Consider the following 56867-nt stretch of genomic DNA (forward strand, 5'->3'; position numbering starts at 1 on the left):
GCCCGGCCCAGTCGTGGGCCCAGTCGTGGGCGTGGGCGTGGGCGTGGGCGTGGGCGTGGGCGTGGGCGTGGGCGTGGGCGACTGGAGGTAACAGACCAAGGACCCGGTCCAGGCGACTAGAGGTAGCGGACTAAGTGCCCCGGTGTGGGTGACTGGAGGCAAGGGCCCGGGGAACTGCTGCGTACGGGCGGGGACAACAGGCCGAAGAGCCCGCGCAAGGGGCAAGGCGCCCGTACAGGCGGGACCGAAGTGGCCTCGTACGGACTCAGCCGAGGTTCCCCGTACGAACCGCGGCCACTACCCCACCATCCACCAGCAGATCCGTACCGGAGATGAACCCCGAGGCCGGCCCGAGCAGAAAGTCGGCCGCCGCGGCGATGTCGGCCGGAGTGCCGAGGCGCCCCGCGTTGGACGCGCCCACCATGGCTTTCATGACGCCCCCATGACCACTGCCCAGCTCGGCCTGCCCCATGGGAGTGGCGATGACGCCGGGGCTGATCGAGTTGACGCGAGCACCCCTGGCCCCCCAGGTGGAGCTGGCGGCCTGGACGCGGAGCAGGTTGGCCTGCTTGGCGAAGCCGTAGGCCTGGCCGGAGTCGGCGAAGCGGGCCGGGTCGGCGATCGGCAGGGACAGCAGGTCGTCGGCCGGGGCGGTGGCCAGGCGCAGAGCGTCCTCGGCGGGGAAGGCGGCCTGGAAGTGCCCGGCCATGCTGGCGATCACCACGCCGGCCCCGCCGGCGGCGACGACCTTGCCGAACTCCTCCAGCACCAGGGCGACCCCCAGCAGGTCCACGGCCAGGATGGCGGGTACCGGGGCCTGGATCGGGGACAGCCCGGCGGTGTGCACCACGCCGCGTACGTCCCCCAGCGAGGCGGCCCTCCCGGCGAGCGCGGCGACGGACTCCCGGGAGGAGACGTCCACGACCTGAGGCGTCACCTCGTAACCCTCGTCACGCAGCAGCCCGGTCACGGAGTCCAGGAGTTCCTCGTTGTGGTCGGCGGCCAGGATGTGGGCCCCGGGGCCCTGGCGGCGGGCGATGGCCTGACCCATCCCGCCGATGCCGATGATCGCCACCACGTTCATAAAATCTCCTGAAAAAAGACGACACGTGCAGGAAAAACGGCAGGTGTCGGAAACCCTACAGTAGGGGGGTGTCCGTTCAGCAACCTTCCGACCGTCGCGTCCACCGCTCCCGTACAGCACTGGAGACGGCGTTGCGCGAGCTCATCAAGGCCCGCGACCTCACCCAGATCACGATCCTCGACATCACCAGGCGAGCCGACGTCAACCGCTCGACCTTCTACGAGCACTACGGCAGCGTGGACGACCTGGCGGCCAGCGCGTGCGAGGCGATGTTCGACGAGTTGATGGCCGCCGCCCCCGTGATCGGCTCCCGACTCGACCCCGCCGACGAGCGCCTGGCCGCCACCGCCCTGGCCGCGGTGTTCTCCCACGTCGCCGAGCATGCCCACCTCTACCGCGCGCTCGTCGGCGACGGCGGCAGCGCCCGCGTCATCAACCACATGCACCAGCGGCTGACCGCCTCCATCCACGTCAACCTCGCCCGCGCCGACGCAGAGCGATCCCACGCCGACGACTCCATGGCGGTCTTCCTCGCCGGCGCCCTGCTCGGCGTCATCCTGGACTGGTTGCGCCACGGCTGCCCGGGCACCGCGGCGCAGCGAAGCGCCGCGATCTGGCCTCTGCTCCATGGGGCCGCCCGCTGACTCCATGAGCTGGGTACGCTCGAACGGTGTCCGACTCGATCATCAGCACCGACGACCTCACGGTCGAACTCGGCGGCAACCCCGTGCTGCGGGACATGAACCTGACCGTGTCGCCGGGCGAGATCGTGGCCGTGGTCGGCCCGAACGGCTCCGGCAAGTCCACCCTGCTCCGCTGCCTGGCCGGCCTCCAGCCCGCCACCTCCGGCGAAGTCCGCGTGTTCGGGAGGCCGCCGTCCGACGACGCCGGTTTCTGGGGCCGCGTCGCGCTGCTGGGCGACGAGCCCGCCTGGTATCCGGGGCTCACGGCACGCGAGCACCTGGAGCTGATGGGGGCCGTGCACGCCGAGGCCCGGATGACGGTGGACACGGCGCTGGAGGAGTTCGCGCTGGAGGAGCGGGCCGACGCGCCGCCGCTGAACCTGTCCACCGGCCAGCGCCAGCGCCTCTGCCTGGCCTCCACGCTGCTCAGGCCGAGCACGGTGCTGCTGCTCGACGAGCCGGAGCGCGGCCTGGACACGAGCTTCCGCGCCCGCCTGGCCGACCTGCTGGAGGAGTACGCGGACGAGGGCGGCACCGTCGTCATGGCCACCCACGACCAGGACCTGGCCACCCACGGCCGCCAGGTCTCGCCGTCGGGGGTGGCCGCGTGACCACCGTGCGAGAGGTACGCGCCTACGTACGCGCGCGCGGACCCGCCCGCACCAGTGTGCTCGACCGCTACGTCACCGTGTTCGCCCTGGTCATGGCCATCGTCGTGTTCGGTCAGCCGCTGTCGGGCGTGTTCGCGGGCCTGGCCGGTCCTGTCGATCCCGCACGCATGGGCGCGGGGGTGGCGCTGCTCGCGCTCGCGTTGGCCGGTTTCCTGGGGGCGGCCCGCTCGGCGGGTCCCGTGCTGCTGCCCGGCCCCGACGCGTCCTGGTTGCTGCCGTCCCCGCTGAACCGGCGGCACCTGCTCGGCCGTACCGCACGACTGCTGGGCCTGGTCGCGGTGCTGGCGGGCCTGCTGCTCGGGGCGGGGCTGCTGGCGGTGCTGGGCGCGCCCGACCAGCTCGTGTGGCGGGTGCTGGGCGCGCTCGTCCTGGGCGTGTCGGCGACCGTCGGCGGGATGGCGCTGGCCGCGCTCGGGCAGGCCGCGCAGTCCTGGCAGGTCTGGCTGACCGGCACGATGGCCGCGCTGCTGGTGCTGGCCGCGGTGGCGGTGACGGGGCAGCTCCGTACGGTGCTGGCGATCGCCGCGAGCGCCCCAGGGCCGGCCGTCGCCGCCGCCGTGTCCGCGGCCGCCGTGGTGTCAGGCCTCCTGGCGCGCCGGGCGTGGGCCTCGCTCGACCGGATACCCACCCGTACCCTCGTGACCGCCTCGACCAGGGCCGGTCACGTGGCGAGCGCGGCCGTGTCGCTCGACCCCGGCGCGCTCACCTGGATCGCCGAGGACAACCACTGGCGGGCCAGGAAGCTCACCTCCAGGAGGTGGCCGTCGTTGCCCGCGCCGTTCGCGCTGGCCTGGCACGACTGGCGCCGCCTGGGCCGCAGGCCGGGGCGGCTGGCCGCCATCGCGGCGACGGCCGCGCTCCCGGCGGTGCTGGCCCAGGCGGGTGGCTCTCCGGTGGCGCTCGGGGTGGCCGTGCTGGCGGGCGCGCTGGCCGTGGCGTCGATGAGCACGTCCGGAGCGCGCAGGGACGCCGACAACCCGGCCCTGGCCAGGCTCATCGGGGTGGGCAGGCGCCCGGCGCTCGCGGCCCGCGCGGCGCTGCCCGCGCTGCTCGGCGGGGCGTGGGCGGCCCTGGCGCTGACGGGTCTGTCCGGTGAGCTCGCCCTGTTCGGGCCGATGGCCGCGCCCGCCCTGGCCGCCGCCGCCCTGCGGATGGCCGGGCGCGCCCCGATCGACCACTCGATGCCGGTCATCGACTCGCCGGGCGGGGCCATCCCGACCGGGCCGCTCATGTGGGCGGCGACGGGGCCGGACCTGGCCCTGCTCGGCTGCCTCCCGACCGCGATGGCGCTGCTCTCCCAGCCGGCCTCCCCGGCCCCGCTCCTGGTGGCGCAGGCGGTCATGAGCACGCTGGTGCTGGTGGGGTACGTGTGGCGAGGCGGCAGAACGAAGTAACGGTCAGGCGACGTACACGTCGCTGGGCACTCCGCCGTACGGAATCGTCCGGTCCTTGCGCATCCCCACCCGCTCAGCCACCCGGTGCGACGGCTCGTTGATGTCCCGGATGACGGCCACCACGGTCCCGAGCCCCTTACCGACCACCAGGGCCGCCTGAGCGAGCTCCACCGCGTACCCGTGCCCCCACGCCGAAGGACGGAATCGGTAGTACAGGTTCAGCACCTCGCGACCGTCCAGCATCGCTCGCCGAAGCCCGCCGAAGCCGAGCACCCGCGACTCCCCCGGCCGCCGGGCCGCCCAGTAGCCGAGCCCGCGCTGGTCCCAGTCGGCCAGCCACAGATCGAGCATGGCGCGGCTGGACTCCAGGTCGGTGACGGGGCCGCTGGGGTGGTACACGCTCGTACGCGGATCCGAATGTATCTCGTGTACGGCGTCCAGGTCGTCAGCCGTGACGCGAGATAGAACCATCCGCGCGGTATGCACCACTTCCATGCTTTCAGACTAGCCGCTAGGATCGATGAGCAATCGCTACCGATCGATAGGCGATGACGATGGATGTCCCGAGGGTCCAGTCCTCGCTGCGGCTCATCGCGCGCGGCCTGGAAGAGCTGGCCGCCGCGCTGGGAGAGCAGGAGGTGAGCGAGGACGAGCGGACCGCGCGGGTCATCGGTGACTGGGGGCGCCGCGGGCTCACCCAGAAGGAGGCGTCGGCGCTGTTCCAGCGGCACGGGTTCGCGCCGCAGACGACCGGCGGATGGGCACGCGGCGAGTGGGTGGAGATCGGCGACGACGGCCTGCGCTACCTCACCGCCAAATCACACACCTGGCTGGAGGAACGGGAATGACCTTCTCAGTACGCATCGCCGTACGCGGCTACGAGCTCGACACGCAGGGCCACCTCAACAGCGCCGTCTACCACCAATACAGCGAGCACGCCCGCTGGGAGTGCCTGCGCGCGGCCGGCATCACCGTCGACGACCTGCGCGAGTCCGGCGTCGGCCCCATCGCCCTCGAGAACACCATCCGCTACCGCCGCGAGCTGCGCGGCGGCGACGAGGTGGAGGTGACGTGCGCGTTCGAGTGGGGCGAGGGGAAGACGTTCAGGATCAGGCAGGAGTTCACCCGCGCGGACGGCGAGCTGGCCGCCGAGCTGACAGGCGTCGGCGGCCTGATGGACCTGACCGCGCGACGCCTGGTGGACGACCCGAAGGGCCGCTGGCGCTCGCTCGCACGCGAACCTTCGGTCCTGGGCCTGTAGGAAGGGGCTACTTCTTGGTCTTGTCGCCGCTGGAGTCGGTGGACAGCGCGGCGACGAAGGCCTCCTGCGGCACCTCGACCCGCCCGACCATCTTCATCCGCTTCTTGCCTTCCTTCTGCTTCTCCAGCAGCTTGCGCTTACGGGAGATGTCGCCGCCGTAGCACTTGGCCAGCACGTCCTTGCGGATCGCGCGGATGTTCTCGCGGGCGATGACCCTGGCCCCGATGGCGGCCTGGATCGGCACCTCGAACTGCTGCCGCGGGATCAGCTCGCGCAACTTCTTGGCCATGTCGACGCCGTAGGTGTAGGCCTTGTCCTTGTGCACGATGGCGCTGAAGGCGTCGACCGCCTCGCCCTGCAGCAGGATGTCGACCTTGACCAGCTCGGCCTCCTGCTCACCGGCGGGCTCGTAGTCGAGCGAGGCGTAACCCCTGGTGCGCGACTTGAGCTGGTCGAAGAAGTCGAAGATGATCTCGCCGAGCGGCAGCGTGTAGCGGATCTCGACGCGGTCCTCCGACAGGTAGTCCATGCCGAGGAGCTGGCCGCGCCGCCCCTGGCAGATCTCCATGATCGCGCCGATGAACTCGGACGGCGCCAGGATCGTGGACTTGGTGACCGGCTCGAAGACCTCCGCGATCTTGCCGCCCGTGGGGAACTCCGACGGGTTGGTGACCGTGAGCTCCTTGCCGTCCTCCATGACCACGCGGTAGACCACGTTGGGCGCCGTGGAGATCAGCGACAGCCCGAACTCCCGCTCCAGCCGCTCACGCACGATCTCCATGTGCAGCAGCCCGAGGAACCCCACCCGGAACCCGAACCCGAGCGCCGCCGACGTCTCCGGCTCGTAGACCAGCGCCGCGTCGTTGAGCTGCAGCTTGTCGAGCGCCTCGCGCAGCTCGGGATATTCGTCGCCGTCGATCGGATAGAGCCCGGAGAACACCATGGGCTTGGGGTGCTCGTAGCCGGCCAGCATCTCCTTCGCGGGCTTGACCGCGGCCGTGACCGTGTCACCGACCCGCGACTGCCGCACGTCCTTCACGCCTGTGATCAGGTAGCCCACCTCGCCGACGCCCAGCCCGAGCTCAGCGATCTTGGGCTCGGGCGAGATGACGCCGATCTCCAGCGTCTCGTGGGTGGCCATCGTGGACATCATCAGGATGCGCTCCCGCTTGCCCAGATGGCCGTCGATGACCCTGACGTAGGTGACGACACCGCGGTAGGTGTCGTAGACCGAGTCGAAGATCAGCGCCCTGGCGGCCTTGTCGGCCTGGCCCACCGGCGCGGGCACGGTCTGGACCACGTGGTCGAGCAGCTCGCGCACGCCATCACCGGTCTTGCCCGACACCCTGAGCACCTCGGACGGGTCGCACCCGATCAGCCCCGCCAGCTCCTCGGCGAACTTCTCCGGCTGCGCCGCCGGAAGGTCGATCTTGTTGAGGACGGGGATGATGGTCAGGTCGGCGTTCATGGCCAGGTAGAGGTTGGCCAGCGTCTGCGCCTCGATGCCCTGGGCCGCGTCGACCAGCAGGACCGCGCCCTCGCACGCCTGCAGCGACCGGGAGACCTCGTAGGTGAAGTCGACGTGACCGGGGGTGTCGATCATGTTGAGGACGTGGCCGTCCCACGGCAGCCGCACGGCCTGCGACTTGATCGTGATGCCCCGTTCGCGCTCGATGTCCATCCTGTCGAGGTATTGGGCGCGCATGGAACGCTCGTCGACCACACCGGTGATCTGCAACATCCGGTCGGCAAGGGTCGATTTGCCATGGTCGATGTGCGCGATGATGCAGAAGTTGCGGATCAACGCGGGGTCGGTCTGGCCAGGCTGAGTGCGCACCGAAGTCCGTTTCGACAGGGTTGAGGGCAAGCAAGCTTTCATGGTGACATGCCCGGGTGATAGCCCGAACCGTCATCCGCCGCGGCCTGCGCCTGCTCGCGCTGGCCTTGGCCATCGTGGTCGCGCTGTGCGGCCTCCTCGCCGCGGCGCTTCGACTCCAGTTTACCGGTGCCCCGGCGGCCTGGGCGAAGAGCACCGGCAACGACGCTCTCTGGCTGGGCCACGCCTGGGTGGACGGCCGCCGCACGGAGCACGACGTCGAACAACTAGCGGTACGGCTCCGCGCCACCGGCATCAAGGATTTGTACGTCCACTCCGGCCCCTTCGAGTACGACGGCCGCTTAGATCCAGCCAAATACCCCAACGCCCGAAATTTCGTCCAATGGGTGCGCAAGTACCTACCGGGGCTCCGCGTCTCCGCCTGGCTCGGCCAGACCGTCAAGAACGGCCTCGACCTCGACGCCCCCAAGTCCCGCGAGAACGTCCTGGCCGGAGTCGCCGCCATCATGAGCCAGGGCTACGACGGCATCCACTACAACTTCGAGCCCATCGGCGACGGCGACACCGAGTTCCTCGAACTCCTGAACAGAACCAGGCAGCACACGAAACTCCTGTCCACCTCCACCCCGCAGATCGAGCCGTACCCGGGCATGCGCCTGACCGCCCGGACCATCCTGGGCCACGACAAATACTGGTCAGAAAATTACTTCCGCCAGGTCGTGGATCGGGTCGACCAGGTCGCGATCATGACGTACGACTCCTTCACCCCGCTCCAGTCCCTGTACGGCGGCTACGTGGCCCGCCAGGCGAGCCTCGCCCTGGACCTGGTCCCCGACGGGAAGGCCCTGTACATCGGCGCTCCCGCCTACCACGACCACGGCGTAGCATGGTCGGACGCCGCCGAGAGCGTCGAGATGGCGGCCGAGGGCGCCAAGCTGGCCCTGACCGGCCACGGCCGTCGCGAACTGTTCGGTCTCGCCCTCTATGTGGACTTCGCGGCCACTGAAGAAGATTGGCGCGAGTACATGACGCGATGGCGTTGATTTGAGCTGCCGCCTGAGTTATTGGTACCCTGAGCAACTGCGTGTGGCGCGCCCTCTCTCGTGAGCCCGCGCGCCCCATCCATCACTCAGACCTTCACCGAGGCTTCTTCGTGGCGAACATCAAGTCCCAGATCAAGCGCAACAAGCAGAACGAGAAGGCTCGTCTGCGCAACAAGGCTGTCAAGTCGTCTCTGAAGACGGCTGTCCGCAAGTTCCGCGAGGCTGCGGAGCAGGGCGATGTCGAGCAGGCCACGGCCCTTCAGCGGGTCGCCGCCCGCCAGCTCGACAAGGCCGTCAGCAAGGGCGTCATCCACAAGAACCAGGCCGCCAATCGCAAGTCCGCGATCGCCAAGCAGACCGCGGCGCTGGCCACCAAGTAAGACGGCACTTCTTGACGCCGCACCCCTGCGAGGGTGCGGCGTTCTTGTTTTCCGGCAGCGGTTTGTCACGGTTTCGATATCACACCGCCGTATCGGGTGAGTCACCGTTGCAAAGATCACCTTGCCCCTCGTCCTCCGCGTGCCCGAAGGTGCACTAAACGGGCGAAGGGGGACACATGCGGGGGCCGTTGGTCGTCAAAAGGGCGTTCAGCGAGCCGCTGCTCCTCCTGGCCGCGTTCGGCTCGATCCTGCTGGCGACCACCACGCTGGTGGCGCTGACCATGTACGCCTCCTCCATCGCCGAAGCCGGTGTCCGCAGGACGATGGAGACGGCCTCGTACGCGCAGACCGCCGCCACCATCAGCGCCCCCGTCACGGCGGAGACCTTCCCCCGCTACGACCAGTCGGTACGCGCCGAGCTGGCCAGGGCCTACACCAGCCCGCCCGCCATCACCACCAGCTTCCGCTCCGACTCCTACACCATGCCGGGCCAGGAGGACCGGGAGCGGCCCGAACTGCTCAGGTTCGGCAGCTACGACGGGCTCGACGGGCAGGCCAGGCTCGTCTCCGGCGCCTGGCCGAAGCCCGGTGACGAGCAGGTCGAGGCGGCGATCTCGTTGTCGGCGGCGTCGGCGACCGGGTTCGAGGTGGGGCGGGAGTTCACCACCCGCGGACGGCTCGACCCGCGCCCGGTCAAGGTGCGCGTGGTCGGGATCTTCCAGCTCAGCGACCCGTTCGGCGAGCGCTGGGCCGGGGAGCAGCTCCTCAGCCGCGGCGTCGATCGCGGGGACTTCACCACGTACGGGCCGCTCATGGTGGCGCGGGAGACCTTCATCGGCCGCTTCGCGACCAGCGTGAACGCGACCTGGACCGCCGTACCCGACCTCAGGACGCTCACCCCCGAGCAGCTCCGCCCGCTGGCCGGGCAGATCGCGCAGGTGGGCGAGCGGCTGAAGGCGGACGGCTGCGCGGGGTGCGTGGCCGCCAGCCGCCTGCCGGAGATGCTCACCCAGCTCGACACCGCCTCGCTGGTGGCTCGCTCCACCATGCTGATCCCGGTATTGCAACTGCTGCTGCTGGCCGCGTACGCGCTGATGCTGACCGCGCGACTGCTGGCCGACCACCGGCGCATGGAGGTGGCGCTGCTGCGCTCGCGGGGCGCGGGCACGATGCGGCTGGCGGCGCTGGCGGGCGGGGAGGCGCTGCTGGTGGCGCTCCCGTGCGCGGTCGTGGCGCCGTTCCTGGGGCCGCCGCTGCTCGCGCTGGTCAACCTGCTGCCCTGGATCAAGGCCTCAGGGGTACGGCTGGCGCCGGTGGCGGACGCGGGCACGTTCGTCGTCTCGTTCGGGGTGGCGCTGGCCGCGGCCGTGCTGCTGGTGTTGCCGGCGCTGGCGGGCGCGCGGCGTACGTACGTGGAGGAGCAGTCGGCGCGCGGGCGCGGCGGCGGGCGCGGGCTGATCGAGCGGGCGGGCGCGGACCTCGCTCTGCTGGTCGTGGCCGGGCTGGCGATCTGGCAGCTCCAGCGCTACGGCGCCCCCGTGACCACGACGGCCGCGGGCGGGCTGGGCATCGACCCGCTCATCATCTCCGGGCCCGCGCTGGCCCTGCTCACGGGCGGCATGCTCGGGCTGCGGCTGGTGCCGCGCATCTCGCGGCTGGCCGAGCGGCTGACCTCCAGGCGGCCCACGCTCGCCCCCGCGCTCGGGGCGTGGCAGGTGAGCAGACGGCCGCTGAAGTACGCCGGGCCCGCGCTGCTGCTCACCATGGCGATCTCGATCGGCATCGTGTCCCTGGCCACCGCCTCCACCTGGCGTTCCTCGCAGCTCGACCAGGCCCGCCACCAGACCGGGGCCGACCTGCGGCTGTCCGGACCGCCGGACGGGCCGGAACTGGGCGCGCTCGGACGAGGCACGGCGTTCACCGCGCTGCCCGGCGTCACCGCCTCCTCCCCCGGCTTCCGCGGGCAGAGCGAGGTGAGCGGCGAGAGCGGGCTGCTGCTCGCGCTCGACGCGGGCAAACTGGGCGAGCTTTACCACCTGCGTCCTGACTTGTCGGCCCAGAGCGTCGGCGAGTTGTCGCGGGCGCTGGCCGGCGACCGGGCGGGCAAACTCGACCTGCCGGGCAAGCCCACCGAACTGACCCTGCGCGCCGAGGCCAGCGCGGACCTGCCGCTGCGGCTGGTGGTGTCCGACGCGCTCGGCGTCTGGCGCGACGTGTCGCTCGGCGTGCTCAAGCCGGGCGCGAACCAGGTCGAGGTGGACCTGCGGTCGCTGGCCGGGCGAAGCGGGACGATCACCTACCCGTTGTCGCTGCGCGGCCTGGTCGCGGGCACGCCCGAGAACACCGCGAGCCTGAAGGTGACCGGCCTGAGCGCCGACGGCCAGGACGTGGCGGCGCCCGCGCTCACCCTGAACGTGCCCCGCACGGGCACGGCCGCCGCCTTCGTCCCCGGACCCGCGGCGACGCCGCTGCCCGTCGTGCTCACCGCCGACCTGGCCACCTCCCTCAAGCTGGGCGTCGGGCAGACCGGGCGGGCCAGCATCGACCGCAGGGTCATGCCGATCAAGGTCGTCGGCGTCGTGGAGACGATGCCGACCACGGCGGCCGGGCAGAAGGCCGTGCTCGCCGACTGGGAGACGTTGCAGACGCACGAACTGGCCGCGGCGCAGCCGCCGAGGCCCGCCACCGAGTGGTGGCTGGCCGACGCCGACACCTCCGCCGCCACGACCGCGCTCAAGGGCCATCCCGAGTGGGACGTCACCGCGCTCGACCAGCGCGAACTGGCCGCCACCCTGCGGGACGACCCGCTGGCCAGCGGGCTGCAGGGGGCGCTGATGCTGGGGTTCCTGGCGGCGCTGGTGTTCGCGGTGCTCGGGTTCCTGGTCAACGCGGCCGTGGCCGCGCGGGAGCGGATGGCCGAGTTCGCGATCCTGCGGGCGCTCGGGGTGAGCTCCCGGCAGATGTTCGGGATGCTGGCCATGGAACAGGCGTTCGTGATCGGGCTGTCGCTGGCGGCGGGCACCGGGCTCGCGGTGGTCGTCGGCGTGCTGGTGGTGCCGCACATCGTGCTGACCGGCCAGGCCGCCGCCGTCACGCCTGATGTGGAGCTCGACATCCCGTGGGCGGCCACCGGCGTGATGCTGGTGCTGGTGACCGGGGTGTTGTTCGCGATCGTCGCCGGGCTGGCACGCAACCTGCGCAGGCAAGAGCTCGGCCTTCGGGAGGAACAGTGAGGATCTGGCTGCTCGCCCGAGTGCACCTGGGCACGGTGGCCGTGCTCTTCGTGCTGACGTTGAGCGCGTGCCTGCTGGTGGCGGGGCTGCCCAGGGCGATGCAGGCGTCGTACGACGAGGCGCTGCGCCGCTCGCTGACCGCCGCCCCCGCCGTGCAGGCCGACCTGACCGTGGCCGTGGAGTCCGGCTCGCGGGAGGAGGACCTGCGCGAACGCGCCCAGTTCGACTCCCGCGCCCGCCTCTGGCGCGAGATCGTGCCCGCGGAGCTGCGCCCGCTGACCACCGCGCCCGGCCACATGAACGCCAAGACCACGCTCACGCCGATGACCGGGACCGGCGGCCAGACCTACCTCAACCTCGGCTGGCTCTCCGACGCCGACCGGCGCGTGGACTGGGTCCAGGGGCGCGCGCCCGGCGCACCCAACACGATGCGGTACGAGGGCGAGACGATCCCTGTGTTCGAGGCCGGGATCGTCGAGGAGGCCCAGCGGGAGATGGACCTCAAGGTCGGCCAGACGAAGATCGTCGGCGAGAACGACTACGCCGCCGTGAAGATCGTCGGCGTGTTCCGGGCGAAGGACCCCGGCGACCGCTACTGGTCCCACAACTCCGACATCCTGCACGTCACCAAGTTGCAGCCGCCGGGCGGGCTGGACTTCGAGAAGCACACCACCGCGCTGATCTCCGACGCCGGGCTGACCGCGCTCAGCGGCGAGGGGCGCCACCTGACCTACCGCTGGATCCTGCCGCTCGACACAGGAGCGGTCGGCGCGCTGGCCGCGCCCGGCCTCCAGGCGGCGGTGACCGAGTTCGACCGGGTGGTGGGGCTGCAGAGCACGAGCACCGCCAGCCCGTACCACGTCGAGACTGGGCTGCCGAACCTGCTCGACGGCTTCCTGACCGGGCTGTTCACCGCGCAGACCGTGATGTACCTGGTGCTCGGCGGGCTGCTCGCGGTGGCGCTCGGCGTGATCGTGCTGGCCGTGCAACTCCTGGCCGACCGGCTGGACCATCCGCTGACGCTGGCCAGGGCCCGTGGCGGGTCACTGGGGCAGGTGGCGGGCGCGGCGGCGGCGCTGACCGGGCTGGCCGTGGTGCCGGGGGCGGCGGCCGGGTACGCGCTGTCGTACCTCGTGCCCGGCCCCGTGCTGCCGATCGTGCACGCCGGGCCGGTGATCGTGGTCCTCGTGGCCGTCGGGTTCGCCGCCGTGCGCCTGGCCCTCTTGCACCGCACGCCGCTGCACTCGCGGCGCGACGACGTGGCCGCCGGGCGGGCCTCCGCCAAGCGGATCACGCTGGAGGTGCTGGTCGTGGTGCTGGCGCTGGCGGGGGCGTACCTGCTGCGGGCTCGCGGGTTGAGCGCGTCGGCGGGGCAGGACCCGTTCCTGCTGGTGGTGCCGGTCGCCCTGACGGTCGCGGCGGCGCTGGTCACCTTGCGCTGCTACCCGTACCCGCTGCGCCTGCTCGTCCGGCTGGCCTCGCGCGGCCGGGCCGCCGTGCCGTTCCTGGGGCTGACCAGGGCGGCCAGGGCACGCTCCGCCAGCGTGTTGCCGGTGCTCATCCTGCTTCCCGCGCTGGCCGTGTCGGTGTTCGCGGCGGTGGTCGGCGACGGGATCTCCGGCACGCAGCGGCTGGCGTCCTGGCAGCAGGTGGGCGCGCCGATCAGGATGACGTCGGAGATCGAGATCCCCGCCGACGCCCTCGAGCGGGTGCGCGGGACGGCCGGCGTGGAGCAGGTGGTGCTCGCGCAGACGGGACGGGTGCAGGTCGGGTACGCCGCCGAGCGCGCCGAGGCCATCGCCGTGGACGTGGCCCAGTGGCGCTCTCTCCTGGGCGACGCCCCCATTGACCTGCCCGCTCTGTCCGACGGCGGGGCACTCGTCTCCCCTGAGCTGCGGGGGCGGGGGACGCTGGAGATCGGGTGGCAGGCGCGGCTGAAGCTGGCCACGCGGGGCGTGATCTCCTCGGTGCCCGGCTTCTACACCCAGGGCAAGTTCATGGTCGTGCCGTTGAGCGTGCAGATTCGGCCCGCCGTGAACACCCTGCTGATCAAGGGCGACGCCTCCGTCTCCGAGCTGGCGCGGCTGGTCCCGTCGGCCACCGTGGAGTCCCAAGAGGGGGCGCTGCGGGCGATTCAGGACGATCCGCTGACGAGCACGGTGCGCTGGACGCTGGTGGTGGTGACGGGCGCGCTGGCCGCGTACGCGTTGATCGCCGTCGTCCTGTCGCTGGTCATCGGCTCGTCCGAGCGGGCCAGGGCCGTGTCGTTCCTGCGTACGCTGGGGCTGTCGGAGCGGCAGGCGCAGCGGCTGACCGTGCTGGAGATCCTGCCCATGATCCTCCTCACCGCGCTGGTCGGGCTCGGGCTGGGCCTCGGCCTGCCATCCGCGCTCGGCCCCGGCGTGGACCTGTCGTCGTACGCCGGCGACCTGCCCGTCGGCGACTACTCGCTCGACCCGTTCCTGCCGAGCGCGCTGGCGGCCGGGCTGGCCGCCGTGGCCGTGCTCGGCGCGTACGCGCACACCGTCATCAGCCGCCGTCGCAGCCTCGGCGCCGTCCTTCGAGTGGGGGACCTCTCATGAACCCGACCCTGTCAGAGCTGGAAGCCAAGGCCACGCGTCAGAAGGCCGCGTTCGGCGGCGACGCGCACATCGTGTGCGACAACCTGGTACGCATCTACAAGACCGAGGGCGTCGAGGTCGTCGCACTGCAGGGGCTCGACCTGGTGATCGACAAGGGCGAGCTGGTGGCCATCGTCGGCGCGTCGGGCTCAGGCAAGTCGACGCTGCTCAACGTGCTGTCCGGGCTGGACGTGCCGACGGCAGGGGTGGCCAGGGTGGCCGGCATGGACCTGCTGTCGATGAACGCCCGCGATCGGCTGCGGTATCGGCGCTCGGTGGTGGGGTTCATCTGGCAGCAGACGGCGCGGAACCTGCTGCCGTACCTGACCGGGCGGGAGAACGTCGAGCTGCCGATGAAGCTGGCCCGCTCCGCGCGCCGAGGGCGTGCCGACGAACTGCTGGAACTGCTCGGCGTCGCCTCCTGCGCGAACCGCAGGACTGCCGAGATGTCGGGCGGTGAGCAACAACGCGTGGCCATCGCCGTCGCGCTCGCCAACTCCCCGCAGCTCATCCTGGCCGACGAGCCGACGGGCGAGCTGGACAGCGACACCTCCGAGCAGGTGTTCGACGCGCTGCGCAAGGCCAACAGGGAGCTGGGGGTGAGCGTGGTCATCGTGACGCACGACCCGCTGGTGTCGGAGCAGGTGGACCGGACGGTGGGCATTCGCGACGGGCGTACCAGCAGCGAGACGCTCCGGCGGGAGGACGCCGAGGGTCAGATCATCGCCGAGGAGTACGCCGTGCTCGACCGGGTCGGCCGCCTGCAACTGCCGCGCGACTTCACGAACGCCCTCGACATGGAGCGGCGAGTACGTCTTGAGCTCGAATCCGACCATATCGGCGTATGGCCCGCCCGAGAGGAGCCCTCAAGTGACTGAAACGCCCCTGGTCGAGGTCGAAGGGCTGCGCAAGGTCTACCGGAGCGGGCCCAAGGAGGTCGTGGCACTGCGGGAGGTGTCGTTCTCGATCTTCCCCGGGGAACTGGTCGCGGTCCGTGGCCGCTCCGGTTCCGGCAAGACCACCCTGCTCAACCAGATCGGCGGCCTCGACCGGCCGGACGCCGGGCGGGTGGCGGTGGACGGGCACGAGGTCACGGCCATGTCCGAGGACGAACTGCTGGCCCTGCGCCGCGACGTCGTGGGTTTCGTGTTCCAGTCGTTCGGGCTGATCCCCGTGCTGTCCGCGGCGGAGAACGTGGGGGTGCCGATGCGGCTCCTGCGGGCACCGGTGGAGGAGCGGGAGGCCCGGGTGCGGATGTTGCTCGCCCTCGTGGGGTTGGAGCAGCATGCCAACCAGCGGCCGTACGAGCTGTCCGGGGGGCAGCGGCAGCGGGTGGCGATCGCCAGGTCCCTGGCCAACCGGCCGCGGCTGCTGGTGGCGGACGAGCCTACGGGGCAGCTCGACTCGCAGACGGGGCGGCAGATCATGGAGTTGTTGCGGGCGCTCGTACGGAGTGAGGGGGTTACGGCGCTGGTGGCCACGCATGATCCGAGCTTGATGACGCTGGCGGACCGGGTCCTGGAGATCAGCGACGGAGTGGTACGCGAGGCCGCCCTCACCTGACCCGCCCGACCCTCCCCCACCCGGCCCTTGCCGCCTCGGTCCTTCGTACTGCATGGGCGGTCTGGTCCTCAGCCGCTGCCCGTGGCGGCACCATGCGGTCCGGCAGCGACCTCCTCCGCCGGCCGCGCCCGACGAGGCGGCGACCAGGCGATCGCGGCGAGGTTGGCGGCGGCGACCAGCACCCCGCCCGTCACCGCCAGAGCCGTCACCCCGGTCAGCCCAGCCAGCGGCACCGCCACCGCCAGCCCGAACGGCCGCGACGCGAACGAGATGAGCTGGTCGAACGACCGCACCCGCCCCAGCGCCCCCTCCGGGATCTCCTCGGCCACGGCCGTCTCCCACAGCGGACTGAGCAACCCCAGCCCGAACATCGCCACAAAGTACGCCGCCGCCAGCACCACGACGTGTGCCGACACGGCCAGGGCCACCAGGGGCAGCAGGTAACAGGCGGCGCCTGCCTGCACCGCGGTCAACGGCCGCCGGATGGGCAGCCTGGGCGCGGCGAACACACCCAGGAACATCCCCACGGTGCCGCTCTGCACGATCATCATCCAGCTCGCCTCGCCCCCCAGGTGCAGTACGGCGGCCACGGGGCCGAGCGTCAGGAACAATCCGGCGACGAAATGCCACACACCATGACCGAGTACGCAGGCCAGGAACCAGGGCCGTTCCTTGATCTCCCGCCATCCGTGGGCGAGGTCCTGGCCGAATGACGAGAAGGCACCAGGCCCGAGGAGGCGTACCGGGCACGTACGACCTCGCTCGTCCAGAGCCGCATCAGAACGGGGGCGGGCCGCCGTACGAATGCCACCAAGCGTCAACGCCGAACAGGCGAACAACACCGCCGTGACCCCGGCCGCCCACCCCGGCCCCACTCCCACGGTGATCGTCCCGGCGATCGCCGGAGCAGCCACCGCCGACAGGCTGGTCACCACGCCGATGCGCGCATTCACCCGCAACCTGTCCCGTACGGGAACCACAGCCACCACCAGCCTCGGCACCGCCGGACTGCCGAACGCGATGGCCGCCCCCGCCAGCGCGGACAGCAGAGCCAGGTCGAGCAGGCGGTTCAGGCCGAGCAGGAGTTCGGCGGCGATGGCGGCCTGCGACAGACACCGCGTCAGGTCGGCGACCAGCACGACCCGCGCGGGCCTGAACCGGTCGGCCAGCACACCACCGACGGGCAGAAGCAGCAACATGGGGATCAGTTCGCACGCCAGCACGATTCCGAGCGCCCCGCCGTCGCCAGTCACGCGCAGGACCGCCAGGGTCAAGGTTGTCGGAATCAGCGCCGTGGCCAGGGCAGACAAGCATCGTCCGATCAGCAATCGGTACATCATGCCTCAGGACAGTATTTCGTCAGCGAATGTTTCGTCAACAAAATACTTGTCGGCGTATCATCCCTGGCATGGAGGACTCGGTCGATCGACACCTGGCCCGCTGGCGCGGCAAGGCCCCCTTCGACGAGCGGGTCGAGGCGGTCGTGACACGCATGCAGACCCTCGTGAAGCACCTGGCCCACACCAAGGAGGCGGCTCTCTCCGAGGTGGGGATGCAGGACTTCGAGTTCGAGACCCTCCACCGCCTGGTGGCACGCGGCGGTTCCGCGACCCCCTCCGAACTGGCCGCCGACCTCCTCCTCTCCCCCGCCGGGATGACAGGCCGCCTGGACACGCTGGAACGCTCGGACCTGGTACGGCGCCTACGCAGTACAGAGGACCGGCGCCGCGTGGACGTCGAGCTCACTCCCAAGGGTCACGACCTGTGGATGGACGCGATGACGATCCGCGCGGAGGTAGAGGCGTCCATGCTCAACGCCCTGCCCCCCAAAGACCAAGCCCTCCTGGACCGCCTCCTCAAACAACTCCTCGTAGCAACCGAAACCACCCGCCGCCAAGACCGGCGCAGAGAACCCTGACGCCGTACACGACGCAACCCAGACCCCCAAAAAGCACCCTGGACCCTCGCTCACCGACCACCACACACGGGGCCATCACCTACGGGGCCATCACACCCGAGCCACCGCAGGCAAGCCGTCGCAGGCAAGCCGTCGCACGCGGCCACCGCACCCAGACCAATCACACGCGAGGCCGTCGCAGCCCAGCCATCACACGCAGGCCACCGCGCGCCCATGAAGGCACCAGCAGCGACAGCGGCCCCCAGCAAGGATCAGTTCCTCAAACACCTCACTGCTGGCGCTTCGGCGGACGTCAGCCGCTACCGCCCCGTGCGGCTGGCCACGATGACCTGAACCGTGTGCTCCAACGCGTAAGCCGGGTCCGCTCCCCCGCCCTTGACCTGCTCGTCGGCACTGGCCACCGCCTGGATCGCCCTCGACAGCCCTTCCGGCCCCCACCCGTTGAGCTGCCGTTTCACCCGGTCCACCTTCCACGGCGGCATACCGACGTGGCTGGCCAACTGACCACCTCGAAGGTTTCTGGGCGCGCTGCCCACCTTGGCCAGCGACCGCAGCCCACCGGCCAGCGCACTCACCAGCAGCACAGGAGCGACCCCGGTGCCGAGCGCCCACCGCAACTGCTCCAGGGCATCCGCCATCCGCCCCTCGACCGCCGAGTCGGCCACGTTGAACCCGGTGACCTCGGCCCGCCCCTTGTGATAGCGCGCCACCGCCGCCGCACCGATCGTCTTGTCCTCGGCGTCGAACATCAGCTGACTGCACGCCGCCGCCAACTCTCGCAGGTCGTTACCCACGGCCTCGAGCAGCGCCTGAGCCGCGTCACCTGCGATGTTCCGCCCCGCCCGCTTGAACTCTCCCTTGACGAAGTCCAGCCGCTCCCCGGCCTTGGTGACCTTGTTGATCGTGACCACGTTGGCCCCGGCCTTCTTCACCCCATCGACCAGCGCCTTCCCCTTCACCCCACCAGGGTGCGACAGGACGATCACGGTGTCGTCGGAGGGCTGCTTGGTATACGCCACGATCTCGGCGATGACGTCCTTCGCCAGGTCCTGGGCCGACCGGATCACCACCACGGACCGATCCTCGAACAGCGACGGAGACGTCAGCTGCATGAGCTCACCGCCCGTGACCTTACCCCCCACAAGATCATGCACTTCGGCACCGGGATAAGCGGCCCGCGCCGCCGCGACGACACCACCCACTGCCCGCTCGGCCAGCAACTCCTCATCGCCGACGACCAAGGTCACAGGTGCTGGATCGGTACGCGCCATGTCAGGCAGCATGCCATGCGCCACCGACAACCCGGTACCCAATCGCCCTCGTGCGAGGCGAACCGGCACCGACATCCTCTGCAAGGCGAACAAGCGGCAGCATCCCCACGCGAAGGGAACAGGCAACAGCATGCTGCGCGAGGCAAACAAGCGGCAGCCGGCTTCTCACGTGAAGCAAACAGATGCCGGGTTCGTCCGGCTTCAGGCCACCGCCTCCGACCCCAGCTCGTCCAGGCAACCGTCACCAATTCAGCGGACCTGAAGCTGATGCCCGGCGCCACCCAGTTGGCGAACCCGCTCGATGACGTCCCGTTGAACTCCGATGACCGCATCGACCAGACCCACGGTGGCCCCAGATCAACCTGCCGCACTGCCGGCGGACCACGCCCCGCGGCATGAGGCGAATGCTGAGGTAGCTGGCCGGCAACGACGTTAGCTTTGCCCCTATGTATTCTCCGATTGAGCCATACGACCAGGGCATGCTGAGCGTGGGCGATGGCAACCAGATCTACTGGGAGGTCAGCGGCAACCCGGCGGGCAAGCCGGCGGTGATCGTGCACGGCGGTCCCGGGGCCGCGGCCTCAGCGAACTGGCGGCGATACCACGACCCCGAGGCGTACCGAATCGTCCTGTTCCACCAGCGGGGGTGCGGGCACAGCACGCCGGACGCCGGGCTGCCGGAGACCGATCTGTCGGTCAACACCACCCAGCACCTCATCACCGACATGGAGCTCCTACGCGAGCACCTGAGCATCGAGAAATGGCAGCTGCTGGGGATTTCATGGGGCTCGACCCTCAGCCTGGCCTACGCTCAGGAGCACCGGGAGCGGGTGAGCGAGCTGATCCTGTTCGCGGTCACCGCGGGGCGCCGCAAGGAGATCGAGTGGATCACCCGTGACGTCGGACGGATCTTCCCGCAGGGGTGGGAGCGCTTCCGTGACGCCGTACCCGTGCAGGATCGCGATGGGAACCTGGCCGCAGCCTACGCCAAGCTCCTGGCCGATCCGCAGACGCGTGATGAGGCGGCCCGCGCTTGGTGCGAGTGGGAGGACACGCATGTGAGCCTCGATCCCCGTTATCGGCCGAGCCCTCTCTTCCAGGATCCTTTCTTCCGCATGACGTTCGCCCGGTTGGTGACTCATTACTGGGCCAACGGCTGCTTCCTGCCGGAGAAGGAGGACCTGGTGGAGCAGGCGTACCTCCTGGAAGGCATTCCCGGGGTGCTGGTTCACGGCAAACTCGATGTGAGCGGGCCCCTTGAAACGGCCTGGGAACTCCATAAGAACTGGTCTGGCAGCGAGCTGATAGTCATCGATGAGGGGCATGGAGGGACTGACATGGTGGCGCAGGTGATCGCCGCAACGACACGGTTCCGCTGAAGGGCTTGGAGCAGCTGGTGGACGTGCCGCCTTCGCGACCCACCCTTCGCACAAACCTCGGAGTTGCCCTTCCCACAAACCTCGCGCTCACCCTTCCCACAAACCCTCGCGCTCATCCTTCTCACAAACCTCGCACTCACCCTCACAAACTGCGCTCACCCCTTCTCGCAAAGCCTCGAGGTTGCCCTTCAGCGCAAGGCCGTTCTTACATGCCTCCTCCACGCCCCAGAAGCCACCGCAGCTGAACAAAAACCTCAAACCCGCCAATAGCTACACGACAGCAAGCACCCATCCTCACAATCCACCACAACGCTTCTCCGGGCACGTGCCGGTAGGCTCGCCGCCCTGGTGAAGACGAGAGTGAGGGTCCGGATCGCAGCGGTGGGCGTATCCGTCCCATTCCTATCCAGGACTCACCAGACTTGACCATCGCCGCCATCTTCCAGCAGGACGACAACCGCGTGCTCGAAGGGCCGCGTCGACCACGGTGGCGGTTCCGTGGAGATCCCCCTCGGAGTTACGGTCCACGCGGAACCACCGCCATCCCTCCTCCTCCGGCTGCTTCTCCTCGTTCCACGACGGCGAGGTCTCCTGACTGGTCGGTCCGGTAGACGGTGAGTCCCAACCGGCGCAGGAGGCCCAGTGTGGACATGGCTGGGTGGCCGTAGCCGTTGTCGGCTCCGACGCTGATCAATGCGGCTCGTGCCCCGAGTGAGGACAGGAAGGCCGGTGACTGCCGGTTCGATCCGTGGTGCGGGGTTTTGAGGATGTCCGCTCGTACGGCGAAGCGGTGCAGCAGCTCTTCCTGTGCCTCCGTTTCCAGGTCGCCGCCGAGCAGGATCGAGCCGGACCGCCACCGTACGTGGAGGACCACGCTCGAGTTGTTGATCGCGCTACCCTCGCCATAACCGTTCATCTCGCCCCAGGCGGGATCCGGAGCCAGTACGGTCAGCTCCGATGGCCCGAACCGCCACCGCGTCCCTGGCGAGGCCGTCCATTCGGGTATCCGGCGATGCGCCAGTGTGGCTGAGATGCGTGCACCGGCTCGCACGCCCGTCCGCTGCGGGCTGACGACCACCGCCCCGACGCGCCGGTTCCTGAGGACGCCGGGCAGGCCGTCAACGTGATCGGCATGCGGGTGGGTGAGAACGAGCAGCGGTACGTCCTCGACACCGATCCTCCGCAGGCATCGGTCCATGGCGACCGGATCCGGCCCGGTGTCGACCACGATCCCTCGACCCGGCCCGGCCGAGACGACGAGACCATCCCCCTGCCCCACGTCGCACATCACCATCAGCCACCCTTTTGGAGGCCATGGACCTGCGATGGGCCGAACCACCAGCACCGCCACCAGAGCGGCACCGGCCGCCGTCAGCGCCATGACGCGCCAGGCACGGCGTCTCAGGATCGGAATCGCCACGGCCACAGCGAGCAGAAGCAGCCCCAGGCCCATAAAACCGGCCGGCCATGGCACGGTGGCGAAGGGCAGATTCACCGCCCAGCGAGCGACTGTGACGATCCAGCCGACCGCGTACCCGGCCGGTATCACCAGCAACCGAGCGCCATCGGGCCAGACGGGCGCCACCAGAGCGGCCCCGAAGCCGAGCAGGGTCGCGGGGGCCACTGCTGGTGCGACGAGGAGGTTGGCGATCACCGCGACAGGTGTCAGCTGTCCCGCCATCAGCACCAGCACGGGCGTCACGGCCACCTGCGCGGCCGCAGGCACAGCGACAGCCTCGGCCATCCAGCGCGGCATTCGGCGTGGTGGTTTGTCGCCTTTGCCCCGCGACACCTCACCCTTATTCGCGCCTGAGGCCAGGCGGTCAGAACCTGGAGTTCGGTCGGAATCAGGGGTGTGGCCGAGATCCGGAGCATGGCCGAGCCTCTCGGCGCAGGAGGAGCCAGGAGCATCGCCAGGCCCGTTGGCGCTGTTGGGACTGCGAGCGTGGCTAGGACTGTCCTTGCAGTTGGGACGGGGAGCATGGCCGGGCCCCGGAATCCGGCCGGGCCCCGGATTATGGCGGGGCCCCGGATTATGGCGGGGCCCCGGAGTATGGCCGGGCCCCGGAGTATGGCCGGGCCCCGGATTATGGCCGGGCCCCGGATTATGGCCGGGCCCCGGAGTATGGCGAGGTTCAGCGGCTTGGTGGGGTTCTGGATCTTGGGTTTCTGGTGGGTCGCTCTGCTCTTCCGTACCCGACAGCTTGTCTCGCCAGCGTGGCGCGAGGAGGAGAATGCCGGCGGTGGCCGTGACCGAAAGGGCGAAGCCGTACGAGCGGGCGAGGTCGGGGGCGAACAGCACCAGGAAGAGGACCGTCGCCGACAGGGCCGCGAAGCCGTCCTTCGAGCGGCCCGTCCCCATGGCGATGGCGGCCGCCAGGCCCATGAGGAGGGCCCGCAGGACGCTCGGGGAAGGGCGGGCCACCACGGTGAACGCGAGCATCGCGACAGCGGCGAAGATCGCCCTCACTGGTAGGGGAAGGCCGATCAGGCGGGAGAGCGCGAGGGTCGCGCCTGCCACGATTGCCAGGTTTGCGCCGCTTACGGCGTTCAAGTGGCTCAGGCCGGCTTCTCTGAGGTCGGCGGTCACTTGCGGGTCCATGCGGGAGACGTCACCGACCACCAGGCCCGGGAGGAGGCCGCGCTGGTCGGGAGGTAGGACGTCGGCGGCGGAGCGGAGGCCGGACCTGAGCGTGCCTGCTGCCGTCTGCAGGTCGGATGGGGGTGTCAGGACTCGTGGTGGGGTTCGGACAAGGAGGGTGGCTGCTACGAGGGTGCCGGGGGTTGGGCTTGCCAGACGGCCGCTGACTTCTACGTGTTGGGTGGGCAGGAGGGTGCTCCATGCCTGCCCGGTGGCGAAGACGGTGATGGGGATGTTGACGGCTTGCCTGGTTGTGGGCGTTTGGATGATCTTCAGGTCTGCGGGGACTACGTAGCCTTCTTGCGTGAAGCGTCCGCCTCGGTTGGGGCGGCGTTTGGGGTCGTCGGTCAGAGCGATCTGGGCGGTTATAAATGCGTTCTTGGTGGCGAGTTCTGCCACTGGGCCGGTGGTCAGGGCGTGAATTCGGAACGCGACCGAGGCCGATGCCGCTGCTGTACAGATGAGCGTGGCAATGGCGACGTTTCGCCAGCTGGCGCGTTCGAGACCTCGGCGTTCGAGACCTTGGCGTTCGGCGTACTGGCGTTGGTGGCTTGGGTGTTCGGGGCTCAGATGTTCGGGGCTCAGGCGATCAGGGCTCAGGTGATCCGAGCCCACGTGATCGGAAGATCTGGTGAGTGGTCGGGTGAGGCAAGCTGTCACTGCGGCGGCCAGGGCTGCCGATACGGCGACGATCATGCCGGCGCGAGCGGAGCAGGCGAGGAGGAGTAGGGCGCTGGCCCAGGCTGCTAGGGCGGGGAGGGTGAGGGGCCAGGCGTGATCGCGTCTTTCGGGGTCTGGGTTTTCTTGAGGCTCATGGGTTTGCCCCTCTCGGAGGACGTGCCCGCTGAGCTGCATGCCGCGTCGGGCATCGTTGGCGTCGCATCCGCCTCGCGGGCCGTTGCCGTCGCATCCGCATCCGGCTCGGGCATCGTTGTCGTCGCGGCCACTTTCGGGACCGTTGGCGGGCTCGTAGGCGTCGCGTCTGCCTCGGTGCTCGTTGGAATTGCGTCTGCCTCGGTGCTTGTGGTCGTTGCTGCCGTTGTCCGCGTTGACAGCTGTTGAAGGGGCGCCTGGTTCACGACCGTCTGTGTGGTTGTGATCGTCCTGGTGGGTTTGGTCGGTACGCAGTCTCGACATGTCAGATGCGGACCTTGGGCTTGATCTCTTCGAACTTTCGAGGACCGATGCCGCTGACTTCGCGCAGTTGGTCGACTGTGGTGAAGCCGCCGCGGGTGGTGCGGTACTCGGCGATGCGGGCGGCCAGGACCTCCCCGACGCCAGGGAGTTGTTCCAGTTGGTCGGGGGTTGCGGAGTTCAGGTCGAGGATGGTGGTGGCGGGGTCTGCCATTGGGGAGCCGGGGAGTGGCGCCTGTCCGGGCTTGGCGCCCACCACTATTTGTTCGCCGTCTATCAGGCGTCTGGCCAGGTTCAGTTGGCCTGTGGAGGCGCCTCGGGCGACCCCTCCGGCGGCTGTTACCGCGTCTGTCACTCGGGCGCCTGAGGGGAGTAGGTAGACGCCCGGCTTACGGATCTTGCCGGCGACGTGGACGGTCACTTTGGTGGTGGGCGATGGGGCCGTCGTGGGCGCCATCGGGGTGATGGGGGCCGGGGGTGGGAGGGGTTGTGGTGAGGGTTGTGATCGCCAGACGAAGAAGGCTGCTACTGCTGTCGCGAGAACGGCTATGACGAGCAGGACGCGTAGGCCTGGTTTGCCGGGGTCGAGGACTGGGCTTTGGGAGGAGATGAACTTGCGGAGTGCTTGTACGGAGGAGGGGATCGGGACGAGAGGTGCGGTGGGGAGCGACGCCTGAGCGAGGGCAGGAGCCGGGGCCGGAGCTGGGAGCGGGGGTGAGGCCGGGGCCGGAGCTGGGAGCGGGGGTGAGGCCGGGGCCGGAGCTGGGAGCGGGGGTGAGGCCGGGGCCGGAGCTGGGAGCGGGGGTGAGGTCGGGGCCGGGGCTGGGAGCGGGGGTGAGGTCGGGGCCGGGGCTGGGAGCGGGGGTGAGGTCGGGGCCGGGGCTGGGAGTGGGGCCGGGGGTGGGACTAGAGCAGGGGCCGGAGCAAGGGCTGGAGCAGAGATCGGGACCGGATCAGGGGCGGGTTCTGGCAGGGGTTGGGTCGGCGGTGGTGGGTCTTGGGGTGGCCAGGTTTGGGGTGATACGGGCTGCGCTGATGGAGGCTGAAGCGACGGAGCCTGGGGTGGTGGAGGCTGAGGCGACGGAGCCTGGGGTGGTGGGTATGGGTGGCTTTTGTTGCTGGGGTTGGCTCTCTCGGGTACTGCTGCCACGGGTATGGCTGCGCCGGTCCTGGATGTGGGTTGCCATGGGGTGGTTGAGGGTGGCGGGGTTCGGTCTTCTTCGTTGTGTGTGTTGTGGTGGCGTTCCCAGGGTCCGGGGCTCCCGGCGGGGCGGCCGAAGAGGCGGCGGGGGCGGCGGGCAGGGGTGGTGATCGACCGTAGCCGGGATATGGCTATGGCGCGCTCTGCCGTCGGATCGGGGGTTCGCACGGCAGCGAAGGTATGGGGTGGGCGGGTGCCGTGACGGAGCCGAACGGCGTTCTGGGGATAGTGGGAGGGGTCGGCGACGTGGCTGTGGATGACGATGTTCGCGGCGTATCAACGGTGCTGCCGGCGAGCTGAGCGGGTACCGGGGAGGAACGAACTGGCTGGCCATGGGTGGTCTGACGCGCTGAGCGGTCAGATTGCACGACGGGATTGAGCGATCAGAGGTGATCAGAGGTCCTGACCGCTCAGCTGGAGAGGAGGCGAACTGGCCGCCATCCTCGGGATCAAGAACATCAACGGCTTCCGCGGCCAACTATCCCAATGACCCTCCAGGGGCTACATCAGCAAGATCGGATCAGCCTTCGCCGGGACCCTGCAGGCGAGCGCTCAAGCCTTAGTCAGCAGGCTCGTAGAGGTTGCGTGACGCGAGATATGCAGTCACAGGCCGCGTGGACGCGACGGGCCGTTAGAGGTCGCATGAGGTGATGGTGAGGCCGAGCATGCCTGGGCCCACGTGTACGCCGATCACCGCCCCCACCTCGACCACCCGGAGTTCCACCAGACCTGGCACCCGCTTCGACAGGCGTTCGGCCAGGGCTGCGGCTCGGTCGCCTGCCCCGAGGTGCTGCACCGCGACCTCCACCGGCCCGTCCCCGGCCGCTTCCACCGCCAGATCCTCCAGGCGGGCGATGGCGCGGGATGCGGTACGGACCTTCTCCAGGAGGGAGATACGGCCGTCCACGATGTGGAGCAGCGGCTTGATCATGAGGGCCGAGCCGAAGAGGGAGGCCGCCGTGCCGATGCGGCCGCTGCGGTGGAGGTAGTCGAGGGTGTCCACGTAGAAGAACGTTCGCGTGGCCTCCATGCAGCGGCGGGCGGCCGACGCCACCGCGTCCAGAGGCGCTCCGCTCGCGGCGGTACGGGCTGCGGCCAGCACGGGGTAGCCCAGGCCCATGGCGATCGAGCGGCTGTCGATCACCTCCACCGGTACGGGTGCCTGTCTCGCGGCGGCGCGGGCGGACTCGACGGTGCCCGACAGCTCGGCGGAGAGGTGGATGGAGACGATGCCCGTGGCGCCGGCTGCGGCCAGGTCCGAATAGCACGAGGTGAACCGGGCGGGTGAAGGGCGGGAGGTGGCGGCCGAGGCGAGATCCCCGGTGAAGGCGTCCTCATCGAAGTCCGTGGTGGAGGGGTCGTCCCCGTACGGGCGAGGGCCGCGCGCCATCACCTGTACGGGAACCACGGCCACACCGGCCACAACCCCCAGATAAGCAGTCGAATCCGTGACCACAGCAACCAAGCCCGACATACCCCGAGATTAGCTACTGAACAGGCGTCCCACCCCGCCAAACCCGCCGCGGCTTGAGGCCGAAGGACCAGGCGAAGGCGCCCTCGTGGTCGGCGTCCCACTGCACGATGTCCGCCAGCCGCCCAGGAGCCAGCACCCCGCGGTCCGGCGCTCCCAGGACCGTGGCGCCGCCGAGCGTGGCCGCGCGGAGCGCGTCGTTGACGCTCATGCCGAAGGCCGACACGGCCATGGCGATGACCAGGGACATCGAGGTGATGCCGCAGTAGCCGGGGTTGTGGTCGCTGCCGAGGGCGATCTGCACGCCGTGCTTGATCATCTGGCGGACCGGCGGGAGGTGGCCGCGCTGGAGGGCGGTGGCGGGGCAGACGACGGCGGGCACGCCGTAACGGGACATGATCGCGATGTCCTCGTCGGACATGTGGTGGAGCCCGTCGGCGGAGGCGCAGCCGAGCTCGGCCGCGAGCTGGACGGCGCCACGGCGGCTGTAGAGGCCGGCGTGGATGCGCGGCAGCAGGCCGACGTTGCGGCCGGAGGCGAGGACCCAGCGGGATTCCTCGGTGGTGAAGTGGCCCTCGTCGCAGTAGACGTCGACGCTGTCGGCGCCGGCCGCGGCCGCGTCGGCGCACCAGGCGCCCACGGCCTCGACGTATTCGCGCTGCCTGCCGAAGTATTCCGGCGGCACCACCTGCGCGGCCAGGAACGTGACGTGCACGCGCGGCATCATCGGCTCCTTCTCCAGCTCGCGCAGGAGCCGCACGTCGGCGAGTTCGCCGTCGCGGGTGAGGTGGTAGCCGGTCTTGGCCTCGACGGTCGTGGTGCCGCTGAGCAGCCAGCCGCGCAGCCGCTCGCGCACGCCGTTGCAGAGGGTCCACGGGTCGGTGCCGCGGGTCACGGTGACGGTGGAGCCCACGCCGCCGCCCGCCGCGGTGATCGAGGCGGAGGTGGAGCCGCCGGTGCGGATGGCCAGCTCGGCGTAGCGGTTGCCGGCGTAGACCGGGTGCGTGTGGGCGTCGATGAGCCCAGGCGTGACCAGGGCTCCGCCCAGGTTTTCGACGTGGTCGACGTCGACGATGTCGTCGACGACTCCTGGCACGCTCTGCGGCAGGTCCGGCGCACGGCCGACCCACGCGATGCGGTCGTTGTGCACAAGGATGGCGGCGTTGCTGAGGACCTCGTTGCCGGTCCAGAGGCGGCCGATGTTGGTAAGGAGTCGAACGGTCACCGCATCACCACCCAGCGGGGCTCCCCGCGCGAGCGCAGAGCCCAGCGCACGGTCTGTGCCGCGCCCACTGAGTCCGCTCCGGGTCCGGACGACATGGGGGGTCTCCTGCTCTCATCCGCATCTGGTTGTGCGGTGACCGTATCGCCGGACCCATGATCCGGCGATTTCAGTTCAGTTACGTTATTTCACATGTTGGGCTGCTGTACAGGGTTATTCGGAAGAAAGACCACACATCCCAACCGTCACGCAGCCCCGCATCGTCCCCATGGCCCCCGCTGACGACTTCAGCACTTGTAGTCATCATCTGAAAACCTAGAACCCGAACCAAAAATCCAGACCAACGTTAGGTCTGGACAATCCTAGCAATCCCAGGGTTCGGGGACCACTGCCGCTTTTGGGCAGCCCTGCCTGCTTTGCGGCGAGAGCTGCCCAACCGTACTGATGTACGGGCCGGCTAGAAGACGTGCTCCACGGGCTTGCCCGCCCGCAGGAGCTCCTGCGACAGGCTGGGGAGCACCCGGGCGTGCAGGATCGTGCCGTCCTCCACGTGCTCCACCGAGAGCACCTCGCCCTCCTTGTGGGCCCGGGAGATCAGGTCACCCCTGTCGTACGGCACCAGCAGGTGAACCTCGTGGTCCAGCCGCGGCAGCCGCTCCTCGATGAGCGCCAGCAGGTCGGGGATGCCCTTGCCCGTCCGCGCCGAGACCACGATGTGGTCTCGCTCGCGCCTGGCGATGCGGTCGAGCACCTCCTGGTCGGCCGCGTCGGCCTTGTTGATCACCACGATCTCGGGCACCTCGGAGGCGCCCTCGATGTCGGCGAACACCTCGCGTACGGCGGCGAGCTGCCCCTCAGGGTCAGGGTGCGAGCCGTCGACCACGTGCAGGATCAGGTCGGCGTCCGCGACCTCCTCCAGCGTGGAGCGGAACGCCTCGACGAGCTGGTGCGGCAGGTGCCGGACGAAGCCGACGGTGTCGGCGATCGTGAACACCCTGCCCTCCGCCGTGCGCGCCCGGCGCACGGTCGGGTCGAGGGTGGCGAACAGCGCGTCCTCCACCAGCACGCCCGCGCCGGTGATGCGGTTGAGCAGCGAGGACTTGCCGGCGTTGGTGTAGCCGGCGATGGCCACGGCCGGGACCTCGCGCCGCTGGCGCTGGTAGCGCATGGTCTCGCGTGAGGTGGACATGCCGCTGATCTGGCGGCGCAGCTTGGCCATCCGCTCGCGGATGCGCCGGCGGTCCAGCTCGATCTTGGTCTCACCGGGGCCACGGCCGCCGATGCCGACGCCGCCCGCGGCGCGACCGCCGACCTGCCTGGACAGGTTGCCACCCCAGCCGCGCAGGCGCGGCAGCAGGTAGGAGAGCTGGGCCAGCTCGACCTGGGCCTTGCCCTCCCGGCTCTTGGCGTGCTGGGCGAAGATGTCGAGGATCAGCGCGGTGCGGTCGATGACCTTGACCTTGACCGTCTCCTCCAGCTGACGGAGCTGACCGGGGGCCAGCTCTCCGTCGCAGATCACGGTGTCGGCGCCGGTCGACTCGACCACGTCGCGCAGCTCAAGGGCCTTGCCGGAGCCGATGTAGGTGGCCGGATCGGGCTTCTGACGGCGCTGGATGAGCCCGTCGAGCACCTGCGACCCAGCCGTCTCGGCCAGGAGCTTGAGCTCCAGCAGGGAGTTTTCCGCGTCCTCTGACGTGCCGGAGGTCCAGACGCCGACGAGAACGACCCGCTCGAGCCGCAGCTGCCGGTATTCGACCTCGGAGACATCCTGAAGTTCGGTGGAAAGGCCCGCCACGCGCCGTAGCGCCTGGCGCTCCTCAAGGTCCATGTCGCCGGTCTCGAAATCGTCAAGCGCGGTGTATTCGTGCATTCGTGTCATCTCTATGAGGGAACGTCTGGACACCTCGGTGTCTTCCCCACGATGGTGGCATGACACGCCTGGCGCAATCACCTGGTTATCCAGCGGAGACGGTGACGTCTCCTGACCCCGCCTGCAGGGAGATCTTGTTCGGCGCGGATCCGTCGGACTTGACCGAAACGTTGGCGTCGCCGGACCCCATGTCCGTCTTCACATCATAGGCGCCGTCGGGCACGTTGAGCGTGATGTCTCCCGACCCGTTCTTCATCTGGGCGCTTTCCGGCGCGGAGGCGTACTTGAGCTCCATGTTGCCCGAACCCGCCTCGGCGATTATCTTCTTGCCGCCCAGGTCGGCGGCGTCCACGTCGCCCGAGCCCACGTGCAGGTCGATCTGCCCCGTCAGGCTCCTGAGCGTGAGGTTGCCCGAGCCGCTGTCCAGGTCGACGGCCAGCCCCTTGGGGATCTCGATCTTGTAGTCGACGCTGCAGCTACCCCAGTTCGAGGCGCAGTCATAGGTGAGGAGCAGTGCCTGACCCTCGACCTTGTGCTCGGGCTTGGGCTTGTCCTCGCCGCGCCAGCGCAGGGTCTCGACCACGCGTACGGCGCTGCCGTCGGTCTCGGTGACCACCGCGTCGCCCGAGTTGTTCTTGAGCTGAAGCTTCGTGACCTTGTCCGTCACCTGGTACGTGGCAGTGTCCTCGTTGCTGGGGCCTGCCACGCTCGCGAGCCCGCATCCGGTCAGCAGTACGGCGGAGGCCAGCAGACCGCCCGCGATCACCATGGTTCTCATAGCGGAAATCCTGTCGTGTCGCGCGGGCGGCCACATCGGGGATCCCCCGGGGGGAACCCCACCTTTGACCCTGGAAGACCAGGGGAGTAATTTCGATTCCACAATCCAGAACTCATTTTCCACATCGCGGAAACGGAAGAGGTCCCATGGAGATCACCGGCCCGATGCTCGACCGGTTCGACGAGATCCTCACGCCGGAGGCGCTCGCATTCGTGGCGGCTCTCCAGCGGGAGTTCGGCGCCAGGCGGCTGGAGTTGCTCGAGGCCCGCCAGGCGCGCCAGGCGGAGCTGTCGGCGGGCGGCATGCTCGACTTCCTGCCGGAGACGAAGGAGATCAGGGAGGGCGACTGGCAGGTCGCGCCCCCGGCGCCCGGTCTGGAGGACCGCCGCGTCGAGATCACCGGTCCCGTCGACAAGAAGATGACCATCAACGCGCTCAACTCCGGCGCCAAGGTGTGGCTGGCCGACTTCGAGGACGCCAACTCTCCGCTGTGGGAGAACTGCGTGTCCGGCCACCTCAACCTGCGCGACGCGCTCGACCGTACGATCGACTTCGAGACCGGCGGGAAGTCCTACGCGCTCGGGCCCGACGCCGGCCTGGCCACGGTCGTCGTGCGGCCGCGCGGCTGGCACCTCGACGAGAAGCACGCCCAGGTGGACGGGCAGCCGGTCTCGGGGTCGCTGTTCGACTTCGCTCTCTACTTCTTCCACTGCGCCCAGCGGCAGATCGACAAGGGCAGGGGCCCGTACTTCTACCTGCCCAAGATCGAGTCGCACCTGGAGGCGCGGCTCTGGAACGACGTCTTCACCAGGGCGCAGGAGTTGCTCGGCATCCCGCACGGCACGATCAGGGCGACGGTGCTCATCGAGACCTACCCGGCCGCGTTCGAGATGGAGGAGATCCTCTACGAGCTGCGCGACCACTCGGCGGGGCTCAACGCGGGGCGCTGGGACTACCTGTTCAGCGTGATCAAGAAGTTCCGTACGCGGGGGCGTGAGTTCCTGCTGCCCGAGCGGAACGCGGTGACGATGACGGCCCCGTTCATGCGCGCGTACACCGAACTGCTGGTGCGCAGCTGCCACAAGCGGGGCGCGCACGCCATCGGCGGGATGGCGGCGTTCATCCCCTCGCGCCGGGATGCCGAGGTCAACGCGGTGGCGCTGGAGAAGGTGCGGGCGGACAAGACGCGCGAGTCGGGCGACGGGTTCGACGGGTCGTGGGTGGCGCACCCTGACCTGGTGCCGGTCTGCCGTGAGGTGTTCGACGGGGTGCTGGGCTCGCGGCCCAACCAGCTCGACCGGCTGCGCGAGGACGTGAGCGTGTCGGCGGCGGAGCTGCTGGCCGTGTCCGAGACGCGGGGGGACATCACCGACACGGGGCTGCGCAACAACGTGGACGTGGCGCTGCGCTACCTGGCCGCCTGGATGGGCGGGCTGGGCGCGGTGGCCATCCACAACCTCATGGAGGACGCCGCCACGGCCGAGATCTCGCGTTCGCAGATCTGGCAGTGGATCCACAACGACATCACGCTGGCCGACACGGGGCACCCGGTGACGAAGGAGCTGGTCGAGCAGATCATCACCGAGGAGCTCGCCAAGATCGCCATGGATCCGGGCTACGACGAGAAGCTGTTCGGGCAGGCGACGGCGCTGTTCAAGGAAGTGGCGCTGGATGACGACTTCGCGGAGTTCCTGACACTTCCGGCCTATGCTCAAATGCCATAAGGAGGGGGATCGGTGATAGACACCCTGATAGCGGCTCTGCGGTCGTTGCTGCCCCACGACTCGGTGATCACCGATCCGGTACGCCTGCGCACCTACGAGTGCGACGGCCTCACCTACCACCGGGCGACCCCCGGCGTGGTCGTGCTGCCGGACACGGCCGAGCAGGTCGCCCGCGTGGTACGCCTGTGCAACGAGTTCGGCGTGCCCTTCGTGGCCAGGGGCTCTGGCACGGGCCTGTCGGGGGGCGCGCTCCCCCGCGAGGACGGCGTGCTGATCGTCACCTCCAAGATGCGCTCGATCCTGGAGATCGACCTGGACAACCGGCGGGCGGTCGTGGAGCCGGGCGTCACGAACCTGGCCATCACCGAGGCCGTGCGCGATCGTGGCTACTACTACGCCCCCGACCCCTCCAGCCAGCAGATCTGCTCGATCGGCGGCAACGTGGCGGAGAACTCCGGCGGCGCCCACTGCCTCAAATACGGCTTCACCGTCAACCACGTCGAAGCCTGCGAGATCGTCACCCCCGACGGCGACCTGGTCACGCTCGACCGCATGGACCCCGGATATGACCTGCTGGGCGCCTTCATCGGTTCCGAGGGCACGCTGGGCATCGCCACCAAGATCACGGTACGGCTCTGCCGCGCCCCGGAGGCGGTGACCACGGTGCTGGCCGCGTTCGAGAGCATCGAGCAGGGCGGGCAGGCCGTGTCGGCGATCATCGGGGCGGGCATCGTCCCGGCCGCGATCGAGATGATGGACGCGCTGGCCATCGAGGCGGCCGAGGCGGCCGTGGCCTGCTCCTATCCCGCCGGGGCAGGGGCCGTGCTGATCGTCGAGCTGGACGGGCCCACGGCCGAGGTGGAGCGGCAGTTCGCGCAGCTCAGGGAGATCTGTTCCGGGGCGTTCGAGCTGCGGGTGGCGGCCGATCCGGCCGAGCGGGCGGCGATCTGGAAGGGCAGGAAGTCGGCGTTCGCGGCGGTGGGGCGGATCAGCCCGTCGTACATCGTGCAGGACGGCGTCGTCCCGCGAACCTCCCTGCCCGCCGTGCTGGCCGCCATCGACCGGCTGTCGCGGGAGCACGGGATCCGGGTGGCCAACGTCTTCCACGCGGGTGACGGCAACCTGCATCCGCTGGTGTTGTTCGACGACGCGGAGGCGGGGGCCGGCGAGCGGGCCGAGGTGGTGTCGGGGGCGATCCTGGACCTGTGCATCGAGCATGGGGGTTCGATCACGGGCGAGCATGGGGTCGGAGTGGATAAGTCCCGATATATGCCGAAGATGTTCAGCGAGGACGACCTGGACACCATGCAGCTCGTCCGGTGCGCGTTCGACCCCCGGGGACTGGCGAACCCGGGCAAGGTGTTCCCCACCCCGCGGCTCTGCGGCGAGGTGCCGGGCGTGCGCAAGGGCGTGCATCCGCTGGTCGAGTCGGGGAAGGCGGAGCAGTTTTGATCGGGGGCGTGACGACACGGCAGGCCGACGCGGACGACGCGGTCAACGGGGTGCTCCCCCGTCAGGTCGCGCTGCCGGAGAGCGTCGAGGAGGTCGCGGCCGTGCTGCGCGCCTGCGCCGAGCAGGACCTGGCGGTGGTGCCCGCGGGCGGCGGCACGAAGCTGCACTGGGCGCCGCCGCCGTCGCGGTGTGACGTGCTGCTGGACATGTGCTGCATGAACCTCGTCCTGGAGCACGCCGCGGGCGATCTCGTGGTGCGCGCGCAGGCCGGGGTGACGATGGACGCGCTGGCCTCCGTGCTCGCGGACAAGGGGCAGGAGCTGGCGCTCGACGTGCCGTTCGCCGAGGACGCCACGGTCGGCGGCACGCTGGCCGCCGCGCTGCCCGGGCCGCGCTCGTTCCGCTACGGCACCGCCCGTGACCTGCTCATCGGCATCACGGTCGTGCTTCCCGACGGGACGATCGCCAAGTCCGGTGGCAAGGTGGTCAAGAACGTCGCGGGATACGACCTGGGCAAGCTCTTCACCGGCTCGTACGGCACGCTCGGCGTCATCGCGGAGGCCACGTTCCGCCTGCATCCGCGGCCCGTCGATAGCCGCTGGGTGGTCGCGGAGCTCGATCGCGCCGAGGTGCCCTCGATCTGCGCCGCGCTGGCGGCCTCGCAGGCCGAGCCGAGCGCGGTCGAGGTGGACCGGCCGGATCCCGTCGGGCCGGTCACGCTGGCCGCGCTGGTGGAGGGCACGGCGGCCGAGTCCAGGGCCCTGACCCTGCGCGAGCTGATCGGGAAGGGCTCGCTCACCGAGGAGCCGCCCTCGTGGTGGGGGCTGGTCACGGGTGACGAGGTGCTGGTCGAGGTGCGGTTCCCGTCTTCCGCCACGGGAGCCGTGCTGGACGCGGCGGCCGAGACCGGGATGGCGTTGCGTGGCTCGCCCGTCTACGGGCACGCGTTGCTGGAGACCTGGCAGGACGTCGAGGAGCCCGTGCTGAGTGGCGCCGTGTCCGGGTTGCGGGAGAACGTGGAGGCGGCCGGGGGCCGGGTGAGCGTGCTCGCCACGCCGTACGAGGGCGTCGACCGGTGGGGGCACGTCAGCGGGCTGCCGTTGATGCGGCGGGTCAAGGAACGGTTCGATCCCGGGCGCAGGATGTCTCCCGGCCGGTTCGTGGGAGGGATCTGACATGGATCCGGAACTGATCAACGACTGTGTGCACTGCGGGTTCTGCCTGCCCACCTGCCCCACCTACGCGTTGTGGGGCGAGGAGATGGACTCCCCGCGCGGGCGCATCCACCTGATGTCGCAGCACGTGGAGGGCACGCCCATCACACCCGAGATGGCCGGGCACTTCGACGCCTGCCTGGGGTGCATGGCGTGCGTGACGGCGTGCCCCTCCGGCGTGCAGTACGACAAGCTGATCGAGCAGACCCGGGTGGAGGTGGAGCGGCAGCACGTGCGCGAGCCGCGCGAGCGGGCTGTGCGCGGCATCGTGTTCAACCTGTTCCCCTACCCGCGGCGGCTGCGGTTGTTGCGGCCGACGATGTGGCTGACCGAGCGGATGGCGCCGTTCCTCACCCGGGTGCATCCCAGCCTGGGCGCCATGGCCACGCTGGCGCCGCGGGTGAAGCATCGGCAGCGGATGCCGCGGGTGGTCAGGGCCAGGGGTGAGCGGCGGGCCGTGGTCGGGATGCTCGTCGGGTGCGTGCAGGGCGAGTTCTTCCCGCAGGTCAACGCGGCCACGGCGCGGGTGCTGGCGATGGAGGGCTGCGATGTGGTGATCCCGCGCGGGCAGGGTTGTTGCGGGGCGCTGAGCGTGCACTCCGGGCTGGACGGGCAGGCCAGGCGGCTGGCGCGGCGGACGGTCAAGGTGTTCGAGCGGGCCGGGGTGGACACCGTCGTGGTGAACGCGGCCGGGTGCGGGTCCACCATGAAGGAGTACGCCGAACTGCTCGGGCAGGAGCCGGGGTTCCGGGTCCTGGATCTGTCGGAATACCTGGCGGAGCTGGGGCCGGTGGCCAAGCGGCATCCGTTGCCGTACAAGGTGGCCTACCACGACGCCTGTCACCTGGCCCACGCTCAGGGGGTGCGGTCGCAGCCGCGTGAGCTGCTGGGCGCGATCCCGGAGCTGGAGGTGCGGGAGATCCCGGAGTCGGCGATCTGCTGCGGGTCGGCGGGCACGTACAACCTGCTGCAGCCCCAGGCGGCCCGCGACCTGGGCGACAGGAAGGCCGCGGCGGTCCGTACAACCGGCGCGGAACTGCTGGTCTCGGCCAACCCGGGGTGCACGATGCAGATCGCCTCCGCGATGCGGCGCGGAGGCGCGGACATCAGGGTGGCGCACACGGCCGAGGTGCTGGACGCCTCGCTGCGCGGGGTGATGTTGTGAGCGACGCGGGATCGACGGGGGCGGGCCGGTGAGCGTCCAGTCGGTCGAGCGGGCGCTGGACGTGCTGGAGGCTCTGGCGGAGCACGGGGGCGCGGCGGGGCTGTCGGAGATCGCCGCCAGGACCGGGCTGCCGTACGGGACCATCCACCGGTTGTTGCAGACCCTTCTGTCGCGCGGTTACGTACGCCAGGAGTCCGACCGGCGCTACGCCCTGGGCGGCGGGCTCGTCCGGCTGGGCGGCATCGCGGAGGGCATGGTCGGGGTGTGGGCGCAGCCGTACCTGACCAAGATGGTCGAGCTGTCCGGCGAGACCGCGAACCTGGCCGTGCTCGAAGGCGACTTCATCGTGTACGTGGCGCAGGTGCCCTCGCCGCGCAGGTTGCGCATGTTCGCCGAGGTCGGGCGGCGGGTGTTGCCGCACAGCACGGCGGTGGGCAAGGTGCTGCTGGCCGGGCGGCCCGCGCCGGAGGCGGTCGCGGTGTTCGAGCGCACGGGCATGCCCCGGCGCACGCCGAACACGATCATCGACCTGACCTCCATGCTGGCCGAACTCGGCGCCGTCAAGGGCCGCGGCTACGCCATGGACCTGGGTGAGGAGGAGCTCGGCGTGCACTGCCTGGCCGTGCCCGTGTGGGACGGCGACCGGGTGGTGGCCGCGATGTCGGTCTCCGGCCCCGCAGAACGCATCGACGCCCTCGACCGCGACGACCTGGCCGAGGGCATGCGCAAGATCGCCCTCGACTTCGGCAACGAACTCAGCCCGGTGGGCGGCGCAGGCTGACGCGGCTCGGTCCTGTGGCCGGCGCAGGCTGACCGGGCTCGCTCCTGTGGCCGGCGCGGGCTGACGGTTCAGATCTGTGGTTGTCGCAGGCTGAAGAAGCCGCCGCCTGCCGGGTGATGGACGACGGCGATGCGGCCGTACGGCGAGTCGAACGGCTGGACCGGCACCTCGGCGCCCAGCTCCCCCGCCCTGGCCACGGCGGCGTCGAGGCCGGCCACATCGAAGTAGATCATCCAGTGCGGCGGGACGCCCGCCCAGTGCTCGTCCATCAGCAACCGCCCGCACACCGGCTCCCCGACCACGCTGTAGACGGCGTAGTCGATCCCACCCGGCACCGCCGCCATCGCGTAAGGGAACAACGCCCCGTAGAACGCGTCGGCCACCGCGCCGTCGGGCACGTTGACCTCGGCCCAGCTCATCGCCCCGGGCTCGGCCACCACCCCGGCACCGGCGAACTCCCCCGGCTGGTAGATCGCGAACTTCGCCCCCGCGGGATCGCTCGCCAGCGCGTAACCCTCGAACGGCCCCTCGATCACCTTGCCACCGGCCGCGTCGAGCCTGGCCAGGGCCGCCTGAAGGTCGGAGGTGGCGAGGTAGACCGTCCAGGCCGCCGGGTCGTCGGCCTGCGGGTCGGGGGTGATGGCGGCGACGGGACGGCCGCCGAGGTGGGCCATCGACCATCCGCCCTGGTCACGGCACTCCCACCCGAACAAAGCGGTGTAGAAGCGCTCCGCGGCGACGGCGTCTCTCGTCAGGAGCTGCGCCCAGCAGGGCGCGCCGTCGGGATGACCGGCTCTGTTTGCCATGCTCGCGACCCTTTCACACGGCACCGACAAAGTAGTCTGTTGCGCTATGAGCAACAGCACGACGGTTCAGTCAGTCGACCGGGCCATCGCGATCCTGGAGATCCTGGCCCGCGACGGCGCCACCCGCGTGACGGATCTCGCCGTGCAGCTCGACGTGCACAAGTCCACGGCGTCCCGGCTGCTGGCGGCGCTGGAGCACGGCGGGCTGGTCGAGCAGAGCGGCGATCGGGGGCGTTACCGGCTGGGATTCGGCGTCGTACGGCTGGCGGGGGCGGCCACGGCGCAGCTCGACCTGTCGCGCGAGAGCCGCCCGGTGTGCCTGCGCCTGGCGGAGGCGGTCGGCGAGACCGTCAACATCGCGGTGGCGCGCGGCGGCGACACGGTCAACATCAGCCAGGCGCGCGGCCCGGCCGCCATCAGCGGCCACAACTGGGTCGGCCAGCGCACCCCCTCCCACGCCACCTCCAGCGGCAAGGTGCTGCTGGCTTTCGGCGCGCTGCGACTGCCGGACGACCTGGAGCGTTACACCCCGCGCACCGTCACCTCGCCGGCCGGGCTGGGGCTGGAGGAGATCAGGGAGCGCGGCTGGGCCGCCACGGAGGAGGAGCTGGAGGTGGGCCTGAACGCGGTGGCGGCGCCGGTCAGGAGCGCGGACGGCTCGGTCGTGGCCGCGGTCAGCGTCTCGGGGCCCTCGTACCGGCTGACGCCGGGGCGGCTGCCGGAGGTGGGGGCGCTGCTGGTGGAGGGCGCACGGGAGATAAGTCAGCGCATCGGCTATTACGGTTGAGGCATGTGTAGAAGCATCAAAACCCTCCGGCCGCCGTACACCGAGAGCGTCACAGAAGAGGACGTGCGGGCCGCCGCGTTGCAGTACGTCAGGAAGATCTCCGGCTTCCGGTCACCGGCCTCGCACAACGCGGAGGCCTTCGACCGGGCGGTCGAGGCGATCACCAAGGCGTCGGAAGAGTTGCTGGCGGCGCTCCAAGTTCGCGGGAGTCGTTGACAGGACCTGCCCGCGGGAGAAGTGTCCCTGGGTGTAACCCCCAGCGAGCCCCAGGGAGCTCCCATGATCAGCGGGTTGTACGAGGGACAGGACGGCGACTCGCGGCTGGCGCTCCGCGTCGATGTCGACGGGCCTCGGCCCACCGGGCGGATCAGCGGCGACCTGTTCACGGTGGCGGGCGCGACCACCTCCTACGTCGGCTCCTTCGTGGTCGGCACCCCGGCCGTCGACGGGGAGCGGATCCAGGGGCGCGGGGACTTCACGGCCGGCACCGCGGTCCGGGACGTGAGCGTCACGATCACCGGCGGGACGGGTACGGCGGCGGTCGCGGGACGTACGTACCAGGTGTCGTTCGTCTCGCCCTTCTTCCGTAGCGTGCTGCTGGAGCAGGACTCCGTGGTCGGGTCCGTGCCGTTCGTGTCCTACAGGACCGGCACGCTGCCCGGGCCGACCGGCTCGCCGGCCAGGGAGCTGACGGTGCCCGCGGCGTACGCGGAGGCGGGCGTCGAGCTGCGCCTGACCGAGCCGGGGGTGGTCCCGGTGGACGGGTCGGGCGCGGACCTGGCGTGGGACGACGCCGAGCTGCACCACGCGATGACCAGGCACTTCAGCGTGTTCGGCGACGCGCCGGCCTGGCGGGTGTGGCTGCTGGTGGCCAGCAAGCACGTGGGCGGCTACCGGGGGATCATGTTCGACTACGACGACGCGCACCAGCGGCAGGGCTCCGCGGTGTTCTACGACGCGATCAAGGGAACGACGCCGGAGGCGCAGCGAGGGCAGTTGCGTACGTACGTGCACGAGCTCGGGCACGCCTTCAACCTGCTGCACTCCTGGCAGAAGAACCTCGGCACCCCACCCCAGCCCCTGGGCCCCAACGGGGGCTTCGGCGATCTGTCGTGGATGAACTACGTGCAGAACTATAGGCCCGGCGGCGAACCCGGCTACTGGGCGGCCTTCCCGTTCCAGTTCACCGACGCCGAGCTCGTGCATATCCGCCACGGCTTCTACCGCGACGTCGCCATGGGCGCGAACGCGTTCGGCCGGGGTGCCGCCGAGATCGCCCCCTTCGAGCAGCCCGTCGAGGACCGTTCGGGGCTGCGGCTGGAGCTGCGCGCCAAGGAGTCGTTCGAGTTCGGGGAGCCGGTGATCGTCGAGCTCAAGCTCTCGTACACGGGCGAACCGCGTGTCACGCACGGCCACCTGCACCCTGACACGGAGTTCACCCAGGTCTCGATCACGCAGCCGGGCGGCAGGACCGTGTTGTACCGGCCGATGATGCGGCACTGCGTGGACACCTCACCGCAGATCCGCCTCGACGAGGGCAACCCGGCCATGTATCGCAGCGCGTTCATCGGGCACGGCCGCGACGGCCACTACTTCCAGCTGCCCGGCGAATACCACGTCCGCGCCCAGTACATCGCCGCCGACGGCTCCCGCATCGTCTCCCCCGCCTGCCTCGTCAAGGTCCGCCTGCCCATCACCCGCGACGACCACGAGGTGGCCGAGCTGATGCTGGGCGAGGACCAGGGCAAGCTGTTCTCCCTGCTCGGGTCCGACTCGCCGGAGCTGCGTTCGGGCAATCTGGCCCTCGACGAGGTCATCAGCCGCTACGGCGGCCACCCGCTGGCCGTCTACGCCCGCCTGGTCAAGGGCCTGAACGCCGAACGGGAGTTCAAGGAGCTGACCCCCGGCAACAACCTGCGCATCCGCCCGCCGGACCCCAAACAGGGCATCGAGCAACTCACCCACGTCGCCCGCGACCCCGGCCTCGACAACATCACCCTCAACCTGGTGCTCCGCCGCCTGGCCAGGGCGGAGGCGCGGCAGGGGGATCTCGGGCGGGCGAACGCGGTCATGGACCGGATGGTCACCACCTTCGAGGCCAAGGGCGTCAACCCCATCGTCATGGGCCAGATCCGCCGCCAGGCCGAGCTGACCAAGGCCGCGCTCAGCGCCGAAACTTCCTGAGTTCGTCGTCGGCGCATATGTGCTCCTCGACGAGCGCGGCCCACACGCGGCGGGTGTCGGCGTAACGGCCGCGCCCGGCCTCTTCACGGCCGCGCTCGCCGAGACGCAGTACGAGGTAACGGCCACCTTCCGAGCGTGAGGGCATCCTCGCCTCGCGCCCAGGAACGGGAACGTTCGTCCGCGAACGCGCACAACGCCGGACCCTTTTGTCCGCAACTGGCTCCAGGATCCCCTCGCACATCAACTGGAGCAACAAGGTCGCCAAGGAGCGAAGACCTACGCGTCCGACACCGTGCAGGCGCCACCCGAGATCCGTGACCGGCTCGGCATGGGAGATCCGGACGCCCACCGTCACGACGTGATGCGCACCTTCTACGAATTCTCATCCGGCAACGGCGACGACCCCTGGGTGCTCTGCACCAGCTGGGAACCCCTCAGGCTGACCAAGGGCACCGTCATCGCCTCCCCAGAGGCCGGACCGTACGCCGGGCTCGGCAGCCCGCACCGCATGGCCGCCGTCGGCGTCACCGTGGACACCTGGCACGAGGACGTCTGGGCGCGCCCGGCTACGTCCGACGAGGCGAAGCGGCTCGGGATCGGCGCGGGCTCGATCGTGATGATGATCGCGCGTGCCTACCACACCAGTGAGCAGGTGGTTGAGGTCGCCGACATCATCGTTGCGGCGGAGTCGACGAAGCTCGCCTGCAACGGCCCGGTCGGCGACCGGTGAGCGCGCCGCCGCTACGATCAAGCTGGGCTCAGGGCGGTCTACGGACGGTTACCCTGGCCGTACGCTTTGAGAGGAGGACACCTTGCTGCTCAGATTCCGCACGGCGAACGTACGGTCACTGCGTGACGAGCAAGAGTTGTCCTTCGCCGCCCCGGCAGATGAGCCAAGTGCGGCGGCGCATGAGCTGGAGCTCGCGGGGAGCCGCCCGCTACAGGTCTTCCCGCTGGTCGGCATTTTCGGCGCCAACGCCTCGGGCAAGTCCAACGTCCTCGCCGCCCTCACCGATATGCGTACCGCGGTTCTCGATTCTTACGCCGGATGGGCAGCTCTGGGCGACACCCTGCGTGAGCCTTTCCGACTGAGCTCCACGTTCGAGAGTGAGCCGAGTTTCTTCGAGGTCGATGTGGCGATCGACGGGATCCGCTGGACTTACGGCTTCGAACTGAATTCAGCTCAGGTGCTGGCCGAATGGATTCACAGCTACCCCCGTGGCCATCGTCAGGTATGGCTTGACCGCGACGTCTCCCGATCCGAGGTGTACGAATGGCCCGGAGGCCGGGTCAAGGATCGGAGTCAGTTGGCGCGGCGCACCCGGCCGAATGCCCTTCTGCTGTCCACGGCCGGCACGGACAACCATCCTCAGCTTTCGGGGCTGTTCCATTGGTTTCGCCGCAATCTACGGCTCGTCACCCAAGAGAACGATCGCGAGGAGCGCGAGCAGTTCACCGTGCGGGAGTTGTCGGGCAGCCGTGCGGAGCGGATCACCGAGTTGCTCAGGGTCGCGGATCTGGGAATCACCGGCGCGCACGTCGTCCACGACGACAAGAGACGGCCTGAAGTAAGACTGGCCCACCAGTCAGCCAACGGGGAGATCTCCCTCGATTGGCGGAACGAGTCTTTCGGGACACGTTCATGGTTCGCGCTGCTCGGCCCTCTGTTGCTGGCGCTCGATGAGGGGGCGGTGCTTCTGGTCGACGAGTTGGACTCGAGCCTGCACCCACGCTTCGCGGCCGAGGTTGTCAGACTTTTCCGTGATTCACGTGCCAATCCCAAGGGAGCGCAACTCGTCTTCACCTCGCACGATTCGTCGCTGCTCACCACTCCGAGCGGTGAACGCCTGCTGGAGCCGGGCCAGATATGGCTGACGGAGAAGGACGCGGAAGGGGCCACGGAGCTTTACCCCCTGACCGCCGCCGCACCGACGGAGGACGAAGACCTGATGAGGTCTTATCTGGCGGGAGCCTTCGGTGCGGTCCCCTCGATTCTGGAAGGCCAGGTCGTTCGGCAATTGCTGGTCGTCAGCGAGCATGAACCTGAGCGGGATCGATGACGCGCACCAGAGGAAAGGACGCGTTGAGGTCTGCTCAACAATGGCGAGGGCGACGCCACAGAGTCGTCTACGTCTTCACCGAAGGTGAGGTCACTGAGCCGTCGTACATCGACATCATTCACCGCCGAGGAGTCTTCGCCGACCCGGCGATCCCGGTCGAGGTGCGGATCGCGAATGCCAGCGCGCCGGGATCCCACCGTAAGCCCGTCAAGCTGGTCGAAGCGGCGGCGCGACTTGCGCATGAGAAATTGCAGGAAGCGAAACGGACCAGGTTGCAGGAGGAGTTCTGGCCCCAGATGTGGTGCCTTTTCGACCGAGATGATCATGCGATGCTCGGCCAGGCTCTGAAACAGGCCCGGGACGGAAACGTCCGGGTCGCCTTTCCCACCCTCGCTTCGAGGTGTGGCGGCTACTGCATCACAAGGCGGTGACGGGCACCTTCGGCCAGGTGTGCGAGTTGGCGACGGCACGACTTCCCTTCGCCAGGAACGTTGCGAATATGAAGATCGTGCTGCCGGGACAGATTCCGGCGGGCAGCTTCGAACTGGCGAAGAAACGTGCTCTCCAGATGAACGCGACTCATGACGATCGTGTGCCGCTGGAGAATCGGGATCCGTACACTGATGTCTTCACCTTCGTCGAGCAGGGACTCGGCATCTTGTCCTATTGACGGGGGATCAGTTGCCGCTGCGGGAGACTGGCACACCGTTCGCGCAGGTGATCTTGAGCTCGATCTCTTCGCCTTCTCCCGGCTCGAACTCCACCTTCGCCTCCCTGGCCGGTCCGGGCTCCACCTCGTCCACCGAGTAGTCCTGGGCCGGGCTCCACGAGCGGAGGGTGACCAGGTCGCCGTCGCACGAGGCGATGACGGTGCCGCCCGCGCTGCGGATCAGCTTGCTCTGCGACGTCTGCGACGGCGCGGGGCTTCCCGGGGCGGCGGCCCGCGTGGTGGCGGTGGCCAGGGCGGCGTGGATCTCCGGCTGGGTGAGGACGTGGCTGCCGGTGCCGGTGAGGCTGTTGCCGAGGAGGCCGAGGACCGCCACGGCGGCGCCGGTCGCGGCGAGTGCGGTGACGGCCCAGGCAAGGATGAGCTTCTTCATCGGTGCCAGGTCCCCCCATCGACGAGCTTCTTCATCGGTGCCAGGTCCCCCCATCGAGCAGCTTCTTCATCGGCGCCAGGTCCCCCCATCGAGCAGCTTCTTCATCGGCGCCAGGTCCCCCCATCGAGCAGCTTCTTCATCGGCGCCAGGTTCCCCCATGTACGGCTAAGGCCAGGTTAAGGCGATGCTAAGGGTGCCCAACACATCGCCGTTGACCGTCTACGTTCGGTATATGCCCGACATCTTGCTCATCGAGGATGACGTGACGATCCGCACGGCGCTCAGCCGAGGGTTGCGGGAGCTCGGCCATGCCGTCTCCTCCTCCCCCACGGCGCTGGACGGGCTGCGGCTGGCCGTACAGGACAGGCCCGATCTGATCGTGCTCGACCTCGGCCTGCCCGACATGGACGGGGTGGAGCTGTTGCGGATGTTGCGGGCCGTGAGCCGGGTGCCGGTCATCGTGGCGACCGCGCGCGACGGGGACGCCGAGATGGTGCCGGTGCTGGATGCGGGGGCCGATGACTACGTGGTGAAGCCGTACAGTGCGGCGCAGCTCGACGCGCGGGTGCGGGCCGTGTTGCGGCGGGTCGGTGGGGCGGCTCCCGAACCGCTGGCGGTGGGGGCGTTGCGGGTGGATCCGCGGGCGCGCACGGCCATGCTCGACGGCGTGGCGCTGGATCTGACGCCGCGGGAGTTCGACGTGCTGCACTATCTCGCGGCGCGGCCCGGCGAGGTGGTGACCAAGCGGGAGTTGCTGACGGAGGTGTGGCAGTTGCCGTACGGCGGCGCGGACAAGACCGTGGACGTGCACCTGTCGTGGTTGCGCAGGAAACTGGGCGAGACGGCCGCCGAGCCGCGCTACCTGCACACGGTGCGCGGCGTGGGCGTCAAACTCGTCGAGCCGTCATGAGGCGCTGGCTGGCGCTGCTCGTCGCGGCGACGACCTCGCTGGTGCTGATCGCGCTGCTGGTGCCGATGGCGCTGCTGATCAGGGCCGTGGCCGAGAACGGCGCGATGAGCAGGGCCACGGCCGCCGCCGAGTCCGTCGCGGTCGATGTGGGCGCGCCCGACCTGACGCTCGCGGTGGAGCGGATTTCGCGGCCCGTGACGGTGTTCCTGCCCGGCGGGGGCACGGTGGGGGCCCAGGCCGCCGAGTCCGACGCGGTACGCCTGGCCGCGACCGGCCGCAGCGTCACCGCGGAGACCTCCGGGGGCAGGGAGGTGCTGGTCTCGGCGCAGTCGCCGGACGGCACGGCCGTGATCAGGGTGTTCGTGCCGGACGCCGAGCTGATGCGGGGCGTGCGGGAGGCGTGGGCGGCGCTGGCGCTGCTCGGGCTCGGGCTGGTGGTGCTGGGGATCGTGCTGGCCGACCGGCTGGCGCTGGCCGTGACGCGGCCGGTGGACGGTCTGGCGCGGGTCTCGCACCGGCTCGCGGGCGGTGATCTGAGCGCTCGGGCCGAACCGGGCGGGCCTCCCGAGGTGCGGTCGGTGGCGCTGGCGCTCAACCATCTGGCGGGGCGGATCGACGAGTTGCTGGTGGCCGAGCGGGAGTCGGTCGCCGATCTGTCGCACCGGCTGCGTACCCCGTTGACGGGTCTGCGGCTGGACGCCGAGTCGCTGCGCGACCCCGAGGAGGCGGCGCGGGTGCAGGCCAGGGTGGACGCGCTGGAAAGGGCCGTGAGCTCGGTCATCACGGAGGCGCGGCGGCGCTCGGCCGGGCGCGACTCGTGCGACGCCGCACAGGTCGTGGGCGAGCGGGTACGGTTCTGGTCCGTGCTGGCCGAGGACCAGGGACGCGAGGTGTCGATCTCCCTGCCCGACGGCCCGCTGCCGGTCGCGGTGGGCGCCGAGGAACTGGCCGCGTGCGTGGACGCGCTGCTCGGCAACGTCTTCGCGCACACCCCGGAAGGCGTCTCCATGTCCGTACGGCTCCGGCCGCGCCCTCCCGGCGCCCTGCTGACCGTGGAGGACTCCAGCCCCGGGTTCGAGCCGGCGCTGCTGGAGCGGGGGAACAGCGGGGGCGGCTCGACGGGGCTCGGGCTGGACATCGCCCGGCGCACCGCGGAGTCGGCGGGCGGCGGCCTGACCATCTCCAGGTCGCGGGACGGTGGAGCCCGGGTGGAGGCCGCCTTCTCCTCGCCTTAACCATCGTTTAGCGCGTGATTACCGGAGATGGCGCTTTCGTGGAGTCATGCAGATCACGAAGAAGCTCATCGTCGCAGGTGCCGGAGTCGTCGCGCTGGTCGCGGGCGGTGGCGCCGCCTACGCCGCCACCGCCGCCGCGCCCGCAGCCGCCCCCAAGATCACGGCCGAGCAGGCCATCGACATCGCGCACAAGGCGGTGCCGGGGGCCTGGGTCAGCGAACTCGACTTCGACCGCCGGGGCACTGGCCCTGAGGTGTGGGAGCTCGAACTGACCAAGGGCACGGACAAGCACGAGGTGGACGTGGACGCCGCCTCGGGCAAGGTCGCCAAGCACGAGACCGAGCGGAACGACGACAACGACGACTGATTCCCCGACACCAAGCCCGGCCCGCCGAGAAGGCGGGCCGGGCTTGTTCCGGTTGAGAGCGCCGCTCAGCGAACCATTCTCATGACGAGCGGACGGTGGTCGGACAGCGTGCTCGACAACACAGAACCGCTGGTCGTGGTGACGCCTCGGGTGTAGACGTAGTCGATGCGGGCGGTGCCGTGGGTGGGCTTGTTGGCGTACTTGGCGCCGGTATCCGTCCAGCCCGTGCTGACGAACTTCTTCGACAGCGCGTCCGTCGGCGGGGCGTTGAAGTCGCCGGTGAGGATCAGCGGGGAGCGGGAGCCGAAGTAGTCGCGCACCGTGGTGGCCTGGGCCTCGCGGCGGCTGGTGGAGGTCGCCGACAGGCCGGGCGACAGGTGGGTGGTGAAGACCCGGATCTCCGCGCCGCCGCCGAGGTCGAGCTTGACGCCGGCCAGCGAGCGGTTGACGGGGCAGGTGGCGAAGTCGCTGATCGGGATCGTCACGCGCTCCACGATCTTGTACGACGACAGGATCGCGTTGCCCGCCTTGCCCGGCTGCGGATCGTCGCACGGCCCCGGGTTGTCGCCCGCGCCGAAGTGGGCGTTGGCCGTGAGGTCCCAGCCGAGCTCGTCGGCTAACTGCTTCACCTGGTCGGCGTCCGGCCTGCGGTGGACCTCCTGGAGCGTGACGACGTTGGCGCCGTTGTCACGGATCACCTTGGCGATGGCTTTCATGTCGGCGATCTCGCCCTGGATGTTCCAGTCGAGCACGACGACGTTGACGGCGGCCTTCGCCTGGGCGGGCGTCGGCGTCAGGGCGGCGGTGGCGAGGAGGGCGAGGGCGGCGGTCACACGGGATCTAGTCACACGCATGCTTTGTGATCTTACGTACCGGTCAGCAGTTGTCCAGGATGCCTTCCATCGCGGTCTTCTCCGCCGAGGTCAGCCACACCTCGTACTTCGACTTCACGTCTATCTGCTTGGCGATGTACGTGCAGCGGTAGGCCTTGCGGGGCGGCAGCCAGGTGGCGGCGTCGGAGTCGCTCTTCTGGCCGTTCAGCGGGCCGTCCACGGCCATGAGGTTCAGCGGGTCGTTGGCGAACTCCTTGCGCTTGGTCTCCGACCACTTCGCGGCGCCCTTCTGCCAGGCGTCCGACAGCGGGATCACGTGGTCGATCTGGACGGCGGTGCTGGTGTTCTGGCCGCGCTCGAACTTGATGGTCTTGCCGCTGTACGGGTCGTGCAGGGTGCCGGTCAGGACGATGCAGTCATGGGTGCCGGACTTGAACGTCTCGTCCTCCATGTCGCGCTTGAGGATGTCGTTGCGGGTGTCGCAGCCGTTGTGGTCCACGTCGGACCAGGGGGTGCCGAACTCGTCGCGGTCGAACCCCGTCTTGGGGGCACGGCCTTTGACCGTGAGTTTGCCCAGTTTCTTCTTCGCATCCGAGATCGAGGCGGAGTCCGCTTTCGTGCTCTTCCCGCCGCCCGTCGACTGCGCTTCGAGCCCTCCGCAACCGGCCAGCATCGCCACCGTGGCCGTACCGGCCATGAACGCTCGTACCCGCACACCCGCCCCCAGACTTTCCGTTTTTCGTAAAGTCTAGGTAATGCCCAGATATATCCCTAAAACGCGTGAATCGCGTCAAGGAGCCACTCCGCCAGGTAGCTCGTGAAGGAAGACCTGACGTAGATCCGGTAGGTGTCCGGGGCCCGGCGTTCGAGGATGACCGCGGTCTTGCCCAGGAGGGTGTGGGCGTGGCCTTGGAGGGTGTGCAGGTCAAGGGGGCAGCCGGTGATCAGGACGTCCTCTGCCGCCGAACCCGACAGCTCCAGGATCGTCCGCTGTCCCGAGACGTCCACCCACCCAGGACGAGGCACGATATTTCCTGACACAAGCCACCAGGTCGGCCCCAGCCGCAGCCCCACGCCCGGATCCGCGCCGCGCACCTCCCACATCGGCTCGAACGGCACCTCCCGCAGCCGCGCCTCAGCGCCGCTCGCCTCCTCGAACCTCGCGGCGAACGCGGCGGCGGGACTCTCCGCGCGGACCTCGCCCTCCCACGGAGGCGGCGCGGCCGGGTCGCCGTCACGACGGGCGTTCTCCGGGTCGTAGAAGACGGGCTCCACGACGGTCACCGGCTGCGCCGGTCCCCCGGACACGGCGGTGAGCCGGTCACCGGGCTCGACGTCCTTCACCAGGGCCAGGCCGAACGTGCGCCCGAGCGCCGCGCTGCGGTAACTGGAGGTCACGTACCCGAGCATCGGCGGGGATCCGCCGGGAGCGAGGAGTTGCGCGCCCTCGTCCACGAACGCCGCCGGATCGTCGGGCAGGACGCCGACCAGCCGTTTGCGACCGCTCCGCACGGTGTCGGGGCGGGCATGGGAGCGCTTGCCCACGTAGTCGGGCTTGCGGCGGGAGACGATCCACGACATGCCGAGGTCCTGCGGGGTGACGGTGCCGTCGGTCTCCTGGCCGACGATGGCGAACCCCTTCTCGGCGCGCAGCACGTGCATGGTCTCGGTCCCGTACGGCACCGCGCCCAGGCCCAGCACCGCCTCCCAGAGCGCCCTGCCGTACGCCCAGGGCACGTTCACCTCGTACGCCAGCTCACCCGAGAAACTGATCCTGAACACCCGCCCCGGCACACCCAGCACGTCGGTGGCCGCGTACCGCATGAACGCCAGGTCGAGCGCCTCCGGCGCGACGGCCCCGACGACCTCCCTGGCGCGCGGGCCCGCCACGGCCACGGTCGCCCAGTGGTCGGTGACCGAGGTGAACGACACCTCCAGGTCCGGCCACTCCGTCTGGTGCCACTCCTCCAGCCAGTCGAGCACCGCGGCGGCGTTGCCCGTGGTCGTGGTCATGAGGAAGTGGTCCTCGGCGAGCCTGGTCGTGGTGCCGTCGTCGATCACCATCCCGTCCGCCCCGCACATCAGCCCGTAGCGGCAGGCGCCGACGGCGAGGGTGGAGTACATGTTCGTGTAGATCCGGTCGAGGAACGCGCCCGCGTCCGCGCCCCGCATGTCGATCTTGCCCAGCGTCGAGGCGTCCATGGCCGCCACGGAGGTCCTGGTCGCGTGGCACTCGCGCCGCACGGCCGCCTCCATCGGCTCGCCGTCCCGGGGGAAGTACCAGGGCCGTTTCCACTGGCCGACGTCCTCGAACACCGCTCCCGCGGCGACGTGCGCGTCGTGCATGGCGGTGGTCCTGACGGGGTCGGACAACGCGCCGCGGTCGCGTCCCGCGAGGGTGGCGAAGGAGACCGGCGTGTACGGGGGCCGGAACGTCGTCGTCCCCATCTGGCCGGGTGCCGCGCCGAGGAGCGCCGACATGACGCCGACGACGACAGCGCCCGACGTCTTACCCTGATCGGCCCCGGTGCCCGCGGTGGTGTACCGCTTGACGTGCTCCACCGACCGCATCCCGGTCCCCGCCGCTCTGGCCAGATCGGCCACGGTCACGTCCCGATGCAGGTCCGCGAACGCGGGCTCGTCCGAGGTTCCTTCAACGGTCCAAAGGGCGGCCGGCGGCCTGAGGGGACTCTCGTCGCACTCCGGCACCCGCAACCCGTGCCCGTCCGCCCCAGCGGCGTAGCCGTCGGCGATCGCCTCCCGCGTGCCGTACAGGCCCCTGCAGGCCCCGGCCGACCGCTCGGCCTGCGCCGACGTGCCCGGCACGAACGCCTGCAGGTCCTCGTCGAACCGCACCCGCCCCTGCGACTGGCTGAACAGGTGCACCGCCGGGTTCCAGCCACCGGCCACGGCCAGCAGGTCGGCCTCGTAGTGCGCCGAGCCCACCTGGACGCCGGTCAGCACGCCGTCCGCGTCACCGGTCGTACCGGTCACCACCTGGGACGCCTCGGCGCGGGGATCGACGACGGCGGCGATCTCCACGCCGGCCGCCGCCAGGTCCCGCGCCGCCTCGTACCCGGAGTCCGCGCACGCGAACACCACGGCCCGCCGCCAGGGCGCGACCCCGTACCGATTGGCGTAGGCGCGGGCGGCGGAGGCCAGCATCACCCCGGGGCGGTCATTGCCGGGGAAGGCGAGCGAGCGCTCGTGCGCCCCCGTCGCCAGCACCACCCTGCGCGCCCGGATGTGCCACAACCGCTCACCGCGCGAGCGCCGTTCCACCGCCACCACGTAGTTGTGGTCGTAGTAGCCGACGGCGGTCGTCCTGGTGAGCACGCGACCGGGCAGGTCCAGCCCGTCCACCCAGTCCAGCGCGGGAGCGCCGTCGAGGAGCACGCGGGAGTTCAGCAGGTCGCCGCCCAGCCGGGGCTGCTCGTCCAGGAGGATCACCCGCGCGCCGTCCCGCCCGGCCGCCACGGCCGCGGCCAGCCCGGCGGGCCCGCCGCCGACCACCAGCACGTCGCAGTGCAGGTACCCCTTGTCACAACGGCGCTCGTCCACGGCGTCCAGGTCCACCCGCCCTTTGCCGCGCAGGCTCCACGCCTCCAGGCCGTCGTACAGCTCCACCGTCGTCGCCGCCAGCATCGGGTCGGCGCCCACCCGTACCAGCGCGTTCGGCTCCTCGGGGCCGGCGGTGAAGACGCCGCGCGGGCGGCCGAGCTCCACACTGCGGCCCACCACCTTCACCCCGTTACGCAGGAGGGCGGCGGCCAGCGTGTCACCGGGCTCGCCCCGCAGGGGACGGCCGTCGAAGGTGAACCTCATGGAGCCTTCCTGATCTCGTGGGTGACCGTGTGCCGCTCGACGTCGAACCAGGTCCGGCAGCCGTGCACGTGGAACCACCGCTCGTGGAACCAGCCCTTGGGGTTGTCGCGCAGGAAGACGTAGGCGGCCCACTCCTCGTCGGAGGTCTCCGTCCGCGGGTAGGCGATCCCGGCCTGGCCGCCGTAGTGGAACTCGTTCTCGTCGCGGGTCCCGCAGTGCGGGCAGTCGATGAGCAGCATCAGTGGGCCACCGCCGCCGCGCCGTGCTCGTCGATGAGCGCCCCCGTGGTGAACCTCTCCAGCGCGAACGGCTCGGCCAGCGGATGGGGTCGTTCGTGGGCGAGGGTGTGGGCGTACACCCAGCCGGAGCCGGGGGTGGCCTTGAAGCCGCCGGTGCCCCAGCCGGCGTTGATGTACAGGCCCTCGACCGGGGTGGGGCCGATGATGGGCGAGGCGTCCGGGGAGACGTCCACGATGCCGGCCCAGGTGCGCAGCACGCGTACCCGGCTGAAGATCGGGAACAGCTCCAGCGCCGCCGCCATCTGCGCCTCGATGACGTGGACACCGCCGCGCTGCCCGTAGGAGTTGTACGCGTCGATCCCCGCCCCCATGACCAGCTCCCCCTTGTGGGCCTGGCTGACGTACACGTGCACGGCGTTCGACATGACCACGCAGTCGAGCACCGGCTCCAGCAGCTCCGACACCAGCGCCTGGAGGGGGTGCGACTGCAGCGGCAGCCGGATCCCGGCCCGCGCGGCCAGCACCGAGGTGTGCCCGGCCGCCGCGAGCGCGACCTTCCCCGCGGCGATCCGGCCGCGCGAGGTCCGCACGGCCGTCACCCGGTCGTCCGTGATCTCGAACCCGGTCACCTCGCAACCCTGGATGAGGTCGATCCCATACGCGTCCGCCTTGCGTGCCAGCGCCCAGGCCACGTGATCGTGCTTGGCGATGCCCCCGCGCCGCTGCAACGTTGCCCCCATGACGGGATAGCGGGCCCGCTGGGACACGTTGATGACCGGACAGAACTTCTTGACCTCGTCCGCGTCCAGCCACTCGGCGTCCACGCCGTTGAGCCGGTTCGCGTTCACCCGGCGCCTGCCCTCGCGTACGTCGCCCAGGTTGTGCGCCAGGTTGAGCACGCCGCGCTGGCTGAACTGCAGGTCGTAGTCGAGCTCCTCGCTCAGTCCCTCCCACAGCTTCAGCGAGTGCTCGTAGATCGCGGCGCTCTCGTCCCACAGGTAGTTGGAGCGGATGATCGTGGTGTTGCGGGCCATGTTGCCGCCGGCCAGCCAGCCCCGCTCCAGGACGGCGACGTTCGTGATGCCGTGGTTCCTGGCCAGGTAATAGGCGGTGGCCAGGCCGTGCCCGCCGCCGCCCACGATCACCACGTCGTAGGCGGGCTTGGGGTCGGGGTTGCGCCAGAGGAAGTCGGGGTGGGTCAACGCCTGATCTTCTCCATCCCGGGGTCGTACAGCGGCTCGGCGGCGACCTCCGCGGGAACGCGGCGGCCGAAGTAGGAAATATCCACGTGCGTCCCGGGCTCTGTGAGCTCGATCGGCAACCAGGCGTAGGCGATGGGGTGCTGGATGGTGTGACCGTAGGCGGCACTCGTGACGTACCCGACCGTGCGGCCGTCGTGCCCGACCGGCTCCTTGCCCATGACCACCTCGGCGCTGAGCAGCGGGACGAGCTTCCTGGTGACCTCCTTGGCGAGGGCGTCGCGGCCGATGAAGTCCTTGTCCGCCTTGACGGCGAACCCCAGCCCCGCCTCGTACGGGTTGTGCTCGCTGGTCATGTCCACCCCCCAGAGCCGGTACCCCTTCTCCACCCGCAGACTGTTGAACGCGGCCCGTCCGGCGGCGATCGCCCGCCCGGGCGCCCACAGGGTGTCCCAGAGCTTGAGTCCCATGTCGGCGGTGGTGTACAACTCCCAGCCCAGCTCGCCGACATACGAGACGCGCAGCGCCAACACCGGAACATGCCCGACATATCCGCTCTTGCAGCCGAAGTAGCGGAAGTTCTCGTGCGACAGATCCATGTCGGTCAGTCCCTGCACGAGCTCCCTGGCCCACGGCCCCCACACGCCGACACAGCACGTGCCCGGCGTCAGGTCCCGCACCCGCACCCCGCCCGGCGCGTGCCGGGTCAGCCAGTCGAGGTCGAGGTTGCCGTTCGCGCCGACCTGGAACGTGTCCTCCTCCAGCCGCGCCACCGTGAGGTCCGACCGGATGCCGCCCTTGACATCGAGCAGCAGCGTGTAGGTGACCGAGCCGGGCTTCCTGTCCACGTTGTTCGTCGTCATCCGTTGCAGGAACGCCGCCGCCCCGGGCCCGCTGACCTCGATGCGCTTGAGCGGAGTCATGTCGTACAGCGCGACCTGCTCCCTGGTGGCGTACGACTCCGCGGCGGCGATCGGCGACCAGTAGCGGCCCGCCCACGCGTCCCGCTGGGCGGCGCCCACGAGCGCCTCGGAATCGTGACGCTGAGCGAGATCCTCCAGCAGGGGCGCGTTCGCCTCGAACCAGTGCGGCCGCTCCCACCCGGCCGCCTCCAGGAAGTGCCCGCCCAGCTCCCGCTGCCGCGCGTAGAACGGGCTCGTCCGCAACGGCCGCGGCGACTCCATCGGCTGCAGCGGATGGATGACGTCGTACACCTCGACGAAGTTCTGCTTGCCCCGCTCCTCGACGAACGCGGGCGACACCTGCGTCTGCTCGAACCGGTTGAGCTCACATTCATGCAGGTCGAACCCGGAGTGCCCGTCCACCAGCACCTCGGCCAGCGCCCGCGCGACCCCCGCCGAGTGCGTCACCCAGACGGCCTCGGCCAGCCAGAACCCGTCGAGATGCGGCGCCTCGCCGATCAGCGGGAAGCCGTCGGGGGTGAAGGAGAAGACGCCGTTGATGCCGTCCTCGTACTTGGACTCGGCCAGCGCGGGCAGCAGTTCGACCGCGTCGCGCCAGGCGGGGTCGAAGTCGTCCGAGGTGAACGCCTGCACCGACGGCATCGTGGTGCCCTTGGGGCCGATCTCGTCCTGGGTGACCGGCATGGGGCGGTGCGCGTAGGAGCCGATGCCGATGCGGTCGCCGTGCTTGCGGAAGTACAGGTCGCGGTCCTGGTGGCGGAGGATCGGGCCCTGCCCGTCCATGGCCAGGGGGCCGGACTTGGCGTACTGGTGGGCCAGGGGCAGCAGCGGCACGGTCAGCCCGGCCATCCTGCCGATCGAGGGCCCCCAGAAGCCCGCCGCGCACACCACCACGTCCGCGGCGATGGTCCGGTGCTCTCCCGAGGCCACGACCGTGACCCCGGTGGCCCGCCCGCCCCGCTGTTCGATGCCGACCACCGTGTGTCCGGGCAGGAACCGGGCCCCGCGCTCGATGGCCCGCTCGGCCTGCGTCTGCCCGCAGGCGACCGCCGCCGCCAGCCCGTCGCTGGGCACGTGGAACCCGCCGAGCACCTTGTCCCGATCGAGCAGCGGCCATAATCCGGCGCACTCGGCGGCGTCGAGCAGCCGCCCCTCGACGCCCCACGACTCGGCCCAGCCGTGCTTGCGGTGCAGGTCGGTCCAGCGCTCGGGGGTGGTGGCCACCTCCAGCCCGCCGACCTGCTGGAAGCACCGCTCGCCGAGCTCCGCGTACTTCCCGACCGTGTAGGCGGCGAACTCGGTCATGGTCTTCGACGGGTTCGTCTGGAAGACGAGGCCGGGGGCGTGTGAACTGGAGCCTCCGGCGGCGAAGAGCGGGCCCTGGTCGACGACCGTGACGTCCGTCCACCCCCGCTCGGTGAGCTCGTCGGCGAGGGCGCAGCCCACGATCCCCGCTCCCACGATCACCAAACGAGGACGACTCATGGTGCCTCCGGTTGTTCCTTAATGCGCAACAAGAACCGGACTACGCAACGACCATAGAGTCCAGGACTCGCCGGAACAAGAGCTACCCAAAGGGCGAGGCGTCCCGCCCCATGCATGTCCTACACGGCGTCCAGTCTGGGGACTGGTACGAACGCACGTAAGGGGAGATCATTCGCGGCAACGTACCAGTACGCTGATGGTTCACCGCAGGGGAAAGGGCGACATGGCGCAGCGGCGCTTACTCGAAGGGCTCGGCGTCACCGTCGCCGAGGAGACCGCTTACCGAGCCCTGCTCCGGCACGGCCCGGCGACGCTGAGCCAGCTCGCCGCCGAGACCGGCTCCTCCGCCGCCGCCATCCGCCGCATGTTGCCCAGGCTGGAGGACCTCGGCCTGTTCTCCCGCGTGGCCGGCCGCCCCCTTCGCGTCGTCGCCACTCCCCCGAACGTCGCCATCGACATCCTCGTCGCCCGCCGCCAGGAGGAGATCACCCACAGCCGCGCCGCCGCCGCGCTCCTGGCCACCGAGGTCGCCGAGCGCAGCGGCCCGCACCCGGAGGAGGTCCTGGAGGTGGTGACGGGCCGCGACGCCGTGGCCCGCCGCTATCTCCAGCTCGAACGCAACGCCGGCCAGGAGATGCTGGTGCTGGTGCATCCGCCGTACGCGGTGGACATCAGCGACGACCGCGAGAACCGTCAGCGCGCCGCCCGCCAGGGCGCCCCCGTCACCCGCGGCATCTACAGCCCGCTGGCCTTCGAGCAACCCGGCATGCTCGCCCACACCCGTCGCGCCATCGCCGACGGAGAGCAGGCCAGGCTCGGCCAGGTCCCGGTCAAGCTCGCCATCGCCGACGCCCGCACCGCGGTCCTCCCGCTGGTCTCCGACGAGGACCGCGCCGTGGAAAGCGCCCTGGTCGTCCACCCCTCGGCGCTCCTGGACGCCTTGGTGGGCCTGTTCGAGACCCTCTGGCGGGCCGCCGTCCCCCTGCGCCTCACCGCCGACTCCCTGGAACCGGAATCCTGGCCCCAGGCCGCCGACACGGAGGTCCTGGCCCTGCTGGCGGCCGGCATGAAGGACGACGCCATCGCCCGCCAGCTCGGCCTCAGCCCCCGCACGGTGCAACGCCGCGTCCAGGTGCTCTGCGAACGGCTGGGCGCCAGAACCCGCTTCCACGCCGGCTACCTCGCCGCCCAGCACAACGTGCTCAAATGACCTAGGTGATCAGGATCCCGCCGTCCACCGGCAGCGTCACCCCGGTGATGTACGAGGCCGCGTCACTGGCCAGGAACACCGCCGCCGTCACCAGCTCCACGGGATCCCCGGCCCGCTTCATCACGACCCGCGTCTCCGTCACCCGCTCCAGATAGTCCGGCTTGTACTGCTCGGTCATCTCCGAGGAGAAGAACCCGGGCTCCAGGCAGTTGACCCGGATGCCCCGCCGCCCGGTCCACTGCTGGGCCAGGTCGCGGGTGAGGCCGATGATGCCCGCCTTGGACGCGCTGTAGGCGGCCTGCGGGAGCCCGGCCGTGGTCTGGCCGAGCACACTGCCGATGTTCACGATCGAGGAGCCGGGCCGCATCACCCGCGCGCACGCCTGCGCCATCCAGTAGCTGCCGTACAGGTTGACCTCGATCACCTGCCGGAACTCCTCGGGCGTCTCACGCAGCGCGGGCACGGCAGTCCCGATGCCCGCGTTGTTGATCAGCACGTCGACGCCGCCCATGGCCTCGACGGCGGCGGCCACGAGCGCGTCGCAGTCCTCGGGCCGCGACACGTCCGTCCGGACGGCCAGGCACCGGCGGCCGGTCTCCTCGACCAGCCGCCGCGTCTCCTCCAGCCGCTCCTTGCGCCGCGCGGCGACCACCACGTCGGCGCCCGCCTCTGCCAGGCCACGGGCGAAGGCGACCCCCAGCCCGGCGGAGGCG

50 protein-coding genes and 1 pseudogene (1 of these 51 only partly in view) are annotated in these 56867 nt (G+C 70.1%); 29 read left to right on the plus strand and 22 right to left on the minus strand.

Annotation, left to right across the window (positions count from 1 at the left end; all coding sequences use genetic code 11):
- Positions 1 to 265: 265 nt before the first annotated feature.
- Positions 266 to 1084, minus strand: a complete 819-nt coding sequence (locus tag ACFPZ3_RS16340) for an SDR family oxidoreductase (protein WP_379514951.1) — start codon at positions 1082 to 1084, stop codon at positions 266 to 268.
- 68 nt (positions 1085 to 1152) lie between these two features.
- On the opposite strand from ACFPZ3_RS16340, the gene ACFPZ3_RS16345 reads away from it, so the two are divergent.
- The 3 genes from ACFPZ3_RS16345 to ACFPZ3_RS16355 are packed head-to-tail and all read left to right on the plus strand — an operon-like array spanning position 1153 to position 3832.
- Complete coding sequence (locus ACFPZ3_RS16345) at positions 1153 to 1728, plus strand: TetR/AcrR family transcriptional regulator (protein WP_379514952.1); 576 nt, start codon at positions 1153 to 1155, stop codon at positions 1726 to 1728.
- Positions 1729 to 1754: 26 nt separating this feature from the next.
- Positions 1755 to 2378, plus strand: a complete 624-nt coding sequence (ccmA, locus tag ACFPZ3_RS16350; RefSeq protein WP_379514953.1) for a heme ABC exporter ATP-binding protein CcmA — start codon at positions 1755 to 1757, stop codon at positions 2376 to 2378.
- Positions 2375 to 3832, plus strand: coding sequence for a DUF6297 family protein (locus ACFPZ3_RS16355; RefSeq protein WP_379514954.1), 1458 nt, complete (start codon positions 2375 to 2377; stop codon positions 3830 to 3832). Before ccmA ends, ACFPZ3_RS16355 begins: the two co-directional genes overlap by 4 nt.
- Before the next feature lie 3 nt (positions 3833 to 3835).
- Here ACFPZ3_RS16355 and ACFPZ3_RS16360 read toward each other — a convergent pair whose 3' ends face one another.
- Positions 3836 to 4327, minus strand: coding sequence for a GNAT family N-acetyltransferase (locus tag ACFPZ3_RS16360; protein WP_379514955.1), 492 nt, complete (start codon positions 4325 to 4327; stop codon positions 3836 to 3838).
- 59 nt (positions 4328 to 4386) lie between these two features.
- On the opposite strand from ACFPZ3_RS16360, the gene ACFPZ3_RS16365 reads away from it, so the two are divergent.
- Both ACFPZ3_RS16365 and ACFPZ3_RS16370 read left to right on the plus strand, forming a co-directional pair.
- On the plus strand, positions 4387 to 4680 hold the full coding sequence (locus ACFPZ3_RS16365; protein ID WP_379514956.1) for a hypothetical protein: 294 nt from the start codon (positions 4387 to 4389) through the stop codon (positions 4678 to 4680).
- A complete protein-coding gene (locus ACFPZ3_RS16370; RefSeq protein ID WP_379514957.1) occupies positions 4677 to 5093 on the plus strand; it encodes an acyl-CoA thioesterase in 417 nt (138 codons plus the stop codon). The genes ACFPZ3_RS16365 and ACFPZ3_RS16370 overlap by 4 nt, the downstream gene beginning before the upstream one ends.
- Positions 5094 to 5100: 7 nt before the next feature.
- Here the strand turns inward: ACFPZ3_RS16370 and lepA are convergent, their stop codons facing one another.
- A complete protein-coding gene (gene lepA / locus ACFPZ3_RS16375) occupies positions 5101 to 6930 on the minus strand; it encodes a translation elongation factor 4 (protein WP_379514958.1) in 1830 nt (609 codons plus the stop codon).
- A gap of 56 nt (positions 6931 to 6986) precedes the next feature.
- Between lepA and ACFPZ3_RS16380 the strand changes: the two genes are divergently transcribed.
- The 6 genes from ACFPZ3_RS16380 (at position 6987) to ACFPZ3_RS16405 (ending at position 15770) form a co-directional block, all read left to right on the plus strand.
- On the plus strand, positions 6987 to 7973 hold the full coding sequence (locus ACFPZ3_RS16380) for a glycoside hydrolase family 18 protein (RefSeq protein ID WP_379514959.1): 987 nt from the start codon (positions 6987 to 6989) through the stop codon (positions 7971 to 7973).
- A 110-nt stretch (positions 7974 to 8083) separates the two neighbouring features.
- Complete coding sequence (rpsT, locus tag ACFPZ3_RS16385; protein ID WP_379514960.1) at positions 8084 to 8353, plus strand: 30S ribosomal protein S20; 270 nt, start codon at positions 8084 to 8086, stop codon at positions 8351 to 8353.
- Between the two features lie 176 nt (positions 8354 to 8529).
- Positions 8530 to 11586: an ABC transporter permease gene (locus ACFPZ3_RS16390; protein WP_379514961.1), complete on the plus strand. Its 3057-nt coding sequence runs from the start codon at positions 8530 to 8532 to the stop codon at positions 11584 to 11586.
- The gene (locus ACFPZ3_RS16395) at positions 11583 to 14168 is read left to right on the plus strand and encodes an FtsX-like permease family protein (protein WP_379514962.1); all 2586 of its coding nucleotides are present in this window, start codon (positions 11583 to 11585) and stop codon (positions 14166 to 14168) included. The genes ACFPZ3_RS16390 and ACFPZ3_RS16395 overlap by 4 nt, the downstream gene beginning before the upstream one ends.
- Positions 14165 to 15085, plus strand: a complete 921-nt coding sequence (locus ACFPZ3_RS16400; RefSeq protein ID WP_379514963.1) for an ABC transporter ATP-binding protein — start codon at positions 14165 to 14167, stop codon at positions 15083 to 15085. The genes ACFPZ3_RS16395 and ACFPZ3_RS16400 overlap by 4 nt, the downstream gene beginning before the upstream one ends.
- Positions 15078 to 15770, plus strand: coding sequence for an ABC transporter ATP-binding protein (locus ACFPZ3_RS16405; RefSeq protein ID WP_379514964.1), 693 nt, complete (start codon positions 15078 to 15080; stop codon positions 15768 to 15770). Before ACFPZ3_RS16400 ends, ACFPZ3_RS16405 begins: the two co-directional genes overlap by 8 nt.
- Positions 15771 to 15838: 68 nt before the next feature.
- On the opposite strand, the gene ACFPZ3_RS16410 is transcribed toward ACFPZ3_RS16405, so the two are convergent.
- Positions 15839 to 17110 carry an MFS transporter gene (locus tag ACFPZ3_RS16410; RefSeq protein WP_379514965.1) on the minus strand — a complete coding sequence of 424 codons (1272 nt, stop codon included), beginning with the start codon at positions 17108 to 17110 and terminating at the stop codon, positions 15839 to 15841.
- Positions 17111 to 17178: 68 nt separating this feature from the next.
- Between ACFPZ3_RS16410 and ACFPZ3_RS16415 the strand changes: the two genes are divergently transcribed.
- Positions 17179 to 17688: a MarR family winged helix-turn-helix transcriptional regulator gene (locus tag ACFPZ3_RS16415; RefSeq protein ID WP_379514966.1), complete on the plus strand. Its 510-nt coding sequence runs from the start codon at positions 17179 to 17181 to the stop codon at positions 17686 to 17688.
- Positions 17689 to 17987: 299 nt separating this feature from the next.
- Here ACFPZ3_RS16415 and holA read toward each other — a convergent pair whose 3' ends face one another.
- Positions 17988 to 18959 carry a DNA polymerase III subunit delta gene (holA, locus tag ACFPZ3_RS16420; protein ID WP_379514967.1) on the minus strand — a complete coding sequence of 324 codons (972 nt, stop codon included), beginning with the start codon at positions 18957 to 18959 and terminating at the stop codon, positions 17988 to 17990.
- A gap of 446 nt (positions 18960 to 19405) precedes the next feature.
- Between holA and pip the strand changes: the two genes are divergently transcribed.
- Positions 19406 to 20338, plus strand: a complete 933-nt coding sequence (gene pip, locus ACFPZ3_RS16425; protein WP_379514968.1) for a prolyl aminopeptidase — start codon at positions 19406 to 19408, stop codon at positions 20336 to 20338.
- A 517-nt stretch (positions 20339 to 20855) separates the two neighbouring features.
- Here pip and ACFPZ3_RS16430 read toward each other — a convergent pair.
- From ACFPZ3_RS16430 to ACFPZ3_RS16460, 7 genes and pseudogenes are all read right to left on the minus strand, one after another.
- The gene (locus ACFPZ3_RS16430) at positions 20856 to 23675 is read right to left on the minus strand and encodes a ComEC/Rec2 family competence protein (RefSeq protein WP_379514969.1); all 2820 of its coding nucleotides are present in this window, start codon (positions 23673 to 23675) and stop codon (positions 20856 to 20858) included.
- Between the two features lie 442 nt (positions 23676 to 24117).
- The gene (locus tag ACFPZ3_RS16435) at positions 24118 to 24327 is read right to left on the minus strand and encodes a ComEA family DNA-binding protein (protein WP_379515178.1); all 210 of its coding nucleotides are present in this window, start codon (positions 24325 to 24327) and stop codon (positions 24118 to 24120) included.
- Positions 24328 to 24378: 51 nt separating this feature from the next.
- Positions 24379 to 24570: pseudogene (locus ACFPZ3_RS16440) on the minus strand (SLBB domain-containing protein); the annotation flags it as partial.
- 1375 nt (positions 24571 to 25945) lie between these two features.
- Positions 25946 to 26788, minus strand: coding sequence for a DegV family protein (locus ACFPZ3_RS16445; protein ID WP_379514970.1), 843 nt, complete (start codon positions 26786 to 26788; stop codon positions 25946 to 25948).
- 13 nt (positions 26789 to 26801) lie between these two features.
- Positions 26802 to 28010 carry an amidohydrolase family protein gene (locus ACFPZ3_RS16450; protein WP_379514971.1) on the minus strand — a complete coding sequence of 403 codons (1209 nt, stop codon included), beginning with the start codon at positions 28008 to 28010 and terminating at the stop codon, positions 26802 to 26804.
- 454 nt (positions 28011 to 28464) lie between these two features.
- On the minus strand, positions 28465 to 29877 hold the full coding sequence (hflX, locus tag ACFPZ3_RS16455) for a GTPase HflX (protein ID WP_379515179.1): 1413 nt from the start codon (positions 29875 to 29877) through the stop codon (positions 28465 to 28467).
- Between the two features lie 85 nt (positions 29878 to 29962).
- The gene (locus tag ACFPZ3_RS16460) at positions 29963 to 30655 is read right to left on the minus strand and encodes a DUF4097 family beta strand repeat-containing protein (protein ID WP_379514972.1); all 693 of its coding nucleotides are present in this window, start codon (positions 30653 to 30655) and stop codon (positions 29963 to 29965) included.
- Between the two features lie 146 nt (positions 30656 to 30801).
- Here ACFPZ3_RS16460 and aceB point away from each other — a divergent pair, with 146 nt between their 5' ends.
- Genes aceB through ACFPZ3_RS16485 form a run of 5 tightly spaced genes read left to right on the plus strand, consistent with a single transcriptional unit; the run spans position 30802 to position 36991 of the window.
- The gene (gene aceB, locus ACFPZ3_RS16465) at positions 30802 to 32379 is read left to right on the plus strand and encodes a malate synthase A (protein WP_379514973.1); all 1578 of its coding nucleotides are present in this window, start codon (positions 30802 to 30804) and stop codon (positions 32377 to 32379) included.
- A gap of 15 nt (positions 32380 to 32394) precedes the next feature.
- Positions 32395 to 33831: an FAD-linked oxidase C-terminal domain-containing protein gene (locus ACFPZ3_RS16470; protein WP_379515180.1), complete on the plus strand. Its 1437-nt coding sequence runs from the start codon at positions 32395 to 32397 to the stop codon at positions 33829 to 33831.
- An 8-nt stretch (positions 33832 to 33839) separates the two neighbouring features.
- A complete protein-coding gene (locus ACFPZ3_RS16475; RefSeq protein WP_379514974.1) occupies positions 33840 to 35006 on the plus strand; it encodes an FAD-binding oxidoreductase in 1167 nt (388 codons plus the stop codon).
- Between the two features lies 1 nt (position 35007).
- Positions 35008 to 36210, plus strand: a complete 1203-nt coding sequence (locus ACFPZ3_RS16480; RefSeq protein ID WP_379514975.1) for a (Fe-S)-binding protein — start codon at positions 35008 to 35010, stop codon at positions 36208 to 36210.
- Positions 36211 to 36238: 28 nt separating this feature from the next.
- Complete coding sequence (locus tag ACFPZ3_RS16485; RefSeq protein ID WP_379514976.1) at positions 36239 to 36991, plus strand: IclR family transcriptional regulator; 753 nt, start codon at positions 36239 to 36241, stop codon at positions 36989 to 36991.
- Positions 36992 to 37059: 68 nt separating this feature from the next.
- Here the strand turns inward: ACFPZ3_RS16485 and ACFPZ3_RS16490 are convergent, their stop codons facing one another.
- Positions 37060 to 37797: a VOC family protein gene (locus ACFPZ3_RS16490; RefSeq protein ID WP_379514977.1), complete on the minus strand. Its 738-nt coding sequence runs from the start codon at positions 37795 to 37797 to the stop codon at positions 37060 to 37062.
- A gap of 46 nt (positions 37798 to 37843) precedes the next feature.
- Between ACFPZ3_RS16490 and ACFPZ3_RS16495 the strand changes: the two genes are divergently transcribed.
- The 3 genes from ACFPZ3_RS16495 (at position 37844) to ACFPZ3_RS16505 (ending at position 40768) form a co-directional block, all read left to right on the plus strand.
- The gene (locus ACFPZ3_RS16495) at positions 37844 to 38584 is read left to right on the plus strand and encodes an IclR family transcriptional regulator (protein WP_379514978.1); all 741 of its coding nucleotides are present in this window, start codon (positions 37844 to 37846) and stop codon (positions 38582 to 38584) included.
- 3 nt (positions 38585 to 38587) lie between these two features.
- The gene (locus ACFPZ3_RS16500; protein WP_379514979.1) at positions 38588 to 38800 is read left to right on the plus strand and encodes a DUF2277 domain-containing protein; all 213 of its coding nucleotides are present in this window, start codon (positions 38588 to 38590) and stop codon (positions 38798 to 38800) included.
- A 63-nt stretch (positions 38801 to 38863) separates the two neighbouring features.
- On the plus strand, positions 38864 to 40768 hold the full coding sequence (locus tag ACFPZ3_RS16505) for a zinc metalloprotease (protein WP_379514980.1): 1905 nt from the start codon (positions 38864 to 38866) through the stop codon (positions 40766 to 40768).
- Here the strand turns inward: ACFPZ3_RS16505 and ACFPZ3_RS16510 are convergent.
- Positions 40749 to 40913 carry a hypothetical protein gene (locus ACFPZ3_RS16510; RefSeq protein ID WP_379514981.1) on the minus strand — a complete coding sequence of 55 codons (165 nt, stop codon included), beginning with the start codon at positions 40911 to 40913 and terminating at the stop codon, positions 40749 to 40751. The genes ACFPZ3_RS16505 and ACFPZ3_RS16510 overlap by 20 nt on opposite strands.
- Before the next feature lie 99 nt (positions 40914 to 41012).
- Here ACFPZ3_RS16510 and ACFPZ3_RS16515 point away from each other — a divergent pair, with 99 nt between their 5' ends.
- The 4 genes from ACFPZ3_RS16515 (at position 41013) to ACFPZ3_RS16530 (ending at position 43498) form a co-directional block, all read left to right on the plus strand.
- Complete coding sequence (locus tag ACFPZ3_RS16515; RefSeq protein WP_379515181.1) at positions 41013 to 41498, plus strand: UTRA domain-containing protein; 486 nt, start codon at positions 41013 to 41015, stop codon at positions 41496 to 41498.
- Between the two features lie 82 nt (positions 41499 to 41580).
- Positions 41581 to 42828 (plus strand): AAA family ATPase, encoded by a 1248-nt coding sequence (locus ACFPZ3_RS16520; protein ID WP_379514982.1) that lies wholly within the window; start codon positions 41581 to 41583, stop codon positions 42826 to 42828.
- Positions 42825 to 43259: an RloB family protein gene (locus tag ACFPZ3_RS16525; RefSeq protein WP_379514983.1), complete on the plus strand. Its 435-nt coding sequence runs from the start codon at positions 42825 to 42827 to the stop codon at positions 43257 to 43259. The genes ACFPZ3_RS16520 and ACFPZ3_RS16525 overlap by 4 nt, the downstream gene beginning before the upstream one ends.
- A 68-nt stretch (positions 43260 to 43327) precedes the next feature.
- Positions 43328 to 43498: a hypothetical protein gene (locus ACFPZ3_RS16530; RefSeq protein WP_379514984.1), complete on the plus strand. Its 171-nt coding sequence runs from the start codon at positions 43328 to 43330 to the stop codon at positions 43496 to 43498.
- Between the two features lie 7 nt (positions 43499 to 43505).
- On the opposite strand, the gene ACFPZ3_RS16535 is transcribed toward ACFPZ3_RS16530, so the two are convergent.
- Entirely contained in the window at positions 43506 to 43928 is a 423-nt protein-coding gene (locus tag ACFPZ3_RS16535; RefSeq protein ID WP_379514985.1) for a hypothetical protein, read from the minus strand.
- Positions 43929 to 44160: 232 nt separating this feature from the next.
- On the opposite strand from ACFPZ3_RS16535, the gene ACFPZ3_RS16540 reads away from it, so the two are divergent.
- Genes ACFPZ3_RS16540 through ACFPZ3_RS16550 form a run of 3 tightly spaced genes read left to right on the plus strand, consistent with a single transcriptional unit; the run spans position 44161 to position 46440 of the window.
- Positions 44161 to 44838, plus strand: coding sequence for a response regulator transcription factor (locus ACFPZ3_RS16540; protein ID WP_379514986.1), 678 nt, complete (start codon positions 44161 to 44163; stop codon positions 44836 to 44838).
- Positions 44835 to 46073, plus strand: coding sequence for a sensor histidine kinase (locus tag ACFPZ3_RS16545; protein ID WP_379514987.1), 1239 nt, complete (start codon positions 44835 to 44837; stop codon positions 46071 to 46073). The genes ACFPZ3_RS16540 and ACFPZ3_RS16545 overlap by 4 nt, the downstream gene beginning before the upstream one ends.
- A 46-nt stretch (positions 46074 to 46119) precedes the next feature.
- The gene (locus ACFPZ3_RS16550) at positions 46120 to 46440 is read left to right on the plus strand and encodes a PepSY domain-containing protein (RefSeq protein WP_379514988.1); all 321 of its coding nucleotides are present in this window, start codon (positions 46120 to 46122) and stop codon (positions 46438 to 46440) included.
- Positions 46441 to 46505: 65 nt separating this feature from the next.
- Here the strand turns inward: ACFPZ3_RS16550 and ACFPZ3_RS16555 are convergent, their stop codons facing one another.
- From ACFPZ3_RS16555 to ACFPZ3_RS16580, 6 genes are read right to left on the minus strand one after another with little or no spacing between them, the layout of a single operon-like run.
- A complete protein-coding gene (locus ACFPZ3_RS16555; RefSeq protein WP_379514989.1) occupies positions 46506 to 47294 on the minus strand; it encodes an endonuclease/exonuclease/phosphatase family protein in 789 nt (262 codons plus the stop codon).
- A 22-nt stretch (positions 47295 to 47316) separates the two neighbouring features.
- Positions 47317 to 47988, minus strand: coding sequence for an HNH endonuclease family protein (locus ACFPZ3_RS16560; protein ID WP_379514990.1), 672 nt, complete (start codon positions 47986 to 47988; stop codon positions 47317 to 47319).
- Between the two features lie 56 nt (positions 47989 to 48044).
- Positions 48045 to 51098 (minus strand): 2Fe-2S iron-sulfur cluster-binding protein, encoded by a 3054-nt coding sequence (locus tag ACFPZ3_RS16565; RefSeq protein ID WP_379514991.1) that lies wholly within the window; start codon positions 51096 to 51098, stop codon positions 48045 to 48047.
- Positions 51095 to 51337 carry a sarcosine oxidase subunit delta gene (locus tag ACFPZ3_RS16570; protein ID WP_379514992.1) on the minus strand — a complete coding sequence of 81 codons (243 nt, stop codon included), beginning with the start codon at positions 51335 to 51337 and terminating at the stop codon, positions 51095 to 51097. The genes ACFPZ3_RS16565 and ACFPZ3_RS16570 overlap by 4 nt, the downstream gene beginning before the upstream one ends.
- Positions 51337 to 52539: a sarcosine oxidase subunit beta family protein gene (locus ACFPZ3_RS16575; protein ID WP_379514993.1), complete on the minus strand. Its 1203-nt coding sequence runs from the start codon at positions 52537 to 52539 to the stop codon at positions 51337 to 51339. The genes ACFPZ3_RS16570 and ACFPZ3_RS16575 overlap by 1 nt, the downstream gene beginning before the upstream one ends.
- Positions 52536 to 54944, minus strand: a complete 2409-nt coding sequence (locus ACFPZ3_RS16580) for a GcvT family protein (RefSeq protein ID WP_379514994.1) — start codon at positions 54942 to 54944, stop codon at positions 52536 to 52538. The genes ACFPZ3_RS16575 and ACFPZ3_RS16580 overlap by 4 nt, the downstream gene beginning before the upstream one ends.
- Before the next feature lie 196 nt (positions 54945 to 55140).
- On the opposite strand from ACFPZ3_RS16580, the gene ACFPZ3_RS16585 reads away from it, so the two are divergent.
- A complete protein-coding gene (locus ACFPZ3_RS16585; protein WP_379514995.1) occupies positions 55141 to 56154 on the plus strand; it encodes a helix-turn-helix domain-containing protein in 1014 nt (337 codons plus the stop codon).
- Position 56155: 1 nt separating this feature from the next.
- Here ACFPZ3_RS16585 and ACFPZ3_RS16590 read toward each other — a convergent pair whose 3' ends face one another.
- Positions 56156 to 56867 carry the 3' portion of an SDR family NAD(P)-dependent oxidoreductase gene (locus ACFPZ3_RS16590; protein WP_379514996.1) on the minus strand. 47 nt of this gene lie beyond the right edge of the window, so the window shows 712 of its 759 coding nt (coding positions 48–759); its start codon lies off the right edge, out of view — the gene reads right to left on this strand; its stop codon occupies positions 56156 to 56158.

This window comes from Nonomuraea insulae (assembly GCF_042656245.1).

Coding starts and splice junctions, on each gene's coding strand:
- ACFPZ3_RS16340 (WP_379514951.1), bottom strand. CDS start 1,084: ATGAACGTGGTGGCGATCATCGGCATCGGCGGGATGGGTCAGGCCATC.
- ACFPZ3_RS16360 (WP_379514955.1), bottom strand. CDS start 4,327: ATGGAAGTGGTGCATACCGCGCGGATGGTTCTATCTCGCGTCACGGCT.
- ACFPZ3_RS16365 (WP_379514956.1), top strand. CDS start 4,387: ATGGATGTCCCGAGGGTCCAGTCCTCGCTGCGGCTCATCGCGCGCGGC.
- ACFPZ3_RS16370 (WP_379514957.1), top strand. CDS start 4,677: ATGACCTTCTCAGTACGCATCGCCGTACGCGGCTACGAGCTCGACACG.
- ACFPZ3_RS16390 (WP_379514961.1), top strand. CDS start 8,530: ATGCGGGGGCCGTTGGTCGTCAAAAGGGCGTTCAGCGAGCCGCTGCTC.
- ACFPZ3_RS16400 (WP_379514963.1), top strand. CDS start 14,165: ATGAACCCGACCCTGTCAGAGCTGGAAGCCAAGGCCACGCGTCAGAAG.
- ACFPZ3_RS16410 (WP_379514965.1), bottom strand. CDS start 17,110: ATGATGTACCGATTGCTGATCGGACGATGCTTGTCTGCCCTGGCCACG.
- ACFPZ3_RS16415 (WP_379514966.1), top strand. CDS start 17,179: ATGGAGGACTCGGTCGATCGACACCTGGCCCGCTGGCGCGGCAAGGCC.
- holA (WP_379514967.1), bottom strand. CDS start 18,959: ATGGCGCGTACCGATCCAGCACCTGTGACCTTGGTCGTCGGCGATGAG.
- pip (WP_379514968.1), top strand. CDS start 19,406: ATGTATTCTCCGATTGAGCCATACGACCAGGGCATGCTGAGCGTGGGC.
- ACFPZ3_RS16430 (WP_379514969.1), bottom strand. CDS start 23,675: ATGATCGTCGCCGTATCGGCAGCCCTGGCCGCCGCAGTGACAGCTTGC.
- ACFPZ3_RS16435 (WP_379515178.1), bottom strand. CDS start 24,327: ATGGCAGACCCCGCCACCACCATCCTCGACCTGAACTCCGCAACCCCC.
- ACFPZ3_RS16445 (WP_379514970.1), bottom strand. CDS start 26,788: ATGTCGGGCTTGGTTGCTGTGGTCACGGATTCGACTGCTTATCTGGGG.
- hflX (WP_379515179.1), bottom strand. CDS start 29,877: ATGCACGAATACACCGCGCTTGACGATTTCGAGACCGGCGACATGGAC.
- ACFPZ3_RS16460 (WP_379514972.1), bottom strand. CDS start 30,655: ATGAGAACCATGGTGATCGCGGGCGGTCTGCTGGCCTCCGCCGTACTG.
- aceB (WP_379514973.1), top strand. CDS start 30,802: ATGGAGATCACCGGCCCGATGCTCGACCGGTTCGACGAGATCCTCACG.
- ACFPZ3_RS16480 (WP_379514975.1), top strand. CDS start 35,008: ATGGATCCGGAACTGATCAACGACTGTGTGCACTGCGGGTTCTGCCTG.
- ACFPZ3_RS16490 (WP_379514977.1), bottom strand. CDS start 37,797: ATGGCAAACAGAGCCGGTCATCCCGACGGCGCGCCCTGCTGGGCGCAG.
- ACFPZ3_RS16495 (WP_379514978.1), top strand. CDS start 37,844: ATGAGCAACAGCACGACGGTTCAGTCAGTCGACCGGGCCATCGCGATC.
- ACFPZ3_RS16500 (WP_379514979.1), top strand. CDS start 38,588: ATGTGTAGAAGCATCAAAACCCTCCGGCCGCCGTACACCGAGAGCGTC.
- ACFPZ3_RS16505 (WP_379514980.1), top strand. CDS start 38,864: ATGATCAGCGGGTTGTACGAGGGACAGGACGGCGACTCGCGGCTGGCG.
- ACFPZ3_RS16510 (WP_379514981.1), bottom strand. CDS start 40,913: ATGCCCTCACGCTCGGAAGGTGGCCGTTACCTCGTACTGCGTCTCGGC.
- ACFPZ3_RS16525 (WP_379514983.1), top strand. CDS start 42,825: ATGACGCGCACCAGAGGAAAGGACGCGTTGAGGTCTGCTCAACAATGG.
- ACFPZ3_RS16530 (WP_379514984.1), top strand. CDS start 43,328: ATGAAGATCGTGCTGCCGGGACAGATTCCGGCGGGCAGCTTCGAACTG.
- ACFPZ3_RS16535 (WP_379514985.1), bottom strand. CDS start 43,928: ATGAAGAAGCTCATCCTTGCCTGGGCCGTCACCGCACTCGCCGCGACC.
- ACFPZ3_RS16540 (WP_379514986.1), top strand. CDS start 44,161: ATGCCCGACATCTTGCTCATCGAGGATGACGTGACGATCCGCACGGCG.
- ACFPZ3_RS16545 (WP_379514987.1), top strand. CDS start 44,835: ATGAGGCGCTGGCTGGCGCTGCTCGTCGCGGCGACGACCTCGCTGGTG.
- ACFPZ3_RS16550 (WP_379514988.1), top strand. CDS start 46,120: ATGCAGATCACGAAGAAGCTCATCGTCGCAGGTGCCGGAGTCGTCGCG.
- ACFPZ3_RS16555 (WP_379514989.1), bottom strand. CDS start 47,294: ATGCGTGTGACTAGATCCCGTGTGACCGCCGCCCTCGCCCTCCTCGCC.
- ACFPZ3_RS16565 (WP_379514991.1), bottom strand. CDS start 51,098: ATGAGGTTCACCTTCGACGGCCGTCCCCTGCGGGGCGAGCCCGGTGAC.
- ACFPZ3_RS16570 (WP_379514992.1), bottom strand. CDS start 51,337: ATGCTGCTCATCGACTGCCCGCACTGCGGGACCCGCGACGAGAACGAG.
- ACFPZ3_RS16580 (WP_379514994.1), bottom strand. CDS start 54,944: ATGAGTCGTCCTCGTTTGGTGATCGTGGGAGCGGGGATCGTGGGCTGC.
- ACFPZ3_RS16585 (WP_379514995.1), top strand. CDS start 55,141: ATGGTTCACCGCAGGGGAAAGGGCGACATGGCGCAGCGGCGCTTACTC.